The following is a 57671-nucleotide window of genomic DNA, read 5'->3' on the forward strand; positions in this document are numbered from 1 at the left end:
CTTCATTATTCAGCGAGGTATCGTCGGAATAGAATGCGGCCACCATCAGATAGTTACTGGTCGATTTCTCTACGCTCACGCCCTGCTGCTGCACTTCTTGCGGCAGAAGCGGCAGCGCCAACTGCAATTTGTTTTGTACCTGTACCTGCGCGATATCGGGATTGGTTCCCGACTGGAAAGACAGCGTGACCGTATCGTTGCCTGATGAATCGCTCTGAGACGACATATACATCAGGTTATCGAGGCCATTCATATTCTGTTCAATCACTTGCGTAACCGTATCCTGCACGGCCTGCGCATCGGCACCGGGATAATGCGCCGAAATGGCTACGGTTGGAGGAGCGATCGGAGGATATTGGGAAATGGGCAGATTAATTATGGCGAGTGCACCAACCAACATGATGATAATGGTAATCACCCACGCAAATATAGGGCGCTCAATAAAAAACTTAGCCATAGCTGACCATTTCCTCACGGCAAAAACAGACGGCCAGCGGGAATATCCCTCGTAGTCGACATTGCAGAGGGATTTTCACTAGCCATATCAATCAGAAAAGTTGCCGGAGTTTATTCTTCCTCGTGGAAAGCTGAATTATCTTTAAATGGCATTGGCTTGGTACGGTGCGATAAGCGTTGTTACAGTTGCCAGATATTTCCGATATTGATTGGTGTGATGTTTGTTATAAAAATAATAACAACAGTTTTAGAGATCACAGAATCGATAATACGTCCTGCTGAATTTTCTTTAATTCATTGACTTTACCAATATCAGAAAGTAAATTTTACCCGTTCAACGCTTTCCCTATCCATTATTACCCGAGGCCTGCATGTTGGAGATTGTGACAAACCACTGATATTTCATCTCGTTGTTAACGGGCTGAATATCAACGCATCCAAAACCTGAGATTTTGACGTGCATTATTTTTAATGCATGGGTGCTTTTTTGTGGATTTCACAAGGTATTCGACATGAACCTTTCCAGGGCGGAACAACGTGTTCTGCACCAACTCGCCAAAGGCGGCCATATTCAATTCGAACGCAATACCAGCGGCCGGGTCACTTCAGTCATTTGCTATAACCGCGATGGCTTTTGCCTGCTTGATTGTTCGCTTGCGGTATTCAATAGACTCAAGACCAGGAAACTGATCCGTTCGCATCAGGGCGCACCTTATCGCATCACCCAGCAGGGTCTCGGTGCTGTGCGATCGCAACCTGATAATCGTTAGCCTCTGATTGAGCATTGCGGACTATTTTACAAGGAGTGAAACCCTGCATGCAGGATTTCAGCAGTAAGGAACACCTAATGAAACTGATTGATATTATTCAAACCAAACGCCCTATCGAGCCATGGACACAAGGGGAAAAAATTCCCTGGAACGATCCGGCATTCAGCCAGCGAATGCTGGAAAATCATCTGGCGCAAGAGCACGACTGGGCCAGCCGTCGGCGTGAAATCATCACCCGGCACGTTGACTGGATTGATGCCACTCTTCAGGGCGTGCCCTCGCGGATACTCGATTTGGGCTGCGGTCCGGGGCTGTATCTTGAGCAGTTGGCCGCCAAAGGCCATCACTGCACCGGCGTCGATTTTTCACCGGCGTCTATCGAGTTTGCTGAACAGCACGCGCGGGAAAATGCCTTGTGCGTCACATATCATTGCAGCGATATCCGTGATTTTCAGCCAGAGCAAACCTTTGATCTGATCATGCTGACATTCGGCGAGTTCAATGTTTTTACCTCGCAGGATATTCAGCAGATCTTGTCTCAAGCCAAGGCCATGCTCAGATCGGGCGGATACCTGCTGCTGGAAGTCCACACGTTTGCGGAGGTAAAACGCCAGGGCATGAGTGGCACAAATTGGGAGAGTGTCGAATCCGGACTGTTTTCAACACAACCGCATCTGTTGCTACAAGAAAACAACTGGGATGAGCAACGTCGCGTCGCGACAACGGCCTATTGGGTGATTGATGCGCAAACCCAGCGGACCACCTGTTATGCATCAAGTATGCAGGCATATGACGAGGCGGATTATCTTGCTCAATTCAGCGATGCGGGCTTTACCGTCGGCAAAAAACTGACTGCCGATGAATGGCCGACTGGCCAGTATTTTGAGGGAAAACTTGCAACGTTCTGGTGCCAAAATCAGGACTGATTATTTACCCTGAAGCCAACGGAAACCGGACAAGGCAGCGCATTTTGCTGCCTTTTTCGTCACTTGCTTAGGGACTAACGCAGCAGTTTCAATGCGCCCGTGAGCGATCTGACCCATTTTTCCGGGCCAGCCAATCCAAGACCATCCAGTGTTTCGTCAACCAGATCACGCTGTGGAAAAGTATTCTCATAGTCCAGAAAGCTGTGCATTGACCGCGCAAAGGCAGGAAAAGGGACAATCGCCCGCTCACCTGCCGCTCCCAACGCCTTCAACATGATTTCCTGCATCTGCAACGCATTCGCTTGCAGAATGGGCACGGGTAATTTTGAGCTGACATCTATAGTTCTACCCTGAGCGTCACATAAAGTCGTTCCGGCCAGCAGAGAGAATTTGGCTGCCAACCCAATTCCTACGGCGCTGGTGGTATTGGCAAGTAAGCCGATCGGAAGTTCAGGGTTTACGATAATCGCGAGACGCATATTTCCTGTCAAAATGAGACTCCTGGTGACGACATTTGAAAACACGATCATAGCGTTGGCTGGCAGGTAAATGCTTTCTTTTCGCAGTCAAAAAGCGCTCAATCTGGTAGAGTCTTCCTAAATAAACTTTAGAGCGGGTAGAAAATGTCAGCATCAGAAATCACACCGGCAGATATTCGAATTTTGAAGGAGCTACAGCGTTCTGGTCGCATCACCAATCAGGATTTGGCCGATAAAGTGGGAATGGCGACCTCGCCCTGCTGGAGACGGGTTAAGCATTTGGAAGAGAGCGGCGTCATTACCGGCTATCAGGCCAATATCGATCGACAGAAAATCAAATTGGGGATTCTGGCCTTTATCCGTGTGAAAATTGATAGTCACAGTGAAGAAGAGGCGCAGCACTTCGAGAAACAGATGGGGGCATTGAAACCGGTGATTGCCTGCTATGCCGTCGCGGGGGATGCTGATTTTCTGTTGCAGGTGGTTTCAGAAGATCTGGACACGTTCTCAACGTTTGCCATGTCGGTGCTACGCCGTTTACCGGGCATCAAGGAGATGCAAACCACCTTTGTTCTTCGCGAGGTAAAACCCCTCGACTATCTACCGCTTGACCAGATGCGACGCAGTACGTGAGGATGTTGAGCACTGCCCAGGTTCAAAATGGCAAATAAAATAGCCTATTCAATAGGCGTAATTGTTGCAGTCAGTTTGGACATGGACAGCGCGGAAAAACCGGAGCGTACATAGAGTACGTGAGGATTTTGAGCACTACCCAGGTCCAAAATGGCAAATAAAATAGCCTATTGCCGGATATCTTGATATTCAGGGGTCACATCAAACTGATGCTTGGCAAAAGGACAGAGCGGAATGATTTTCCTGTGCTCTTTACGCATTTTATCGACCACGAGGGCGACCAGTTTTTTACCCACGCCTTGCCCCTGCAAGACGTCATCAACGTAGGTATGGTCAATGATTGATAGTTTTTCTCCGCTGGGAACAAACGAGATTTCAGCGATCATTTCGCCTTTTTCATTATTGATAAAAAAACGTTTCTCATCTTCCTGAATCGCCAAGGTCATGTTATTTGTTCCTGTACTGAAGGGCACCGCTTGGGCAGGTTTTGACGACGCGCATGACTTCACTTTCTGCGGCATTATCGGGTGTGATCCAGGGTTTATGATCGAGTTTAAAAATGGACGAATTACCGCGCACGCAATTTCCGGAATGCTGGCATCGCGCGGCATTGAAATAGACATCGATCCTGTCACCGGTATAGCAGCGGTATCCCGCATCGATTAATTCATCGCTCATTGAAATGACACCTTGGTTACCGTTTGCAGCATGTCTGAACAGTATAGGTTCGCGCCAGTAAAACTGTTAATCAATGGCATCGGCGGAGCAAATCACCCCGCCTATCATGTTGTGTTTCTCATGATTTTTCTAAAAAGCAGGTCAGCAAATCGGAAAATTCCTGCGGATATTTACTGATAACCTCTGCCGCAATGCGGGCCAGGATTTCCCATCCTGACGGAATTACCCATCATTCCACGATGGTGTCCCATCAACGGCATTCCGGCTTTTGCCAGTTGGGTGTCCATGGTGACGCGATGCTGGTAGAGGCTGTCGCGCAATGCGGCAATCTCTTTACTCACCGCCAACAGCTTCTTATCGTCGACGGGGCTACTGGTCAGCACGGCGTTATATTCATAATTTTTTGAGAGCAATTGCTGATGTAGATTTGCCGTTGCCGTCTGATACTCCGCAAAAACCTTTTGCCAGATCGCTTGTTGTTCAGCGGTCAGATTGGCTCTATAACCGCCACCGTTCATTCCCTGATGATACTGACCGCCGTTCATGTTATTTCCCATACCGTGCTGAGCCAGTGCTGAACCACTGAATCCTATCAAAGAGCCCAGTGAAATAATGGCGGCGATCGCAGTTTTATTGAGTTTCATAATAATTTTCCTTTTGTCTGATTATCAATAAACAGGGTATTTCTTTGTCCTCCCGGGAAGTAGTGCAATACACATGCCACCCTTTTTTCTGGCACGAAACTTGATGGTAATCAGTCCAGATGAAGAGAGGTTTTTAGCGATTATCACAGCGAAAAGCCCTTATGGCGCGGCTTGCAACGTAGAATGCAGAAGAGGGTCGATTATTCCGGCATGTCATTTACGCTAATTAGCAGCTTGATTTACCCTAATTCGTTAAGCGGGACCGGGTAATAATTACCCGCAGGATTTATCATGTGAGTCATTATTACTCGCCGGGCGCTGTGGATAAAAATAAAGATCCCGCAGGTAAATAAAATGGAGGTCGTTGTGAAGGAATTTAAGGGCCAGCATGGGTTATTGCCCTTGCTCCCATCCTGGTTTTTTATCAGTTCGGTGGTGGTGTTGGTGATCATCATCGTCACCATGGCGATAAAAGATCTTAATCGCGGGCGGGAGATTGAAACCCAGACCCTGCTGGAAAAAAGCACCGTCTTGATCCGTGCGTTTGAATCGGGTGCCCGAACCGGCATGGGGATGCGCTGGCGTCACGATCTGCGCCAGACACTGCTGGAAGAGATGGCCTATCAACCGGGCGTGCTCTATATCGCGGTAACGGATCCTTCGGGTAAAATCCTGGCCCACAGCGATCCAACGCGCGTGGGTACGCAACTCTATAGTCCGCAAGAGATGAAATCGCTGAATGTTGCTTCCACAGAACGCTGGCGGTTTACTCATTTCATTGATGAACAACGTAATAGTCAGAATGCGTTTGAAGTCTTTCGCCTCTTTAAACCCACACAGCAAGACCCGCACCGTGGGCATATGAACCGCCATAACGTCGTCAATCCTGCAATAACAACCTCTGCCGACGGTGAAAATAACGCGATATTCACCGCTTTCGACACCACGACACTGGATGCCACCCAGGCGAAAGATATCCGCAATACGCTGATCTTCCTGTCGATTCTGCTATTACTGGCGCTGGTGAGTATGTTGGCGCTGTATTGGGCCAGGCGGTACCAGCAATCGAGCCGACAGTTGCAGGAAGAAGTGCGGCGCAAAGACAAACTGGCGGCGATTGGTAATTTGGCTGCCGGTGTCGCCCACGAAATCAGGAATCCGCTCTCGTCAATTAAAGGTTTCGCCAAGTATTTTGAGAGCCGTTCACCGCCAGGGAGTGAAGAGCAAGAATTGGCGAAAGTGATGGCCAAGGAAGTGGATCGATTGAACCGCGTTATTTCCGAGTTGCTTGAGCTGGTTCGCCCTGTCGATCTCAGTTTCCAGCGGGTCAATATCAATGAAATCATTGAGCATTCATTGCATCTCATCCGGCAGGATGCAGAAAGTAAACACATCAGAATTCAGTTCGACAGCAATAAAAATCTGCCAATGATCGAGCTCGATCCCGATCGTTTTACGCAAGTCTTGCTGAATCTCTATCTGAATGCGATTCAGGCCATTGGCAATGACGGCACTCTTGCCGTTTCTCTTGAACTTGTTGAGGGAAGCGGATTACGAATCGGTATCAAGGATTCAGGCAAAGGTATCCCTCCTGACGATTTGCCGCATATTTTTGACCCTTATTTCACCACCAAAGCGTCAGGAACCGGTCTGGGTCTGGCGATTGTGCAGAAAGTGATTGAAGAGCATCAGGGCCGGATATCCGTCACGAGTACCCCGCAGTCAGGTACGCTATTTATCCTGATGATCCCACTCACCCATAGCGGCGAATTGACGTCCGACAAACCGCCAAGGAAGGTTCCACGCCATGACAACGCATAAAGCCCACATTCTGGTGGTGGATGACGATCTGAGCCACTGCACTATTATCCAGGCATTGATGAAAGGCTGGGGATATGATGTGAGTCTCGCCCATAACGGCCGCGCAGCCGTGGAACAGGCAAAAGAGATCCCCTTTGACCTGATCGTGACCGATGTCCGCATGTCTGAAATGGATGGTCTCGAAGCGCTTAAAACCATCAAAGCCTACAACCCGGCCATTCCCATTTTGATCATGACCGCCTATTCAAACGTCGAATCGGCGGTTGATGCCATTAAATCAGGGGCGTACGACTATCTCACCAAACCCCTTGATTTCGATATGCTTCAGCTAACCATTGCGCGCGCCCTTGAGCATACCCATCTCAAAACCGAGAATGAGCAGCTCAAACAGCAGTTGACCGCGGCGCCGCAAAACATGATTGGTCGCAGCCCGCAAATGCGGCGTCTGATGGATATGATTGCCATGATTGCCCCTTCCGACGCGACGGTGTTGATTTGTGGGGAATCAGGGACCGGAAAAGAGCTGATTGCCCGTTCGGTGCACGCCAACAGTTCACGCCGGGATCAGCCGATGGTGATTGTGAACTGCGCAGCATTAAGTGAATCACTGCTGGAATCCGAACTGTTTGGTCATGAAAAAGGGGCATTTACCGGCGCGGATAAACGTCGGGAAGGCCGCTTTATGGAAGCCGACAAAGGCACCCTGTTTCTGGATGAAATTGGTGAAATCTCATTATTGATGCAGGCCAAGCTACTGCGGGCCATTCAGGAGAGGGAAATCCAGCGCGTAGGCAGCAACCACACGCTCACGGTTGATGTCCGCCTCATTGCAGCGACCAACCGCGATCTGCTGGCGGATGTTGAAAGCGGAAAATTTCGCCAGGATCTCTATTACCGTTTAAACGTCATGACGATCGACACACCCGCGCTCAGGGAAAGAAGTGAAGATATTCCGCCGCTGGTTATGCATTTCCTGGAAAAATATGCCACCAGAAACCGCAAGGCCGTCAAGGGCTTTACACCTCAGGCAATGAATCTGCTGTTGAAATACAACTGGCCCGGTAACGTCCGGGAGCTGGAAAATGCGGTAGAACGCGCCGTTATCTTGCTCACCGGTGATTTTATCAGTGAGAAAGAGCTGCCGCTGTGCATCAATCAGTTTGCTCAGGATAATCCGCACGGCGATCAGGCAGATCAGGCGATCCAGCCCCTCGAGCAGATTGAAAAGCAGGCTATTTTAACCGCCCTTGAGAAGACCGGCGGTAATAAGACGGAGGCGGCAAAACAGTTGGGGATCACGCGGAAAACCCTGCTGGCAAAATTGCAGAAGACGTAAAACTCACGACCGAAAGCGTATTCGATCACCGACGAATACGCTTCGATGTCCGTTTTTAACTGCCCGCTTCCAACCGTCCGCACGTATTCCCTTAAAGCGACCGGGAACACGTAACATAGGTTGTGCCATCCAATGGGAAACTGAACAAACTACCGTTCCCCAAATAGACATAATGCCGCGCATTACCAGCACTGGTGAGCTCAGTCACCCAATAGTTACCCGCGAACCACCCGTTGGAGTAAGCGCCCATCGATCCCCACTCATTCCACAATCTGCCGTTGGCATCGCGGTTGGCACCCGTCTCAATAGTTGGCGTTCTGTCGGTCATCTGGCTATAGCCCGGTATGGTGTAGCCTCCGCCCTGGGAGCTGCACCATGCTCCGGCGTCACTGGTTCCCATTATGTTGTAGCTGTTATTTATAAACCAGCGGTTGACAGTAAATCGGTAAGTTAATGATGAGCCACTGTTTATATTTTCAGCCGTAATGGTGACCGAATTATTGCCGGAAGTGGGTTCCTGATTGAAGCTTACATTGCCGCTAGCGTCTACACTGACCCAGCCCTGATCGGCAGACCAGCTAAAGTCTGCATTCTCCGCAACGTCTTCCCCAACGACTAATTGGAATGCCGCCCCGGTGAATCCATTGTTAGGGAATCCATCATTAACCGAGAAAGAAGCGCCGTTGACTAAAATATGCGTCATTTGGGTCTCAGCAAAAAATTCGACAGTGACAGTCGCGGAAGTACCATTGGTGGTCGTTGCCGTTACTTCGCTCGTGACCGCCGACTCACTGGTCAGGAATATTTCCACTTCGCCTATGCTGTCGGTTTCACCGCTGGCATAACGCAGGTTCACACCGTTGGTCGCGGTGAAATTCACGGTTTCGCCCGCAATTTCATTGCCACTATTGTCCATTACCCTGACCAGCACCCGGTTATCATCCGCGCCATTGGCCTCTGCGTTGTTTTGGGTCACTTCCGCATTGATAACCGCAGCCGGCCCCGCAGTGAAGAGCGTATTGATAGATTGTGAATCGTCATCGATTGTAGCCGTGACCAGAGTGGGTCCGGCGATATCATTCGTGACGTAAGCGGTTGCCACGCCATCGGGGCCGCTTGGCTCATTCGCTGAAACCACGCCCAGATTGTCCGCAGTAAAGTTGACCGTGGCATTTGGGGCTGGTGTACCATCCAGATATTCAACGTTAGCACGTACTGTATTCACAGCCACCCCGTCGGCCACAACACCCAATGGCGATTCGTCCCATACCAGACTGGAGATAACCCGTTGCCACTTGATATTGATTGGGCTGGGCAACTGAACCGGCAGTCCAACGTTGGGTTCCGTAATGCTGGGATCGGTCTGGGGTGTGACGACCACATTCAACTCACTGCCTGCGGTAATGTCGTTGAGATTCATGGTGTAACTCGGACTCGTCGCCCCGCTAATCATGTTGCCGTCCAACATCCACTGATAGGTTGTTCCATATTCAGCGTCACCATCGGCATCATTGAAGGCGGATGTCACCGTAATAACATCCCCGACCCGCGGATTTATATTGTTGACGGAGAGAACTGACGTTGGCGCCCGTCCGTGAACTGGCGTTGTTGATTGTTGGACGGCCTGCACCGTCTGGCTCATGACGATCGCCAGAACCAGTAATATCCTGAATAAAAAATCATTAAAGATAAAATAGCGGTGCAGCATCCAATATATCCATCATGCTGATAGTGCGTTAATTAACCCAGACACGCTCACACTATCAGCGTGTCTGGGTTTACTCTTTATTGCCGATTCAACGAGTTACTCGCTGAATTAGTTACTGACGACGACCTGAATGCTCAACCGCTGATCTGTACGCACTGGTGTATAGGTATTGGCTGTGGCTCCGCTGATGTCGGTGAAGGTATTCGATCCTACCCCAGTTTCAATCTGCCATTGGTAAGTCAGGCCAGTACAGGCACCGCCCGCACACGTTGCTGTCGCAGTGAGTGCAGAATCAACCTGTGGAAAGCCTCCGACTTCGCCGGATACCGTCACGGCTGTAACCGTGCCGCCAGCAATGACCGTCAAGGCATTGGAAGCGACTTCCAGACCCACGGCAGGATCGGTAATGCCAGGATCGGTATGCGGCGTAACCTGCACAGTAATGACTTTGCCCAAGTCATCCGCAGTGATGGTATAGGTGTTGGTTGTTGCTCCTGGGATATCAACGCCATCGGCCCGCCATTGATAGGTTGCTGGTATTGCCACATCGCCGTCCGCATCGCTGAATGTACCGGGAACACTGAGACTTAATGTATCTCCGGTATCTATCAAGCCATTGCCGTTGGCATCGTCCGAGACAATGGTGCTTTGAGTGACTACCGGTGCGCGCCCTATGACGGTGGCAGTCGGAGTGGATGTGAAGACCGCCCATGCAGACCCGGCTATCAACAGGCTCAATATTACTCCCGCGACCAGAGACCCCAGCCCTTTTCGTGAGACTATCTTGTTTTTCATTGTTTTCTTTCCTCTTCTGCACCAAAAATCAATGTGTTAGTCACATTTCTTTGCCAATCGGAATGATGATAAATGCCTCGTTTCAATGCGAAACCACTCTAATAGCCCGTTTCTGCAAGTCTGCCGTTACTGTCAATGATTCTGATGTTGCCCCTGGTATAGCAATGAACACTCCCGACCCCACAAAAGATTCAATTTCCCACTGATAATTCACTGGCACGCCGTTACACAACGCAATTGAACACATCGCAACCGCCACGAGGGTGTCATCAACAACCGGGTGTTCAGTTAATTCAACGCCGTTGTGATATATCATTAATTTCACTGGTATTTCTGATATAAAAGAGGTATCGATACTTTGACTGGCACCCTCGACACTGGCTGTCACCGTGGTGACACCTGCATTGATATTGGCCAGCGTCACCGCCACCTGACCATTGGCGTCTGTAACGGCGGAGGGGGTGATGGTCGCATCATTATTCGCTTCGAATTCCACCAAAATATCCGCAATAGGATTACCGTTTATGTCAGTCACTTGCGCCTGGACTTCATTGTGGTTGACACCATTGGCGAAGGCATCATCAGTAATCACCGTCATCTCAATGGCCGCAGTGCGGGGATCTGCGGTGAGTATTACCTCGCTGGATTTCCCTTCTATGGCAACGCCATTCACCGTCGGTATTACCGTCGCGGTTCCTGCCGATATCCCGCTCAGTTCTGCGTGATATACACCGTTTTCTTCTGTTACCGCACTCACGGTAGCGTCCGGAACACCTGTCACTTCAAATCCCAGCGTTAATTCATGGATAGGTTGTTCGTTGCTATCCAAGGCCGTAAAACTGAGCGTACTGGTCTCTATTCCATCAGCAATTATCGTTGCAGGCGTTACGCTAAAGAGAGAATGCTCTGGACTCAGTGCATGGTTACTCTGCGTTAATACAATCTTAGCTGATGCCAGAAATAGATCATTAATGACAGGAACAATAACGGCTTCCCCTTGGGTTAACCCCGCCGTTAATTGAAAGGTATAAACACCGGGTGCAGTCTCGGTAATAACACCCAACTGTGGATTGATCGCAGGTGCTGCGGCCATTTCGTCAGGCGTAAAATGTAAATCCAGCGTCAATTGCTCGGCCATACCCTGAACCGGCAGGTTGTTATTATCGTTCAGACGTAAATTAATAAGACTGCTGGCAACGCCATCCGCAGGTATTTCAGCGGGAGATGCCTCTATTGTAGAATTAGCCGGATTAATTTCTTGTGGCGTAACAATGATTTGGGTTGAGGCCCGGTTCGAGGCATTTCCCTCATTGTCGTAGGCCACGGCACTCAGGGTATAAACATTGCCGCTTATCGTGTAAGGCGGCAGTTTTATCGAGAGGCTTTGTGAGGAGATCTGTATTACCTCGCCCCCCGCAGCGACCAGCGTGGAGGTATCCCAGTCTATTCGCTTAAGCCCATATTTGGCCGTTACCTGTGCATCCACTTTGATGATTTCAAACGCACTTCCTGTCACCTGGTCCGGCAGTGACAGTTGAATCAATTGCTTTTTTTGGTACTCCAATACAATATTGTTGTTACGCTCAACCAGATCATAACGACTCCCCGCCAGTGTGCGACTCGCGGCGACCGCCGAGGGATCAATCTGCGACTGCCATGATGCGCCAAGGCGATAATTCAGTTCGATACTCAGGTTGGTTTCATTATTGCCGCCTTTACCAGAGCGATTATCAACGCCAATTGTGACCAAGGGGATAGGCGTATAATTTATCCCGGCGGTCACTGCATAGGGATTCTTCTGCCGGTTGTCTTTACCAAACAACGCCACTTCTTCACCCTGATAGCGTTCATACACCAGTTTTCCACCCAACTGCGGATAGGCGGGTAAATAGGCTTCAGCACGAAGATCATAACCGTTGGCGGGGCGTTCATTATAATCAGCAAAATCCCTGGACTGATGCCAGTCAGTTAACCTCAGATAGCTGTTAGCGGATAATTTCAGGTAATCCGTCCAGGCTTCAATACCCAAACCGATCCGGTTATTCTTGCCGGTCATATCACGATCGTAAAAAGTATTGGCACCGTACATCCAGTCATCGTACAGCATGCGTACACCCGCACCGATGTTGACCGTATTGCGTCCATCGTTGTTGCGAATACCTAACTGACTGAATAACAGAGATTCCCGATCGTCGTAAAAGGGCACCAGAAGATCGACTGCGCTACCATCCAAACCAAGATCGTTATTAACCCCCAATTTCACGCGCGCTGTACCGAACTGGCTCAGCCAATGCTCTGCGGAGTCGCTAGCCTCACCCACCACGGCAGAACGTGCCATGTTGGCTGCCGCCCCCGAGGTATCACTGTCAGCCAGAATTGAGCCCCCTTTTATCAGACTGTGTGCCAGCCTTTCTTTATATTGCGGGGGAGGTGTTGTTTGCAGCGGATCACTATTGTCACTTTTAAAAGGTGACGATGGGCTACGTGGAATATCAATCTCATCACCCACACCCAGTTGAGTGAAGTTTTTCGAAAATGTGCGGAACTGGTTTGCTTTCTTGAGTTCGTCCAACGTTAGATGATTTTTTTTCGCAATTGTATAGACGGTTTCACCAGGTCCCAGCGTATATGGCACTGTTTCATACTGCATAATCGGGATAGTCTGCTGAGAAGATGAGAGCATATTGGCTATTGCGGGATAAAAGGATAGCGTCAACGGTAATAACAGTTGAAAGGCTATATTAGTCCACACAACAATTGATTTTAATGTCACGGAGAATAACTCCATCTGAATATTAATCAGCGTAGCTATCTACTGTCACTTTCTCAAATCAGGGGCGGGGTTTTATATTGGCGGAGATAATAGGAGGCTGATTTCCAAGGTAAAAATATCCAAAGGTATTAATAGCGATCCGTGACATTGCCGATGTGCCGGATCCGGCGTCATACATCCGTTTTGCGATCGACGTGCACCGGGCGATCCTGCAATGGACGAACCAGATCATCGGCCGCATTCATGAGCGCGTAAAGTTCCGTGCCATGGTGCCAGCCAAGTTTATCCGCAACTGCGATAAAGACTTCAAGCGGTGCGTTACCTGCGCCTGCCCCCATGCTGGCCAGGCTGACGTTATAGTTTGCTATATATCATTTACTGATAATCTTACCTTGTGTACCGGCGTCAGTGTCCATCCAAACATCTTCACCTTTAACACGGCGATCACCTTGGATTGTAAAAAGAACAGTTCCTTTTTTAAACTGAAGTGCACCATCTGTTTTTTTTGCTTTGACCACTTGACCATCAACCATCACTTTATTGTTAGCATCAATATTGATCTTCGCAACAGTGGCACCATCATTGCTCATAGCAATCCAATTGCCCGCATAAGAACTCGATGTAGTTTGCTTCACAGCCCCCTCTGTTGATCCAAAACCAGCCTTGGCATTTTCTTCCTTAGACTTATGGATATCACATCCCTGCGCTTCTGATACTTGTGTACATCCTGAATGTTCTAGCTGTTGTCGATATTTCGCATTGATCGCATATACAGGAGCACTGATAAGACCCATTAGTACTAAAGCGCATAACATTTTAGTTTTCATATCTCATACCTCTTATCAGTTGTACAACCAGGCATATTGCAGTGTTCAGCCATGAGCAATCATTATCCAAGAGATTCAACGTAATAATTAATGCATAAATTGTAGTTCCCGTTCTGGGGTGGTCAAGAGGAGCTCTCAAAAGCTTCGCGAAAATCGGAATAACCAAGGGTGATGCACCGTAGCGCACCACCCTTGCACGTCACGTTTTTATCGGCGGGACAAATCCAATGCCACATCCACGATCATATCTTCCTGACCGCCCACCATCCGGCGTTTACCCAGTTCCACCAAAATATCTACCGCGCTGATACCATATTTTGTCGCCGCAACTTCGCAATGACGAAGGAAGCTGGAATAGACACCGGCGTAACCCAGCGCCAGCGTTTCGCGATCGACGCGTACCGGGCGATCCTGCAACGGACGAACCAGATCGTCGGCCGCATCCATGAGCGCGTACAGTTCCGTGCCATGGTTCCAGCCAAGTTTATCCGCAACCGCGATAAAGACTTCAAGCGGTGCGTTACCTGCGCCTGCCCCCATGCCGGCCAGACTGGCGTCCACGCGATCGCATCCTTCCTCAACGGCGGCAATCGAGTTTGCCACGCCAAGACTGAGATTGTGGTGAGCGTGCATGCCGGTAAGCGTTTCAGGTTTAAGCACGGCCTTCAAGGCACGGAAACGGGCGCGAATATCATCCATATTCATCGCCCCGCCTGAATCCACGACATAAATGCAGGTGGCGCCGTAACTTTCCATCAACTTCGCCTGAACGGCCAGATTTTCCGGCGTCGTCATATGGCTCATCATCAGGAAGCCCACGGTATCCATCCCCAGTTCACGGGCATACGCGATGTGCTGTTTTGAGACATCCGCTTCGGTACAATGCGTTGCAACACGCACCACGCGAGCACCGGCGTTATAGGCATTCTTCAAATCATGGAGCGTACCGATACCCGGCAGTAACAGGGTGGCTATTTGAGCATGTTTCACGACGTCAGCGGCCGCTTCAATCCACTCCAGATCCGAATGGGCACCAAAACCGTAATTGAAACTGGATCCTTGCAAACCGTCACCATGCGCCACTTCAATGGAGTCCACCTTCGCAGCATCCAGCGCCCTGGCAATGTCCTGCACATTTTGCAGCGAATATTGGTGCCGAATGGCATGCATCCCGTCGCGCAATGTCACATCGGAAATAGTGATTTTCTTCCCACTCATGCTATTTCTCCTGCAACCTTCGCCATTGATAAAGCCATGCGCTCAGCGGTCGCCAGCGCGGCGGACGTCATAATATCCAGGTTTCCGGCATAGGCTGGCAGATAATGGGCTGCCCCTTCAACCTCAAGAAATATCGACGTTTTCAGGCCAGAAAAACGCCCGATTCCCGGCAGGTTGAGCGGCGCATCGGGTGGGATGACATCAAATTGTACTTTCTGCTTCAGGCGGTAACCGGGCACATAAGCCTGCACCGCTGCCGCCATTTCATTGATTGAGGCCTCAATCTTCGACGGGTCGACGGCCTCACTCAGCACATACACAGTATCGCGCATCATTAACGGCGGTTCAGCAGGGTTCATGATAATAATCGCTTTACCCTTTTCGGCTCCTCCCACCACTTCAATCGCTTTCGAGGTGGTTTCGGTAAACTCATCAATATTGGCACGGGTACCAGGCCCCGCCGATTTACTGGCGATGGAGGCAACGATCTCGGCGTAATAGACCCTGGCCACCCGGGATACCGCAGCGACCATCGGGATGGTTGCCTGCCCACCGCAGGTCACCATATTGACATTGCCCTGAGCAAGATTTTCTTCCAGATTCACCACTGGCACACAATACGGGCCAATCGCCGCAGGGGTCAGATCGATCAGCCGGATTCCGGGTTTTACCGCCCGCAGTGCGGCAGCATTTTTAACGTGCGCCCCGGCACTCGTGGCATCAAAAACAAAATCGATATCAGCAAATTCAGGCATCGATATCAATCCCTCAACACCGCCATGGCTGGTGGGCACGCCCAGACGGCAGGCGCGGGCCAGACCATCAGAGGCCGGATCGATCCCGATCAATGCCCCCATTTCTAGGTGTTTTGCACTACGCATCACTTTAATCATCAGATCGGTACCGATATTGCCTGACCCGATGATCGCAACCTTTCTCTTACTCATGACGCTTTCCCCTCAAAAAAATGCGTTGCAACCGTGCCGATGCCTTCAATTTCCGCGACGAAACTGTCGTCGGGATTCACCGCAACCATCGGGCCCAGCGCCCCCGTCAATACCACATCACCCGCTTGCAACGGCGTTCCCAGACTTGCCATTTTGCGCGCCAACCAGACCGCAGCATTAATCGGATGCCCCAGGCACTCACTGCCGCGCCCGGTAGAGACAATGTTGCCATTACGCTTCAAACGCATGTCACAATTATGCAGATCCAATCCTTCAAGGCGGCGTGCCGGCCCCCCAAGCACATATGCGCCGCAGGAGGCGTTATCCGCGACAGTATCAACGAATGAGATCGACCAATCCTTGATGCGGCTGCCCACCACTTCCAATGCGGGCATCACCCACTCAACCGCACTGCACAATTCATCAAATGTTGTGTCGGGATTGGGCAAATCACGATTCAGTACCAAGGCAATCTCGGCCTCAATCCGTGGTTGCATCACCCGTGAAAATGGAATGCCCTGGTTGTCGCCGTAACACATATCGGCAAACAGTGTGCCAAAATCGGGTTGATCCACCCCCAATTGCTTCTGCACCTTGGAATGGGTGAGACCGACTTTTCGCCCCACCACGCGGCGGCCTGTAGCCTGCCAATATTTCACATTCAGTTGCTGGATAGCGTAAGCCGCCTCGCCGTTGCCAACGCCGAGGCAATCACGCAACGGTTCAATTGCCCTACCGTCAACCTCTGACTGGCGCAATGCCCAGGCTAATTGTTCCAGGTTGTAATCACTCATCACTCACCCCGTCATTAATGGCCAAGGAAATCCAGCACCATACGGTTGAAGGTATCGGCGTGCTCCCATTGCGCCCAATGCCCACAGTTACTGAAGATATGTAACTGTGATCCGGCAATGCCAGCCAGTAAACGCAGCCCGGTATCCATAGGTACAAAGCGGTCATTGCGTCCCCAGACAATTAGCGTCTGCGCCTTGATTTCGCCTAAACGTGGACTGAAATCAGGGAACTGTTTCGGGTTAATTGCCAGGCTTTTGACAAAGTTTTCCAGGTGATCGCGATTCGCCAAAATGTTGTCGAGGCGGGTTTTGAACAGGGCTTCGGTCAGATCGCTGGGATCGTAAACAAAGATATTCATCATTTTGCGCAGGTTTTCGAGGGTGGGTTCGCGGTATAACCCTTGCAGCAGTTTGATGCCCTCTGTTGGCATTGGAACAAAGGGGCTTGCCCCGCCGGTGCCGCCGCCCATCAATACCAGTTTGCCGACGCGCTCTGGCCAGTTCAGGGTAAAGGCGACCGCGCTATGACCGCCCATTGAGTTACCCAGTAAATGTACCCGTTGCAGATCCAACGCATCGACCAGCCCCTTGAGGATACGGGCATTGAGATCTGAGCGGGAACCGCTACTGACTATCGAGTCACTTTTGCTCCAGCCTGGGCAATCCAGCAGAATTACGCGATACCCTGCCGCCACCAGTGGTTCAATATTACGGCTGAAATTGGCCCAACCGCTGGCCCCAGGACCGGAGCCGTGCAGCATCACCACGGTTTCAGCGCCGCTGCCGCAGTCGTTATAATGGATCCGCAAGTCGGCTTCGCCCTCACGGATTTGTACAAAGTGGCTGGTATTTTCTTCAGTTAGATCAATGGATTTAGATGTCATGACGTTCTCCTGTAATCATTATTATTTCTGTGATGCGGCGCTGAGGGAGCCGAACCCGGTGATCCACTCAGGGAGTTCCCGGTAATAGCGACCTTCGGCCTGATAAGGGCCAAACGCTGATAACGCCGCAAAGGCTGCCATCCAGGTTTTGACCTCGTGGGTGGATTTACCCGCCAATTGGGACAACTCTTCGTTACTCAGGCCATCCAGTTCGCTCAGCCTTCCTTCTGAGAGAATATCCATAAACTGGTTATCCCAGACCGGGTTCAGTGGATGCAGGCTGTTTTGATCTTCCACAAACGCCCGCGCAGCAGAAATCACCCGCTGTTGGCGTAATTGTCTTTCATTTTCAGGTAATTGGCGGCCACTGCCGAGCAACCGATCGCGCATATGGGCCTCGGCCCCGGCCAGTTGCGGGACGGGTGGCTGGTGTGACAAACCGCCGGAACCGATTATCAATACCCGCTTGTCGAGGCCACGGGCAAAACGTCCGATCGCCTCTCCCAATAAGCGTGCACGCTTGAAATTAGGCATGGGCGTCGCCACTCCATTGATAAATACCGGGATTACCGGACATTTATCCAGGCCGCCGAGTAAAAACTCCAACGGTTGCGCAAAGCCGTGATCCACTTGCATACAGTAAGAAACGGCAGTATCAACGCCGGATTCGATCACCGCCCGCGCACACGCCTCGGCCAGTTCTGCAGGTACCGGCAATTCGCCCGCGGCACTGTTAAAATCACCGATGGCGGTGGCCGCCATGCCAATGCAAAACGGCGGCATGATGTCGTAGAAAAAGCCGTTGTAATGATCCGGGGCAAATAAAATCACCAGTTCAGGATCAAACGCTGCGATACGTTGCCGCGCTGCGGCAATGGTGTCCTCCACTTCAGCCAGTATCTCTGGGGTGGGATCAACGTAGCCCACCAGCGGTGAATGGGAGAGGCAATGCAGATAAGCGTTCATGTTAGGCCACCTTGTTTTCAATTGTTGTTGTGACTACGTGAGAGCGGAGCGAGGCAGCTACCGCCAGGGCATCCATCAACTTGCCGAGGGTTTGCGGAATTGCCATCCCGGCAATAAATCGATCTGGGCGAAGCACGACGATCGAGTGTCGCTGATTCGCGAACCAGTCCTTCAAGCGTCCGGTGGTGTCGCCAACGCACACTACGCCTGTCGATTGTTGGCGTACTGCGGGAAGCTGAACCTCTGGCACCACTTGAATAAATTGCGTTCCGGCCTGTTGCCACTGGGCAATCTGCTGGTCAGTTAAGCCCCATTGAGGGTTACAACCCCAGGCAATGACGGCAAAGCGTGGGCCGATCGCGTCATCCAACAGCCTTTGGGTACCGTTGCTGAAGGTGACTTTTGGCTGAATGAACATGCGCCCGACTGGGGAGTTTTTCTCATTGCCCGCGACCAGCGCACCGGTTTTGTATTGCGGCATAGGTTTGAAACGCATTTCGAGGAAGTAACGTTTGACCGGCGGCAAATAATTGAACAGCCAGGAAAGGCCATCCCGCAGTTTGCCTTGCCAACGGTGCGGCGGAGCCAGCACATGACCGGCAGTGACGGACAGATCGATCATCGCTTTGGCGTGATCGCGGCGCTCCTGTTGATAGGTATCGAGCAGGGCATCATCCGCCTGACGGTTAACCACCATGGCCAATTTCCAGGCCAGATTAAACGCATCACGCATTCCGCTGTTGTATCCCTGTCCTTGCCATACCGGCATGATATGTGCCGAATCGCCAGCCAGAAGAACGCGGTTTGAACGGAATTGCCCAGCCAGCCGCGCGTTGTGGGTGTAAACACGTTGGCGGATCAGCTCCACATTGTCCGGGTCCGGCAGGACCTTGGCCAACAGTTGACGCATCTTTTCCGGTTTACTGAGTTCACTTTCAGTCTCACCCGGCATCACCATGAATTCAAAGCGCCGTACCCCATGTGGCAAGGCGGCAGAGACATAGGGCCGCACCGGATCGCAGCACATGTAAATATGCGGCGTACTGAGCGGATCGTTGGCGATGTCCACCACGACCCATTGATTAGGCGCAGTTTTCCCGTCAAAGGAGATACCGAGGGTCCGGCGGATAATACTGCTGCCACCATCACAGGCCACCAGCCAATCAGCCTGCACCGTTTCGCGTTTTCCTTCGTTATCCTCAAGTTGCAGCGTAACGCCCTCTGCATCCTGACTGAACGCCATCAGGCTGCGAGAAAAAAGGCTGCGTACGTTGGGAAAGCGTTTCAGGCCAGCAAACAGAACTGCGTCAACTTGTGGCTGAATGAAGGCGTTGCGCCGCGACCAGCCAAATTCGTCGGTCATGGGCTGGATGTCGGCAAAGCAGCGTCCTTTCGGGGTAAGAAAGCGCATTGCATGCCAGGGCGTGGTATGCGGCAGAACGTTGTTGACCAAACCAACCGCCTGTATGGTGCGAAGCGCTTCATCGTCGATACCAATGGCACGCGGGTAATCGATTAAGGTATCGAGTTTCTCAATCAGTAGGACATCGATCCCCATCTGACCAAGATAGTTCGCCATCATCAGACCTACCGGGCCAGAACCTACCACGGCGACCTGGGACTGGTAATTGGCAGCGTGTGTGTTTTCTGAGAATTTGTTGTAGGACATTGGTTGCTCGTTTGTTAATATTTTATTATTACTTTAGGAGTATATGAGGCGCATTTTTAGCCTACAATGAAAAACGAACGCCCTGTGCACAGGGTGCACCACCTTGTTTTAAAAGGATTTAATAAGGACTATCATGCAAAACGATCCCAATACCGAATACAAGACCGTGCGTGGTCTCACCCGCGGGCTAGCATTGCTCAATATGCTGAATCGGTTAGATGGTGGTGCAAGCGTTGCCGAATTGAGCACCATCACAAATTTGCATCGAACAACCGTTCGCCGCCTGCTGGAAACACTCCAGGAAGAGGGTTACGTGCGCCGCAGCCATTCAAATGACAGTTACCAGCTCACGCTCAAAGTGCGTGAGTTGAGTGAAGGTTTTCGGGATGAGCAATGGGTCTCAGCCGTTGCCGCGCCACTGTTGGGAAAACTCCTGCAGGAAGTTGTGTGGCCAACGGACGTTAGCACCCTAAGTGTCGACTCAATGGTAGTGCGTGAAACCACCCACCGTTTTAGCCGGTTATCACTCCACAGATCCATGGTTGGCCGCCGCCTGCCCCTGCTGCTCACCGCTTCCGGTCTGACATATCTGGCTTTTTGCCCCGAACATGAGCGGGAAGCCCTTATTACTCTGCTTGCTACCCGCGATGGGGCTGAATTTCGTCTCGCACGTGAACCTCTCAAACTGGGACAGATCCTGCAACGTATCCGCCACAATGGTTATGGTGAAAACTATATGGGCTGGCAGCAGGAGGAGAAAATCGCCTCCATTGCCGTCCCTATCCGTAGCGAAAACCGGGTAATAGGCAGCCTGAACCTGGTTTACATCGCCAAAGCGATGTCCATTGAACAGGCGGTAGAAAGGCATCTTCCCGCGTTACAGGAGACTGCACAGCATATCGAGGCAGGAATCAGCCGCGGTATAGCCCTTTAAGGTGCAGCCACCCAGGCGTATACATTGTTAACGCCTTCTATCGCCCCGAATGAAGAGGTCCGCGAATGGCAACCCCCTTGTTCGCGGATTCCCTTTTTAAAACCGGGTAAGCAAGGCAAAATAATTCCCCGTTAAATCAGGTCTTTCAGTGCCACTTTCGGATCGGTCAGTTGCCCTTCATCCACTTCAACGCCTTGTTGAATCAATTTACGCAGATGACGGATTTCCCTTCCCTGATTCAGCGTTATCGCGCCCACCAGCTTGCCGCCGTGTAGCGCGAGCCAAATGGCACTGTGTGCCTGAACATCACCACGAACCAACCAGCGATCGCTTTGCATAGTCCCAATAAACTGGATATTGCTGTCATACTGATCGGTCCAGAACCAGGCTGGCGTGGGGGGCGGTAACGGTTTACCCAGCATGGAACAGGCCGCAACCTGCGCTTGCTGATTGGCATTGTCCCAGGTTTCCAGTCGGACAAAAGTTTCCCCCTGCCGGTGCAATGTCACATCACCCGCCGCATAAATATCTGCCACGGAAGTACAGCACTGTTCATCCACAATAATGCCATTGGCCGTTGCCAGCCCAGCTTGCGTCGCCAATTGATCATTGGCTTCAATACCAATGCCATAGATCACGGCATCGCCCGACAGTTGCTGACCGTCCTGCAACGTCAACACCACGTTCCCGTGCTCGATACCAGCGTGTTCAATCTGTGCATTGAGACAAAAACGCACCTGATGTTGCTGATGCAGTGCCATCAGATAATCCCGCACCGGCGGTGGCGCGTTGCGTCCCATCACCATCGGCGCCTGTTCAACCACGGTCACTTTGCAACCACGCTGAGTGGCGCTGGCGGCGAGCTCAAGACCAATAGTGCCCGCCCCCACAATCAGGATTTGCTGGTTTTCATCGAGTGCCACACGCAGTCGCCGGGCATCTGCGGCCGTGCGTAACCGGTGAGTTTTATCGCCCAACGCGTCCAACAGAGCCAAACGGCGGGCATTCGCACCCGTCGCCAGCAACAGTTTGTCCCACGGCAGCACGTCACCCGTCTCTAATGCCAGGGTGTGCTGCACAGCATCAATGGCGGCTACACGCGTATTGATGCGCAAAGTGACGCTGTTTTCTTCATAAAATGTGGCGGGAAGAATGTCCTGCAACACCGGCTCTGGTGACAACAACATGGCTTTCGAGAGCGGTGGACGTTCATAAGGCATTTCCGGTTCGTCGCTGATGACCAGGATATCGCCCGTGAACTGCTGTTGGCGCAATGCTGCAGCAGCCATGGCTCCCGCCTGACCACCGCCAATAATCACTATCTGTTTCATCGTGACTCCTATAACAACAAACCACCGGCAACATGGCGGATACCGCGGATTGCCAGACCTGCATCAGCATTAATCATCACACCACTTAGCGTGCGATTGTTGCGGCGCGAAGCGAGCATCACATAAGGGCCGGTAAAATCTTCAGGGGAAGGAGAGAACTGCAGTGGCAAGATGGCCGCGATCTTCTCAGGAGTCAGGGACTGCATAATGCTGGTGTCCTGCTGCCCCAGGGCTTGCGGCCCGCGTAAATCACTGGCCATGCCGCAGGGTCCAACACCATTGACCCGTACTTTGGGGGCAAGCTCATAGGCGAGTTGGCGAATCAACCCTACTGCTGCGTGCTTACTCGCGGTATACAGCGGGCCACCGCCGCCCGGATACCAGGCCGCATTGGATAGGGTGAAAATAATGCTGCCAGAAGACTCAATCAGGGCCGGAGCGCAGGCTTTCGCCCCCAATAAATACCCCTTCACGTTAACGCCAAATAACTCGTCAAAACCCGACTGAAGTTGCTCGGGCGGCGTCGCCAATAAAGACGCGTTATGATCCCAGATCCCGGCATTGCCAATAAAACAGTCCAACCGCCCGAAGCGGGACAGGGTCATGTCGACGACACGCTGATTGTCCGCAAAAAGAGTAACATCGCCCTGTACCGCAACAATCTGCTCGCCAAACTGCTGCTGTAAGCGGGCGACCTTTTCCGCCGAGCGTTCGAGGGTCGCCACCCGGGCTCCCTCTTCAATAAAACGCGCGACCAACGCCAGTCCCAGCCCTGAGCCTCCGCCGGTAATCAACACCACATCATCGTTAAGATCGGACATTACCTCTCCTCCGGCAAATCGATAAACACCGATCCATCCGCCACTGTGACTGGATAGGTTTGCAGGTGCGTGGTCGCGGGCAGGCATAATGCTTTGCCCGTTTTCAGACAAAAACTGGCTGCATGCAGCGGACATTCCACAGTGGCGTCATCCTCCAGATAACCCTCAGACATTGAGGCATTACCGTGACTGCAACGATCGTTAATGGCATAAAATTCGCCACCGATATGGAATAGCGCAACAACCGGGTTGGTATCGAGCCGGAGCGCTTCGCCCTCCGGCAGTGCCTCAACGAGGCAGGCGTGAATTCGGCTCATCAGAAAAGTACACTCAGGTTATGGGAAGTAATAACGGCCTGATCGAGAATGATTTCACGCCCGCACAACCCCCAACCTTCGGTTGTGGAACGGCGGCGCAACAAATCAGTGCGGGTGCCAACGTAGATCATTTCATCCCGCTCTTTCTGCGAACGGGTGAGCAGATAATTCACCCTGACGGAAAGCACATCGGGAAGGTCTGTTTCGCTGATCATGCAGTTGCTGATAATGTGGCGGGTACGCGATGGCGGCTCTTCCGCCCAGGCCATCCCGGTTTCCAGACGAGCCACACGGCGTTCCAGCTGCGATTTGCTATCGTTGAAAATCCAGGTAGTCGGCGGCTGAATGCTTTTACGCCGATCCCGGGTTTGCGCATTGACGGTGGTACGCATGGTGTAGCGTAAATCGTCTTCAAGTAAATCCAGCCAGGCGCGGAACTGCCAGTCATCCAGCAGCGCCGCTTCGTGATAGAGAAATTGGGTAATGTGATGGTAGAGTTCCAGAGAAATGGGCTTGTTCATTTCATCACCTCCTGTTGATACGCTGCGGTTTTCTCCTGCACTTCCTGCCAGGTATCACTGCTCAGCAAATCCGCCCAGCGTTGATACATGCCTCGCGCAGCCGTCTCGGAAAAAATGTAATTCGTGATCCCCGGGATACCATCTTCCCTGCGTTTTTCCTGATGCAACCCCATTTCCAGGCACAGCGGACTGTTGCGGGCATGATGACCTTTGAGGAGTTTTTGGATCTCACACCAGTTTTCTGAATCGTCCTGCTCCAGGAAACCGGCGGGACCAAAGGCACGGGTCGCGCTGTTTTCAAACGCGGCTTTGATCTCTTCCGATGCAGCCTTGTCTGCAATGCAGAATGCCCAGACCTCGACCTGATCCGGTCCACGCGGATGCCAGACACGCAGGGTCGCGGTGCCATTGAGCCAGGAAAGAGTAGGAAAAATATTGTTATGCCCGGCCAGCCGCAGGGCGCGGATTTTGCCGAGTCGCTGCTCCGCTTCCGCATAGGTTTCACGGTAGTAACGCGACACTTCACCATCGACCCAAACGTTGGCATCCGGTTTTTCAGTAAAGAAGAAGCCACATCCGTGACCATCCTGACCGAATTGAACGGCGTCCTTGGCCGTTTCCCATACCGGGCGCGCAGTCTGATCGGCCCCCAATTTTTTATCGCTGCCGTCAGACATCCCGCCTAATACCTGCACCGCCGAGGCGTGGCTGAACAAGGCGTGATACTGATCGCTGGCGAACTGCTCAGCCGGGAATTTCCAGTTGCAGTTAATCACCCATTTTTGTACGCCACCGACAATTTCGGTGCCGCCTTCACGCCTGTCCAGCAGACCGTCAAGATACCAGGCCATATCACCCAGATATTCAGTCAGCGATGGCGCACTGGTGTCCCAATTGGCAAAAACCAGCCCTTTATAACTTTCTACTCGGGCGACTTCATTCAGCCCCCAGTGGGACTTACACAGCCCTTGCGGATAGGCTCGGGGCTCCAGCGGTACATCAATTAGCTCACCATTGATGCCGTACGACCAACCGTGATAGGGGCAGGTAAAAGCCCGGGTATTGCCGCTGTCGGCATAGCTCACACGCATCGCGCGGTGCCGACACTGATTGAGAAACGCTTTGATGGAGCCATCTTTCTGGCGAATGACCACCACGGCGTCCTCGCCCATGTAGGTGTTGAAGAAATCGCCGGGTTTTGGGATCTGGCTTTCATGTGCCAGAAACAACCAGCAACGACCAAAGATCCGCTCCAGTTCCAACTGATAAATATCTGGATCGGTATAGATTCGGGGCGTTACACGCCCGTTTTGGGTGTCGATCAGGGTGTAAATGTCCAATTTTGCGCTCGTGGTCATATTATTTGATCCTCATTAAAGAGATGTGTTGACCTTCGTAGGGGTTACGCAAAGGATGTTGCCTCTGGGTTACTAATTTGTGAAATAGTAAAAATCTACCGTATCAGACATTTTTTCGATGATGGGAGAAAAAAGGCATGGAGCTTAGACACTTACGATATTTTGTCGCGGTAGCCGAAGAATTGAACTTCACTCGGGCAGCGGAAAAACTGCATACCTCACAACCGTCTTTAAGTAGCCAGATCAAAGATCTGGAAAATTGCATCGGCGTACCTCTGCTGACAAGAAATAACCGCCAGGTGATGCTGACCCGCGCCGGGGAAGTATTTTTTCTGCAAGCCGTCAATATTCTTGAGCAGGCCGAACAGGCCAAGTTTCAGGCGCGCAAAGCCATGGAAGAACAGACACGACTGGTGATCGGTTTTGTACCTTGTGCTGAAGTGAACATCCTGCCCGATGTCTTACCCTTATTACGGCTTCACCAGCCTGCAACACACATCGAACTGATGAGTATTATCACCACGCGGCAGGAAGAAAAATTACTGAAAAGGGAAATCGACCTTGGTTTTATGCGCCATCCGATCGTGAGTGAACAACTGGATTATCGGGTGGTTTATCGCGAGCCGCTTGTGGTAGTCATGCCCATCGATCACCGGTTAAGTCAGGAACAACAACTGACTCCGGAACAACTTAATGGTGAAAATTTTATCAGCACCGATCCTGCGCATTCCGGCGAGTTATATCAGATGGTGGAAAAGTATTTGGCCGCATCCCACAGTAAACCCAATAGGGTGCAGGTTGCGACCAATATTCTGGTTACCATGAATCTGGTGGGAATGGGATTAGGTATTTCTATTGTACCGCGCTATGTCTGCCATTTTCAGTCATCCAACGTCGTTTTTCGCCCTTTACCCGCCAACGCTCCGCAAATTGAATTGTTGATGGCGTGGCATAAAGAAAATTCCAGCCGCAGTTTAGCCTGCCTGCTTGAATTAATTACAGGACGATCGGCAGACTTCAAATAGCCAACTCGTAACGTTGTTGTAATGTTTATTGTGCAATGGAAGAAATCAGATTCCTATTACCCACTCATGATAAAACACGTTTCAGTGACCTATTTAGGTTGTTGTCTAAAACCATGGAAAAAACCGATGAATATCCGCACCGGAAACAATTCATTCATACGAGAACGTAATAGTTTGTCTCTCGTGAAACCAAGTAAATCAGTACTGATTGAAACTGTTGATAACCGCGCAGAGGTTACGCCGCTGGTTAACATTTCTGCAAGACCCGTTGACAGCGATATTACCCCTAACAAGTCATTTCCATGTTGAATTGTAAATACTTTATTTAGCGATTTTAACCCCATCCTCTTATTATGCGTAGCTCCACTCCACCTCTGATGGCTCTGATATGCATGGTGACCACGCATTCCAAAATCCAGGCCAGTTGAAAAAATACTGGACACGACTGATAACCAGCTAAGCACTTCCGCCGCTTTAGGGTTATCACCTGATATACCTTCAGACAAAATATCAGAGCTTGTAGACACCGCAGACATACCCGTCGCCAGATAATTGGCTGTTTGAGTAATTAATTTCCTGTCTGCTATTTGCGAACCATTGACTTCAGAATCTATTAGTACTTCTTCGACTTCAGTATCTGGCTCCAAGAACAACGCTTTCATGGTAATATCAAAAACCAGATCTAAAACATCTTCGAGTAAAAAATGCCCAGAGGGATCCACGTTATTTATAGGATTCCCATGGCAATATATATAGCCATTAGGCCCTCCCAGTCCGAATGGACTCAGACTATCATAGGCAGTAAAACGCTTTGTAATCGGATTAAATCCGCGATAACCGTTACCAAGTAAATATTTCTGACTCAAATCTGATTGACGCTGCCCTGTATAACCCAATGTAATTTTTTTCATAATAAAGACAAGTAACACAATACATATGCATTATTATAATAGATAAAAATATTTTTAGAGGATAAAAATTGCATAGCAAAGTTGTAATAAATGATTGTTAGTTTAAAAATCCAATTCTATACACATTTACCTCTTGTTTGCCTTGGTTGTGGTTATTTTACGAGCTAATCAAGTACATTCGTAATACACATATTCATTGAGATGATGATTAATGCCCTTGCAGGCATCCAGTTTACCTCCGGACAGTTTCATACCTTCTTTCCATCCATGTTGTACACCTTGTGCCGCCGCAGCTCATCCCGGCGACATATCGTCCCCACGGACCAAAACATGCACCGATGAAATGTTTACTTTATCGACATGAATCCAAAACGTGTCTATTTAAAAGATTTTTATCGACACATAAAGGTGACGTGTTTATGGTATCGACATATGCGATCAACGTGACGAAATTTAGCGCTTTCATCGACACATTATTGAAACATGTTTATGGAATCGACATGAATCCAAAACGTGTCGATAAAACGAGGGGATAAACTTATGCAGTGGGATCCAGAAAAACCTTTCAACCAGCTTCCACCCCTCCCACCGAAGGACGAACTGATGGAGTCGGTGCCGGTATTGAAGTCATGCATCAAGGCGCGTGCGGCATTAGCCGAACTTAAACAGGCGGGGGAGTTGCTACCTAACCAAGGGTTGCTGATTAATTTAATCCCGCTGCTGGAAGCTAAAGACTCGTCTGAGATTGAAAATATCGTGACCACTTCGGATAAGCTTTTCCAGTTCTCGCAAGAGGATAGTCAAGCAGATCCCGCAACCAAAGAAGCATTGCGTTACCGTACAGCGCTTTATGATGGATTTAAGCACTTGGGGCAGCGCCCACTCTGTACGTCCACTGCGGTGGGTATTTGCAGCACATTAAAAAATGCCGCGATGGATATCCGCAAAATTTCCGGTATCGCACTGGTAAGCAGTGAGCACAAGGTTGTTTACACACCGCCCGTGGGTGAGGATTTGATACGTGACCTCCTGGCTAATTGGGAGAACTTTATTCATGCTGAGGATGATATTGATCCTTTGGTAAAAATGGCTGTATCACATTACCAATTTGAAGCAATTCACCCATTTCCGGACGGTAATGGCAGGACTGGGCGCATTCTCAATGTTCTTTTTCTAATTGAGAAAAACCTCCTAACGTTACCGATCCTCTACTTAAGTCGATATATTGTCACTCATAAGGCTGATTATTATGGGTTACTGCGTGGTGTAACGGCTACCGGTGATTGGGAGTCATGGATTGTGTTTATGCTGGAAGCTATTAATGAGACATCCAAATGGACCACGGCCAAAATTGCCGCCGTTCGGGAGCTGGTTGACGTTAGCACTCAGTACATTCGTGATTCGTTGCCCAAAATCTATAGTTACGAACTAGTGCAGGTAATTTTTGAACAACCATATTGCCGCATATCGAACCTAATCGAGCAAGGAATAGCCAAGCGTCAAACAGCCTCTGTATACCTTAAGCAGCTCTGCGAAATTGGTGTGTTGTATGAAATTACCTTAGGCCGAGAAAAGCTGTATGTACATCCTAAGCTTATACATTTGATGACGCGGGACGATAATACCGTAATACCTTACTGACTGATTCCTTTGCAATGGGCTAAAAATCAGACCCAGTAAATCTATCCCTCATTATCGGCAGGTAGCCGCCACCGATATCAGAATGCACGCCCGGCAGCGCCAGTTCCGGCCATGCCGGTTTCACGCTGTTCAGGGCGAAGTTGAACCGGCACTCATGCGCCGCCGTGATTAATGAGACCCGGGTGACCGCCGGTGATGATAAAACGTTCCCGGATGTTAGGGAACGAGTGGATAAGTCTCCAAAGAAAGCATTTTAGGTTTGGCGAGTCACGACAACCCACCAACCAGACAAACCCTTCTCATTCGACCAATTCGCGTAAACTTTACGCTAATTGTATTGGGGTAAACTCTCCCGTAGCTGCCTGAACGGTCAGTTCTTCCAGCGTGTTACCTTCATCCCGGATTAGCACACCGTTGCGCTTTAGAAATGCCATGGTGGTAAAGAATGCCGTTCGCTTGTTCCAATCATTGAAGATATGCCAACGCGCAATAGCAACCCAATAGGCAGCAGCCAGGTCAAACACATCATTCACACCTTCGTAGTGAGCAAGGTTGTGAACCCGGTGAATAATGGCCTCCGCTCTACCCACATCTGGCATACCTTCAATGCCAGGGTAAAGCTGCAAAATTCTGGCGTGGAATATCACTATTTCACTGGCGCTAATCCACTTCATCTATCAGCCAAAGCCTCAACGGTACGCCCGTGGCGCCGCATAAGGCTGTCAAACTCGGCATCAAGCTTTGCCTTTTGGTATGCCTCAAACTCGGCCTTGCTTATCACTATGGCGGCAGAACCATCACGACGGGTAATTTCTAACGGTTCCCCGCTCGTGGCCGCGTCAAGAATTGCAGAAATATTGGCGCGAGCCTGTGTTGACGTATAAATAATCATAACCCCTCCCATGTGATGTACATTTAAAATGCACATCTTAAATGTACTCAACGCAATCAGATGATAGCCAGGGGGTGTGCGGTCTGTACAGTTGCGTCATGCAGGCTGGGCAATGCTCCATAAAAATTAGCCTGGAAAAATTTAAGGGTATAACCATAACCCTTATCAGATGTTGAGATAGTAACTTTTTACGAAGAGGCTTGTGATTGCGGGATTGAGTAGGCTTTGTTAGGTGAAGGAGGTAGAACGCAAGCATTTAAATGTATTAGTCGCGAAATGCCGCAATAAAGCCCGATCACTCGGGCTTCCTTTTTAGTAACTACCACCGCCACCTTTACGGGCATCAGCAGATCTTTCACCACAAGCCGACCCATCTTTTGCGCGGTCTGATCGGTGTTCACAGTTGCCAGCGAAAACCTGCGCTGACGCACCGAGGCATATCATTACCAGAAAAGCTGCGAATACTTTTTTCATTCCAAATCCCTATGAAGTTTGTGCCCGCATAGTGCGAACACTATTAAAGTACTCTAATGTGTCAGTGATTAAAATGTTACCAAGAAATTTTATCAATAATATATAAATAGAACGCTTGGTGTCTGTAAATTGGTCATCCCGCCCCTGAAAGGATGCGATAAGTTACGGTTAGTGGAATGCTGAGTGTCAGCGGTAAGTGTATGTATTGAGGAGAGTCCTTTGGGTCTCTCCCTATAGTGAGTTGTATTGAATATAAAATAATGATCACGCTAATCATTTGGCGATGTAGACCAAAATTTCTTAGGGTCTCTCTATACTGAGTTTTATTAATAACCAATTGAATTTAAACTATTTTATTGTCTCGCTTTTCGATGCCTTGTCGTGGCCCCTCAGGCATACTCTGGAACATCGCTTCGATTTCTTTAGGTCGCGTGATTCGGTCATCGACTATGATATTCAATAGCTTAAAGAGACCATGAGTTAACTGAGGGCCATCATCTAGGCTAATCTCTCCGGGGTGGACAGACTGATTACCTACGATACGGCAAATGTCTGCTGCTTGCTGGATGCGAGGAGGTAACCCTTTCTCAACGAGAGACTTTATGTCTGCGTTAATGTTTTTCCCCGGCTCACCTAGGTAGACCATTAGTTTCTGAAGGCACAAACGGAGAAGCGCCGCGGCACCCTTAGGAGACAAATTAATGATGCTTCTGGCTTCCATGTAGTCGGACTTACAGTCTTCTGGCATGTCTCGGTTAGGCATTTCTACAGGTGAAGACAATGGATAAATCATTTGCTCCCCAAGCCAATAACTTAGTTCATCACAATGTTCACAAATAGTTATATTCATGGGGGTTTGTGCGGTATTTGCATAGCCTTCAATTGGTTTATAAATCAGCTCCTTCCAATGCTGCTGCGCGTAAACACCACAATGTGGACAGTGAAAACGCCCCTTCCCAAATTCAGCTGGATAATACTCAGCCATTTCCTTTAATCTCCTTATAAACATCAGCCATTACATTAACCAATCGATCAACCTCAACCTCTTTAGCATAACGGTCATAAGTAATCGACCCTGAGCTATGCCCCATGAGCGCCTGAGCGTAAGCCAACTTGACGCCATGTTGTTTTAGCTTAGTGGCGACCGTATGTCTAAACGAATGGGACGCTAAGCCGCTACGGTCAGCGAGGATTTTAGGTAACAACGTCCGATTAAACCATTTGCTCACCTGCTCACCGTAACCATTCTTCATAAGGAGTAGACCATCGAACACCATAACATCATTACCATCAGCGTTTCTACGAGCTTCTATCAGCGTCATAAAGTCAGCCAATACAAAGCCATAGGCACCGTCAACCAGTGGAACACAGTGATCACTGTAAGCGTTCTTGATGCTCTTGCCGGGTAAGCTGCTATCGACTTCATTGATATGAATATAAACGGTCCCGGCCTCAGTTGTTCTGACATCTTTTACCTGAAGTTGAGCTACCTCATTGAGCCTCGCACCAGTGATAGCAGCAAGCGCCGTAACGTAATAGTGATAAGGCTTGCTGGAGGTCTTCTGTGAGTATGCCTTAGCGGCGACCAGCAGTTGCCCTACCTGCTCTGTTGAGAAAGCATTATGGGCCTCCGAGGATTTACGCTGGGGAACCTTAAGTTCCAGACCCTCTGTCATGTTCTTTTTAATCAGGTCGTTACGTACAGCCCACTTGAATACAGCCGCCATCTTAATGAGATATTTATTATTGATGGTGACAACATCCAGACAATCAGGCGTAGTTTGATCGCTACGGATCCTATCTTGACAGGGCAGCAGATCAGCCAACGGGGCATACTTGAAGCGCTGCTTACGGTCCTTAGGCAACTGCTGGAGGATATCCCGGACCCTGAGCGTGTTATCGTATTGGCATCAGCATTGAGACCCAGATAGTCGAATATCTCGATTAACGCAGCATGGGACGCTTTGTTTTCTCGTAAGGTAGCTGGTTTCCAATTCTGGACGTTCTCCATTTCGTATTGCTCAAAGAGAGACGCAACAGAGGTTACTTTAGGTTTTACCTCAGAGGCACCAACAGATAAGGACGCCGAGGCTTGGTCATTAGACCGATGAGTATCGTTAAATCGATCGACGTAATCTATAAGAGGCTGACTGTCGCCCACTTCGATTGGCTTCATGCATGCCTTGAGTACCTTCAGGGCCTCATTTATGTAGCGGTGCTGGTCAATGCTCAGAGGTTCACTCGCCAGAGCATCAATAAGATTCTCCCCTACCTCCCCGTACTGAGCACGATATATATCCCGCATGTCAGGCTCAAAGAGATCTGAGCGCCCCATGGATAACTCCCACTCTACGATGTCCCTCAGGTGCTCTCTCATCTCCTCATAAGAGGTGTTTGGTCTATCTGCATGGATTGCCTTGAGCGCTGCCTTAATGTGCCGAGAGTGAGCCATGGCGGTTCGTCTGTCCTTGGTCCTTAACGGTACTTAGGTCATCTCATCTTCATTTGATATAGCCGTCCAGACATCCTTGCAGCCCTTTGTTTTCATACGGAAATAGTAAACGCCGTTGCGCTGATACAGGTAAGTAGTAACTGAAAGTATGCTGTTTGATTTTAACTACTGAATCATGTGTCTGTATGCCCTGAGAGGGTTACACAGTAGGTTACAGTAAGTGACGCTGCAAGGAGGCGTTAAGCCTTATTCCTTAGGATTTAGTAAGTTGGAATACTTTAAGAAGTGTCTTGGAGCGGGTGAAGGGAATCGAACCCTCGTATGCAGCTTGGGAAGCTGCCGTTCTACCATTGAACTACACCCGCAACGACGTGCGGTGCACATTATAACCCTAACTCAATGATGAGCAAGCGATTCCTTGGGTGTAATCGCCGTCATTTTAATCAATCTAACCTGTTTCTGCTCATTCTCTCCACTTGGGACCTTATAGCCGTCTGATTTAGGGGTAAAAGCGCCATGAAAAATAGATTTGCATAATGTTATTTTCCTCCTTACCCAACGCAGTCAATGCATTATTCATCTTATTCATTCTGCCTTAGAGTTATTTCCATGATGATTTAACCCGAACTAGTTAACTCATCTGAATAAGAAATAAGCCTCCCCCTAAAATAATAAAGCAGGAAATACTATGAATAATGAAAAAGGATCTCATAACGAAATTTCTAAGATACTGATTATGGGCGCGAGATCAGTAAATAATCCAGCCTATAATTATTCCGTTAATAGGCTGGTTGCGCTTAACCCCCATACGATGCAACCGCTGATGGCAGTGTGGAAATACGATAATGAAAACACCGCTATCATGGCAGACTCATTTCGTGATTTACACCCTACCCAACCCTTAACCGTTTCAGCAGCGGGCTATGATACGGTCACGCTAAATACCAGCAATATTGTCGGTAATGCTATGGCTGTGGCGATACGTATGATTGATGGCAGAGTTATTGTATGTGGTGATATCAGTAGCGGTGGCGCACAACCTGCGGATATCGACAATTATGACTTTACCGAATTAGCCTCTGCCGGCCATGCGTTTGCAGCACAGCGAAGTAATGGCAGCATTTTTGCCTGGGGTGACACAATGGATGGCGGGAAATTGCCTTCATCTATAGCGTCAAGACAGGACATCATTGATATCGTAGGTGCGGGAGCCTCATTTGCCTTGCTTGCCAGCGCCCCACCGTACATTCAGTGTTGGGGAAATGACAACCTCGGCGCAATTGACGTGCCAAATAACATTTCTTTGATGCCTACCCTGCGCAAACTGGTTGCCGCTAACAATGCGTTTGCCGTATTGAATGATGCCGGGCAACTGTTTGCCTGGGGCGAAGGTCAGTATGGTGGTCTGCTCCCAGACGCCATTAGTAGTCTCAGCGATGTTGTTTCTATAACCGCTGCCAGCGAAGCGTTTACCGCTCTGCGAGCAAACGGCCAGGTAGTGGCCTGGGGAAACAGCGTTAACGGCGGCGCGTTACCAGAATCAATTGCCGCGCTGGATGATATCAAGCAGGTCTGCGGCACGTATCGCGCTTTCTGCGCATTGCGTAAAAACGGTCAGGTAGTGGCGTGGGGAAGCGAGAGTCGTGGCGGTACAATTCCGGCGGAAATAGCAAGTTTAACGACGATTGTTGATATCCAGGCCAATAATTCTGCCTTTGCTGCACTGTGTGCAGACGGGTCGGTGGTTGCCTGGGGAAATCCAGATTATGCAACGCAAGTACCCGAGGGATTAACCGATGTCGTTGCACTTACCGGCAATTGCTATTGCTTTGCCGCGCTGAAAAAAGAGGGATCGGTAACCGCCTGGGGTAACACCGCATACGGTGGGGATACAGCATCCGTTGCGGCTCTGCTGACAGACGTCAGGGCCATCTATTCATCTCAAAGCGTATTCATTGCATTGAAGGAAGATGACACGCTGGTGGTGTGGGGCGATCCGGTTTCAGGGGGAAGTATGGCGATGTTACCCGACGAAGTACAAGGCAATGTTTCTTACTACCTATACCCTTCATACCCTTCGTATTTGGAGATGCAGGGGTGTTAGCTACGCTCCCTCACCCGAATCACTGACCTGTGTCAGCTCATCGGGATTCGCTCTCTTGCTGCCTACCTGCATCTCCAAATACTTTGGGTATTGAGTTGTAGGGGATTAGCTACGTTAACGAAGGATAATCGATAAAAAAGCCCCGAAGCACAAAGTGCTTCGGGGCTTTTCTTATTTCTGTGGGCGCATCGCTGGGAACAGGATGACGTCGCGGATGGTATGGCTGTTGGTGAACAACATGATCATGCGATCGATACCAATCCCCAGACCTGCGGTTGGCGGCAGACCATGTTCCAGAGCGGTGACATAATCTTCGTCATAGAACATCGCTTCGTCATCACCCGCATCCTTGGCACTGACCTGATCGGCAAAACGCTGCGCCTGATCTTCGGCATCATTCAGCTCGGAGAAGCCATTACCGATTTCACGGCCACCGATAAAGAACTCGAAGCGGTCAGTGATAAACGGATTGTCGTCATTACGACGTGCCAGCGGCGAAACTTCTGCCGGGTACTCGATAATGAACGTTGGCTGAATCAGATGGCTCTCTGCAGTCTCTTCAAAGATCTCGCATTGCACACGACCCAAGCCCCAGCTCTTCTCGATTTTGATGCCAATGGATTCAGCAATTGCGCACGCCTTCGCCATGTCATCCAGATCGGCGACATTGGTTTGCGGGCGATATTTGCAGATCGCTTCTTTCATGGTCAGCTTGGCGAACGGTTTGCCAAAGTCGAAGGTTTGATCGCCATATTGCACCACGCTGCTGCCCAGAACTTTCTCGGTCAGCGTACGGAACAGTGATTCGGTCAGCACGATCAGATCTTTGTAATCCGCATACGCCATATAGAGTTCCATCATCGTGAACTCAGGGTTATGACGCGGGGAAACCCCCTCATTACGGAAGTTACGGTTGATTTCGAACACACGCTCGAAGCCACCCACAACCAGACGTTTCAGGTACAGTTCCGGGGCAATACGCAGGTACATATCAATGTCCAGCGCATTGTGATGGGTCACGAACGGACGCGCCGACGCACCACCAGGAATCACCTGCATCATCGGGGTTTCGACTTCCATGAAGCCATTTCCCACCATGAAGTTGCGGATTTCCGCCATGATCTGCGAGCGAACCTGGAAGGTTTTGCGCGACTCATCGTTAGCGATCAGATCGAGATAACGCTGACGGTAACGGGTCTCCTGATCGGCAAGGCCGTGGAATTTATCCGGCAAAGGACGCAATGCTTTGGTCAGCAGGCGCAGTTCGGTACAGTGAATCGACAGTTCGCCTGTTTTGGTCTTGAACAGCTTACCGCGTGCACCAATGATGTCGCCGAGATCCCATTTTTTAAACTGCTCGTTATAGATCCCTTCGGCCAAATCATCGCGTGATACATAAAGTTGTATACGCCCGCCGACATCCTGCAATGTCGCGAATGACGCTTTACCCATGATACGGCGTGTCATCATCCGGCCTGCGACGACAACCTCAATCCCCAACGCTTCCAGTTCTTCGTTTTCTTTATTGTCATACTCTGCATGCAGTTGATCAGAGGTACTATCGCGACGAAAATCGTTAGGGAAAGCAATACCGTTCTCACGCAGTGCCACCAGTTTCTCACGGCGAGCTTTTAACTCGCTGTTGAGTTCCTGCGCCAATTCTGCGCCTTGTTGCTGTTGCTCAGACATTTCTGTTCCTCATAGCCCGGCTTTCAAACTTGCCTCAATGAATTTATCCAGGTCGCCATCAAGCACGGCCTGCGTATTGCGCGTTTCTACCCCTGTGCGCAGATCCTTGATACGGGAATCATCCAGTACATAAGAACGGATCTGACTGCCCCAGCCGATGTCAGACTTGTTATCTTCCAGTGCCTGTTTCTCAGCGTTTTTCTTTTGCATCTCAAACTCATACAGCTTCGCTTTCAGCTGTTTCATCGCCTGATCTTTGTTTTTGTGCTGGGAACGGTCGTTCTGACACTGCGTAACAATATTGGTAGGAAGGTGGGTAATACGGACGGCGGATTCTGTCCGGTTTACGTGCTGACCACCCGCCCCTGAGGCACGATAGACGTCAATACGCAGATCTGCCGGATTGATTTCGATATCAATATCGTCATCGACTTCCGGATAAACGAAGGCTGAGCTGAACGACGTATGACGACGACCGCCAGAGTCGAACGGGCTCTTGCGCACCAGGCGATGAACGCCAGTTTCGGTACGTAACCAGCCAAATGCATAGTCACCGATGATTTTAATCGTCGCCGATTTCAGACCAGCCACTTCGCCGTCTGATTCTTCAATAATTTCGGTTTTAAACCCTTTTGACTCTGCCCAGCGCAAATACATACGCACCAGCATACTGGCCCAGTCCTGGGCTTCCGTACCGCCGGAACCCGCCTGGATATCCAGATAGCAGTCTGCACTGTCATATTCGCCAGAGAACATGCGACGGAATTCCAACTGTGCCAGTTTGGCTTCCAGTTGTTCCAGCTCGGCAACCGTCTCGTTGAACGTCTCTTCGTCATCCGCTTCAATAGCCAGTTCCAGCAGACCGGAAACATCGTCCACCCCCTGGGTCATCTGGTCGATAGTCGTGACAATCAGTTCAAGGGAGGAACGTTCTTTACCCAGCGCCTGTGCGCGTTCAGGTTCATTCCAGACGTCCGGCTGTTCCAGCTCGGCAGTTACTTCTTCGAGGCGCTCTTTCTTGGCATCGTAGTCAAAGATACCCCCTCAGAACGGCTGTCCGGTCAGACAGGTCCTGAATGCGGGTTTTTACGGGATTAGTTTCAAACATAGTTTTTTGAGTCTTACGTTAAGTCAAAGAGGCGGAATGCCTTTTAAAGTGCAATTCTAGCGGATTCGCGCTGCCTTTTATAGCAATAGCGCATATTTCTGGAAAGCAACAAAGCAGTTTTCTGGCCGCTCAGCGCGGCCATATATTCTGTATCAATAGTTGGACTGTACGATTGCCGCGATACTCATTAATGTCCAATTTATAAGCGAGCTTAGCTTCGCGGACACTGCTGTCTGGCCATAACGCGGTATCGACATTGAACGCGATACCGTCCAATAATGGCCCACCCGCCAGAGGTTCAATCATCACTTTCAGATGACGCTCCCCTACCAGACGCTGCTGCAAAATACGGAATTCACCGTCAAAGGTCGGCTCAGGGAATGCCTGCCCCCATGGCCCCCCTTCCCGCAGCAGTTCAGCCGTTGGCAACGTCAGTTCTTGAATAGCCAATTCACCATCAGACCAAATCACCCCTTCGAGATAGGACGGATCGAGCCATTCGCCCACCAATTGCGCAAAGCAGAGCCTGAACCGATCGAAATTGGCTTCTTCCAACGACAGCCCGGCGGCCATCGCATGGCCACCAAACTTCATGATTAATCCCGGATGCAGCGTGTCCAGACGCTCCAGCGCATCGCGCATATGCAACCCGGCAATAGAGCGCCCGGAGCCTTTGAGCAACCCCTCACCCGCAGGGGCGAACGCGATGACCGGACGATTGAATCGCTCTTTGATCCGTGAGGCCAGAATCCCCACCACGCCCTGATGCCATTCAGGGTGATACATCGCCAGACCATAGGGCAGTTCGCTGCTGCTGCGCTCAAGTTGATCGCAGAGCTGCAACGCTTCAACCTGCATTCCCTGCTCAATCTCACGACGAGTCTGATTCAGCGCATCAAGATCGCTGGCCAGCGCCCGCGATTGGGCAATGTCGTCGCTCAACAACAGCGCAACGCCAATGGACATATCATCCAGCCGCCCTGCTGCATTCAGCCGCGGTCCCAGAGCAAAACCGAGATCGTTGGCGGCCAGTTGACGGGCATCGCGATTCGCCACTTCCAATAAAGCGCGGATACCCGGCCGGCATTTTCCTGCGCGGATACGGTTCAGTCCCTGATAAACCAGAATGCGGTTATTGGCATCCAGAGGCACCACGTCCGCCACCGTACCGAGTGCCACCAGATCGAGCAATTCCGCCAGATTGGGGACGGCCAGCGCCCGTTTATCAAACCAGCCGCTGTCACGCAGTGCGCTACGCAAGGCCAGCATCAGATAGAACGCCACGCCAACACCGGCCAGTGATTTCGACGGGAAATCGCATCCGTGAAGGTTGGGGTTGATAATGGCTTCTGCCGCCGGAAGCGTATCGCCCGGCAGGTGGTGGTCAGTAACCAGCACCAAAATACCTTTCTCATGCGCCAGATCGACACCCGCATGGGAAGAGATGCCATTATCCACAGTGAGAATCAGTTCGGCACCGCGTGCCGCAGCCTGTTCAACCACTTCGGGGCTGAGGCCGTAGCCGTCTTCAAAACGGTTCGGTACCAAATAGCTCACTTCACTGCAACCCATACTGCGCAGCGCCAAAACTGCCAGGGCGGTACTGGTCGCACCATCAGCATCAAAATCGCCGACAACCATAATGCGCAGACGCTGCTCCAGCGCCTGTTGCAACAGTTCCACCGCCTTCTCAATGCCATCCAGTTGCTGATAACCCAGCAGACCGCGCACGCCTCGCTCAAGTTCTTGCGGCAAAGTGACGCCCCGGGCGGCGTAAAGCCGACGGAGCAAAGGATGCAAATCGGGGGGCAGTTCGCTGGTGTTCGCCGTCTCACGGCGGCGAAGTTGTGTAATGCTGATCACTTATTGTCCGTTACTCTGTGGTGCTTTACGGGCGTTCAGCATCGCGGCCATCTCTTTCGGCGGCTGATACCCTGGAATCATGGTGCCGTCTTGTAAAACTACGGCTGGCGTGCCGGATACGCCAAACTGCACGCCGAGCTCAAAATGCCTGGCGATACTGGTTTTACAGGTCGCAGGTGAGACGGCATCACCACGCAATGCCGCGTCAAAGGCAGCGTTGCGATCGGCGGTACACCAGATTGATTGCATATCTTTCTCAGCCTGAGAGTCCAGCCCCTGACGAGGGAATGCCAGATAACGTACGGTAATGCCTAGTGCATTGTACTCTTTCATCTGCTCGTGCAGCTTATGGCAATAACCGCAGGTGATGTCAGTAAAGACGGTAATCACATGCTTTTCCTGTGGCGCTTTATAGATAATCATTTCATCTTTCAGCGCTTCGAGGTTCTTCACCAGCAATTGATTGGTGACATTCACCGGCTGTTTGCCACTGACGTCGTACAACGGGCCTTGCAGGATATGCTTGCCGTCTTCGCTCGCGTAAAGCACGCCGCTTTCGGTCAGAACCGTCTTCAAACCCGCTACCGGGGAGGACTGAATTTGCGCATTCTGGATACCGAGGCTTTTCAGCGCCTGTTGGATCGCGGCATCGTCTGCATGCGCAGCGCCCGTGATGGAAGCAGCCAGCAGAGTAAGCAGCAGAAAACCTTTTTTCATATATAAATCCTTGTGATACCACCGCACTTAGGCACGGGGGTGATGCTGTTGATGTAGCTGCTTTAACCGTTCGGTGGCTACATGCGTATAAATTTGCGTCGTCGAAAGATCGCTGTGTCCCAATAACATCTGTACGACACGCAGATCTGCGCCGTGGTTCAGTAAATGCGTCGCGAAAGCATGGCGCAATACGTGCGGGGAGAGCCGTTCGCTGTCAATACCCGCAAGAATGGCATAGTGCTTAATGCGATGCCAGAAGGTCTGACGGGTCATTTTCTGGCTGCGGTTGCTGGGAAACATGATGTCCAGCGTTTGGCCGTTCATCAGCCACGGACGCCCATGCTCCATATAATTCTCCAGCCAGTACACGGCCTCTTCCCCCAAAGGGACCAAACGCTCTTTATTGCCCTTACCAATCACCCGCACCACGCCCTGACGCAAACTGACATCATTCAACGTCAGGCCAACCAGTTCCGATACCCGCAAACCGGTGGCATACAGCAGTTCAAGCATGGCTTTGTCACGCAACTCCAGCGGGATCTCGGTGCTGGGTGCCTGCAACAATGACTCAACCTGCGCCTCACTGAGATCTTTTGGTAACCGCTGCGGCAATTTGGGTGATGAAAGAAGCGCCGTGGGATCATCGTCACGAAGCTTTTCCCGGTAGAGATGCTGGAAAAGCCGGCGCATAGCGCTGAGCAAACGGGCCGAGCTGGTCGCTTTATAGCCGCCCTCAATGCGTTCTGCAAGAAACGATTGCAGATCGAGAGGCTGCGCTTGTAACAAATCACAGTCGTGATGATGAAGCCAAGCAACCAACGTTTGTAAATCAAGGCGATACGAAGACAGGGTATTTTCTGCCAGATTACGCTCCAGCCAGAGCGCATCGAGAAATTGCTCGATCAGGCTGTTGTCGTGCTCTTGCTTTGTCACGGAGGTTCCCCTGTTTTCAACTCGACTCCAACGCCCATTATGCCTGATGAACGCACAAATCTGGTACACTCGATGTCATTCCGTGTTCAGTAATGTAGTGATAATAACGATGAAGATGGGTCTTTTTTACGGTTCCAGCACCTGCTATACCGAAATGGCTGCTGAAAAAATCCGTGATATTTTAGGCGAAGAACTGGTCGACTTGCACAATCTGAAAGATGTCGATCCGCATAAAATGGAAGAGTATGACATCCTGATCCTGGGGATTCCGACGTGGGATTTCGGGGAGATTCAGGAAGACTGGGAAGCGATTTGGTCGCAGTTATCCACACTCGATCTGCAGGGGAAAATCGTCGCCATGTACGGCATGGGCGATCAACTGGGTTATGGTGAATGGTTCCTGGATGCACTCGGGATGCTCTATGATCAACTGGCCGTGCTGGGTGTGCAGTTCGTCGGATTCTGGCCCATTGAAGGCTATGAATTTACCAGCCCCAAACCGCTGGCCGCTGACGGACAACACTTTGTCGGGCTGGCGTTGGACGAGGTGAATCAGTACGAAATGAGCGACGATCGCCTGCAACAATGGTGCGAACAGATCCTGCTGGAAATAGACGCACTGCTGTAATCCCTGCCTGGTGGGCTCATGGTTGCGCCCACCAGCAAGAAAATATCAGGATTTCTTTTCACGCGCGCCCGCCGCTTTGGGAGCGTTGAGTAACCACTGCCGCAGATGCCGCCACTCCTCTTGGCTCATACTGTCAGACGCCAGCCAGAACCGTTGGCGACGCACTTTTCCCTGTCCACTGGTTTTCCCGGTCACCTCCTGTAACGACAACAGTACGCCGCTATTCAGCACCCATACTGGTTTATCAAATCGCCACTCTTTACGTTGCCAAGACAACCGATTGGCGGCGAGAAAAGCGATCGCTCCCTGACGCGAAGTAATTTTTTTCTGGCTGCGTATGCATTCGAACACCAGAATCGTCAGCAACGCTATCCACAGAAACACATAGCCATCCGGCCAGGGAGCGAGCAGAACCAACAAAATCAATGTGCCATGCAGCAACAAAGAAAATATCTGCGTTCGCCATGAAATCCTTAAATCACATCGCCATTGGGCCACGGTCTTTATTTCGCGTCTGGATCAGGTTAACCATCCGTTGCAGCCCCTTATCTTCGGGAGCACCATGATTCATCAGCCAGTTAAATAAATCAGGATCGTCACTTTGCAACAGGCGGACAAAAATCGCCTTGTCTTCATCTGTCAGGGTATCAAATTCATATTCGAAGAAGGGCATGATTGAGATATCAAGTTCGCGCATACCGCGGCGACACGCCCAATGAATACGGGACTTATTGGTAATATCCATGTTTGCTAAACCTTTTAGTCAGTTAATGCATCCAGTGTAATTTGATTTTACCACCCGGTGGGCTTGAGAGAGTAACAATTCGACACATACCGCGAAAAGAGTGCAAAGTCGCAATGGCGTGGATTGCTAAAAACAGATTCGGGATTGCTGGAATACTCAAGGATTATCGTTGCCGCTCATAACGAATAACTGTTTGCAAACCGACATTCCTCTTTTACCATGGGTGTCATAAGCTCACGGCACCCTCATTGGCAGGATCGTATAATGGCGTATAAATTTCCGTTTCCACCGCAGAAACCCTCCGCTTCCTCACGTTTGCCCCTGACGCTGATCTCCCTTGAAGACTGGGCGTTGGTAACGACCACGGGTGCGGACACCGTAAAATATCTGCAGGGACAGGTTACCGCAGACATTGATGGCATGGCGCCAATGCACCACGTTCTCTGTGCCCATTGTGACGCAAAAGGGAAAATGTGGAGCAATCTGCGGCTGTTCCCGCGTGGCGAAGGGATGGCGTATATCGAAAGACGCAGCGTTCGCGATAATCAACTGGCTGAAATTAAAAAATACGCCGTGTTCTCCAAGATAACATTCACTGCCGACGATCGGCTCGTATTGCTCGGTGTGGCGGGTTTCCAGGCTGGCGCCGCGCTCTCTGGAGTATTTGATACGCTGCCCACCGCTGAAAGCCCGGTCTTTGAGCAGGACGACACCACTATTTTGCATTTTTCGCTGCCAGCAGAACGCTATTTGCTGATCACCACTGCGGAGAAAGCACAGCAATTGATTGAAAAGCTGGGCGAGCAGGCACAGCACAATGACAGTCAGCAGTGGCTGGCGTTGGATATCGAAGCGGGTTTCCCGGTCATCGACAGCCCCAACAGCGCGCAGTTTATTCCCCAGGCCGCCAATTTGCAGGCACTGGAGGGCGGCATCAGCTTCAGCAAAGGCTGCTATGCCGGTCAGGAGATGGTGGCGCGCGCCAAATATCGGGGTGCCAACAAGCGCGCCCTGTATTGGCTGGCGGGCAATGCCAGTCGGGTACCGACTGCCGCAGAGGATCTGGAGTTGCAGATGGGCGAGAACTGGCGCCGTACCGGTACCGTTCTGGCCTCAGTCCAGTTGAGTGACGGCAGCGTTTGGGTTCAGGCGGTGCTGAACAACGATCTGGACGCGGACAGCGTACTGCGTATCCGCGATGACGCGGCGAGTAAACTGGTAATTATGCCGCTACCGTATTCACTGGCGGAAGAGAAGTAGTTCTTTGTCGGGGCGGAAATTCCGCCCCGTGACGGGTATTTATACGTACAGGTAGACGGCCATAAAATGACAGGCACTCCCGCCCAACACAAAGGCGTGCCAAATTGCATGACCGAAGCGAATGCGCTTCGAGGCATAAAAAATCACCCCCAGCGTATAGACAATCCCACCTACGGCGAGCAGCGTGATTCCCCCTATTGAGAGCTTCATTGCCAACTGATAAATCACGATCAGCGAGAGCCAGCCCATGGTCAGGTAGGTGATCAATGACAGGGCTTCAAAGCGATGGGCGAAAGCCAGTTTGAAGATCACGCCGATCAGCGCCATGCTCCAGATGACAATCATCAATCCTCTCGCCAGCGGTGAATCCAGCCCTACCAGCAGGAAAGGGGTGTAAGTACCGGCGATCAATATATAAATGGCGCAGTGATCAAATTTCTTCAGCCAGTATTTGGCTCTCTGGTGAGGGATCGCGTGATACAGCGTCGATGCCAGATACAGCAGGATTATGCTGCCGCCATACAGGCTGTAACTGGTAATGGCCGTTGCACCCGCACCAGTATCCACCGCCTGGATCAGTAACAGAACCAATCCAACAATGCCAAACACAAACCCAATCCCATGACTGATGCTGTTAGCAATCTCTTCAGCCCAGGGATAACCTTTGTCTGACAAATTAGTCATAGTGTTTGAATCCTTAACACAATATTTACCCTGCTTATTTGGGTAAGGAATAGTCTATAAGTAGACATTTGCAGAGTAGCTGAGAATTATTCCAGTGTACACGTGTAAGCTAAAAATATTTCATGAGGTCTTGTAACAGAGCCTTATCGGCGAAATAATCAGCCATACGTTCTTGATTACGAACCCGCGCGTTCTGTATTGCGAATATCGTTGCGAACATCGCTTAATCCCCGCCATGACTGAGGTTGAATTATGTCTGTAGTTTCCCCTGTCCTTGATTTCGGTTCGATGACCGATGTCATCCAGTTCCTGATGGAAATTGATAAGCTGAAAAGCGTCCAGCGTCGCACCAAAGTGCTGGGTACGCAGCGTCAGGAAAATTCAGCCGAACACAGTTGGCATTTTGCCATCGCGGCCATGAGTCTTGCCCCTTACGCAGCCAAAGGTGTCGACATCCAGAAAGTGATTCAGATGGCGCTGCTGCATGACATTGTTGAGATCGATGCTGGCGATGTAATGGTCTACGATTTGGCTGCGCGGGACGCGATTCATAACATAGAACTTGCAGCGGCCAAGCGGCTTTTTGGCATGTTGCCTGAGTCACTAGGTAAACAATTCATGGCGCTGTGGAACGAATATGAGGCCGGGGAAAGCGCAGAAGCGCGTTTTGCCCAGGTTATCGATCGTGCATTACCGATGATCATGAATCTGCACAATCAGGGACAGAGTTGGGTGGAGAACGGTATTCGTCTTGAACAGGTGCTTGCCCGCAATTCCAATATTGCCGATGTGAATCCTGAACTTTGGCAGCACCTGCGCAAGCACCTTGATTATGCCCACCAGCAGGGCTGGCTGAAATAGCACCTCTCCTGCGGCGTCTACGCCAAGTCAGACGCCGCCGTTTCTGCCAATCCTAATTCTGCACCAACGCACAGTTTCCTGCTGGCGCGCCATGGATTTTAAATTCAATAACGTTTTTTACTTCCCACCAGCCAAATCAATCGTGCTGCCGGTGACGTAGGATGCGGCATCGGAGAGTAGCCAGGCGATGGCTTCTGCCACTTCCTGCGGCTGACCACCGCGCTGCATGGGAATAGCAGAACTCACGCGATCCACGCGCCCAGGTTCACCACCGCTGGCGTGCATATCGGTATAGATAAAGCCGGGGCGGACGCCGTTCACCCGGATCCCCTGTGCTGCGACTTCCAGCGAGAGTCCGGTCGTTAATGTGTCTACCGCACCTTTTGAGGCGGCATAATCGACATATTCACCCGCCGATCCCAAACGGGCAGCGGCGGAGGAGACATTGACAATAGCCCCACCCTGACCACCGTGGCGCGTCGCCATACGTTTGACCGCCTCACGGCAACAAAGGAAGTATCCCGTAACGTTGGTAGCCAATACCCGGTTGATCCGTTCTGCGGTCAGTTGTTCGATCGTAGATTGCTGGAATAAAATGCCAGCATTATTCACCAACGCCCTCAGCACACCCAATTGCGCATCAAGACGTTCAAACATCGCCACCACTTGTTGCTCGTCGGCAACATCCGCCTGTAATGCCAGCGCACGGCCTCCGCGGTGGGTAATCTCGCTTACAACCTCTTGCGCAGCACGGCTGTCATTGAGGTAGTTCACCCCTATCTGATAACCCTTTTCAGCCAGCAACAGCGCTGTCGCGCGCCCAATTCCGCGGCTGGCTCCGGTAATCAACACCACGTTATTCATCGTCTTTCCTTCCGGCATTAAAAAAGGATACGGCCCGTAAGCAGTATCCTTTTGAATTCTAGTCCATCTTTTCGACTAGCAGATGAAGTTACTCGTAATCACTCACCGGAACACAAGAACAGAACAGATTGCGATCGCCGTAGACATCGTCCAGACGTTTCACGCTCGGCCAGTACTTGTTGTCGCGCAGTGATTCAACCGGGAATACCGCCAATTCGCGGCTGTACGCGTGCTGCCAGTCATTGACCAGTTCAGCCTGAGTATGCGGCGCATTCACCAGTGGGTTATCTTCCAGCGGCCACTCGCCTTTTGCCACCCGATCAATCTCAGCGCGGATGGCCAACAGTGCATCGATAAAGCGATCCAGCTCGGCCTTGCCCTCCGATTCGGTCGGTTCCACCATCAACGTCCCGGCGACGGGGAATGACATGGTCGGAGCATGAAAACCGTAATCAATCAAGCGCTTGGCGATGTCCATCTCGCTAATGCCGGTCTGCTCTTTCAACGGGCGGATATCGAGAATACATTCATGCGCCACCCGGCCATCACGCCCCGTATACAGCACAGGATAAGCCGCTTTCAGCCGAGTAGCGATATAGTTGGCATTCAGGATCGCCATCTGACTGGCCTGTTTCAGACCTTCAGCACCCATCATACGGATATACATCCAACTGATTGGCAGAATTGAGGCGCTGCCGAAAGGCGCTGCCGATACCGCACCGTTGGTAGTCAATACACCATCAATTGCGACCACGCTATGCCCGGGAACAAACGGGGCCAGATGGGCTTTCACGCCAATCGGTCCCATGCCTGGGCCACCACCGCCGTGCGGAATACAGAACGTCTTGTGCAAATTAAGGTGCGACACATCAGCGCCGATATAACCCGGGGTCGTAATTCCGACCTGCGCATTCATATTGGCGCCATCCAGATAGACCTGACCGCCGTACTGATGAACGATCTGGCAGACTTCGCGGATGGTTTCTTCGTATACGCCATGGGTCGATGGATAGGTCACCATGATGCAAGAGAGTTGATCGCCCGCTTGCGCCGCTTTCTCGCGCAAATCGCTCAAATCGATGTTGCCTTGTTTATCACAAGCGACCACCACCACTTCCATTCCGGCCATCTGGGCAGAGGCCGGGTTGGTGCCGTGGGCAGAACTTGGGATCAGACACAGGTTGCGGCTGCCTTCGTTGCGGCTTTCATGATAGTGGCGAATCGCCAACAGTCCGGCATATTCGCCCTGCGCACCGGAGTTCGGCTGCATGCATATCGCGTCGTATCCCGTCAGTTGTGCCAGCCACTGGGAAAGCTGGCCGATCATCTGCTGATAACCACTGGCTTGCTCAGTCGGGCAGAACGGATGCAGTTCTGCAAACTCAGGCCAGGTGATCGGGATCATCTCGGCAGCGGCGTTAAGTTTCATGGTGCAAGAGCCAAGGGGGATCATGGCCTGATTCAGTGCCAAATCTTTACGCTCGAGACGGTGCATATAACGCATCATCTCGGTTTCACTGTGATAACGGTTGAAAACCGGATGGGTCAGGATCGGATCCTGGCGCAGCATGGCAATCGGAATCGAATCGCTGTCGGTGCTGACGGCACGATCCAATTGATCGATATCCAGCCCATGATCGTCACCCAGCAATACAGCGAGCAATGCCTGCACGTCTTCACGCGACGTCGCTTCATCCAACGTGATCCCGACAGCGCCGTGGATATCATTGCGCAGGTTGATACCAAAACTCAGGGCCCGATCGAGCACGGCGGCTTTGTCTTTAACCTCAACGGTCAGCGTATCGAACCAGGTATGATGACGCAGTTTCAGACCGCCTTTGCGCAGTCCGCAGGCCAGAATATCAGTCAGGCGATGGATGCGTTGGGCAATGCGCTGCAAGCCTTGTGGGCCATGGTAAACCGCATACAGGCTGGCAATATTGGCCAGCAATACTTGCGAAGTACAGATGTTCGAGTTGGCCTTTTCGCGACGGATATGCTGCTCGCGGGTCTGCATCGCCATACGCAGCGCTGTGTTACCGGCGGCATCACGCGAAACACCAATAATGCGGCCTGGCATAGAGCGCTTGAATTCGTCCCGACAGGCAAAGAAAGCCGCATGCGGACCACCGTAACCCATAGGCACACCAAAGCGTTGCGCAGAACCAAAAACGACGTCGGCACCCTGTTTGCCCGGTGCAGTCAGCAGCACCAAAGCCATAATATCTGCCGCAACGCTGGTAATAATCTTGCGGCTCTTCAGTTCGGCCAACAGCACCGTGTAGTCGTGAACTTCGCCAGTGGTTCCCACCTGTTGCAGCAGCACACCAAATACACCTTCCAGCTCAAGCACTTTTTCTGCTTTGTCGACGATCACATCGAAGCCAAAGGTTTCTGCACGGGTGCGCACGACATCCAGCGTTTGCGGATGTACATCATCGGCCACAAAGAAGCGATTGGCGTTTTTCAGCTTGCTGGCGCGTTTTGCCAGCGCCATCGACTCAGCGGCAGCGGTGGCTTCATCAAGCAAAGATGCCGAAGCCAGGTCCAGCCCAGTCAAATCGAGGGTAAGCTGTTGGAAATTAAGTAATGACTCCAGACGCCCCTGGGAAACTTCAGGTTGATAAGGTGTGTAAGCCGTGTACCAACCCGGATTCTCCAGCATGTTGCGCAGAATAACCGGCGGAGTCAGCACCGCGCTGTAACCCATACCGATATAGGTTTTATAGCGCTGGTTCTGGCTGGCGATGGCCTTCAATTCAGTCAGGGCCTGATGTTCGGTGACGGCGTCGCCCACGGCGGGTGGCCCTGGCAACTGGATATCGGCCGGGACTATCTGCTGGATAAGCGCGTTTAACGAGCTCGCGCCCACGGTGTCCAGCATCTGCTGCTGTTGTTCAGCCGAAGGGCCAATATGACGTCCGATAAACGCTTCGCTGTGTTCAAGTTGGCTGAGAGTCTGGGTCATTGCTACACATTCCTGAATCAAACAAGGGGGTCGGGACTGATTACTGGCAAGGAGATAATGCGCCCCGCGACACGCGGTCGGGGGCGTAAATATTAGTCTTCCAGCGTGGCCTGATAGCCGTCTGCATCCAGCAGGCTGTCCAGATCCGCCTCGTCAGAGGCTTTAATCTGGAATAACCAGCCCGCAGCGTAAGGTTCGCTGTTGACCAGTTCAGGTGAGCTCTCCAGCTCAGCGTTTACCGCAACAATTTCGCCGCTGATAGGTGCATAGATGTCGGAGGCCGCTTTTACCGACTCAGCGACGGCACAATCTTCACCGGCAGACACTTCACGACCGACTTCAGGCAAATCGACAAACACCATATCTCCCAGCAGTTCTTGCGCATGCTCGGTAATGCCGACGCTGTAAATCCCATTGCCTTCTGCGCGAACCCACTCGTGAGATGTCGCATATTTCAATTCTGTTGGTACATTGCTCATCGCCACCTTCTCCTCAGAAGATTTTATATCCGAATTCCTTCAAGCTGCTGGGATGTTGGTTACCTCCCTGCAACTTGACGTTTATTGGGTAAATAAATTATTGCACCACCGGTTTCCCGGCACGGACAAAACCAGGTTTGGTAACCCGAACCGGCATTTCACGGTTACGGATTTGAACGATCGCCTGCTCACCAATACCGGCAGGCACTCGGGCCAGCGCGATGCTGAAACCCAACGTTGGGGAGAACGAACCGCTGGTGATCACCCCCTGATGGGTATTACCCGCTGCATCAGTAAAATGCACCGGCAGTTCATTACGTAATACGCCTTTTTCGGTCATGATCAAGCCGACCAACTGTTCTGTACCCTGCTCACGCTGTTTTTCCAGCGCTTCACGGCCAATGAAATTACGGTCTTGTGGTTGCCAGGCGATGGTCCAGCCCATATTCGCTGCCAGCGGAGAGACCCCTTCATCCATTTCCTGACCATAGAGATTCATACCGGCCTCAAGGCGCAGCGTGTCGCGGGCACCCAGACCGGCAGGCTTGACGCCTGCCGCCAGCAGTTTCTTCCAGAAATCTTCCACCTGCTCTTTTGGCAACGCAATTTCGTAACCTGCCTCACCGGTATAACCCGTTGTGGCAATGAAGAACTCCCCCGTTTGCACACCAAAAAAGGGTTTCATGCCTTCAACTGCCTGCTTCTGCTCGGCAGTGAATAGCGACCCGGCTTTCTGTTTGGCATTGGGGCCTTGCACGGCAACCAAGGCCAGATCGTCGCGCACGGTAATATCAATCAGGAAAGGTTCGGCATGTGCAGTAATCCAGGCCAGATCTTTTTCACGCGTAGAGGAATTCACCACCAAACGGAAGTAATCTTCTGTCAGGAAATAAACAATGAGATCGTCAATAACCCCACCGGATGCATTCAGCATTCCGCTGTACAGCGCTTTGCCTGGTTGGGTCAATTTGGCAACGTCGTTTGCCAGTAGGTAACGGAGGAATTCACGGGTACGCGAACCGCGCAAATCGACAATGGTCATGTGCGACACATCAAACATGCCAGCATCCTGACGCACGATATGGTGCTCATCGATCTGGGAGCCATAATGCAGCGGCATCATCCAGCCATGGAAATCTACCATGCGTGCACCACACGCCACATGTTGGTCGTACAGCGGGGTCTGCTTTGCCATCTTTTCCCTCTTCATCAATTCTGAATACAGGGTGCTGTAGCGCGAGAGTGTTCAGTTTCATCGCGTGGGGCACGCTGACTTTCTCAACAGAACGTTGCATCAAAACGTTGCATCAAACCGATTGGAAACGGCAGCAAACCAGTTGGAAATAGCCGTAAATCAGGGCGACGCAAACGATAGCTTATGACTGAACGTTATCACTGAATTCCTTCGTTAACCATAAGTTAAAATATCAGGTCAATGTCGGGGAAGCAGCGAGTCAGAAAATGATTATGCAGAATTTTCCACTGACAAAACCGGGTCTGTGGCGCAAAATCAGCAAAGGCAGGGGCAATTATTTGATGTTATATAACGGAAAGGCCGAATTTTATACCATAAGGGATTTATGGAATTCGGCCTTGGATTAGAAAATATAATGCAAAAAACAGGCTGAAATTAGATTATTTCAATCGAAGCCGACTAACTGAGCCATTCTGGCAAATCGTTCAAACCCATCGCCTGGCGCACCAACGTCGGTTTTACGCCGGGCAGGTTATCCGCCAGCGTTAGCCCTATATCACGCAGCAGCTTTTTCGCTGGATTGTTCCCCTCGAACAGATCGCGAAAGCCCTGCATTCCGGCCAGCATAACTGCGGCACCGTGTTTACGGCGGCGCTCATAGCGGCGCAAGTAGAGATATTGACCAATATCTTTGCCTTGCCGCTGTAACCTCTTCAATTCTGACGCCAATTCAGCAGCATCCATAAACCCAAGATTTACCCCCTGACCCGCCAGCGGATGCACGGTATGCGCGGCGTCACCTACCAACACCAGGCGCTGGGCGGCAAAACTGCGCGCATAGCGACCTACCAGTGGGAAAGTCTGCCTGTGGCTCTCGACTTCGCATACGCCCAATCGCAGATCAAACGCCATCGCCAGCGCTTTATTGAAATCGTCGTTGCCCAGCCCAGCCAGACGCTGTGCCTCATCGGGCGGTAAAGACCACACTATCGAGCTGAGGTGCGGATCGCTGAACGGCAGGAAAGCGAGAATGCCATCGCCGTGAAAAACCTGACGAGCAACAGAATCATGGGGTTTTTCCGTTCGTATGGTCGCCACCAGCGCAGAGTGGCCGTAGTCCCAGAAGGTCAACGGAATATCGGCGTGCTGACGCAGCCAAGACTGCGCGCCATCAGCACCGACCATCAGACGGGCGGTCAGCATGCGTCCATCCTCCAGCGTAACAAACGCTTCATTCTCACCCCAGGCCACATCTTTCAGGGTCACCGGTGCCATCAATGTGATGTCAGGAAGTTGACTGGCACGCTGCCATAGCGCCTGCTGAATAACTTTGTTTTCAATGATGTGGCCGAGATGACTGAACCCGTACTCATCGGCGCGAAAGGCGATTTTACCGAAGCTGTCGCGATCCCACACTTCCATTCCCTGATACGCACTCGCGCGGCGGGCGAGAATATCGTCCCACACGCCGATGTGCTGCAGCAGTCGCTCACTCGCTGCATTAATCGCGGAAACGCGTAATTCAGGGCATTCACCCAGCGCAGAGGCATCGGGCTCCTGGTGTTCAAGCACGGCAATGCGCAAGCCCATCCCCTGTAAACTACAGGCCAGCGCAAGACCGACCATACCACCACCGGCAATAACCACATCAAATGATTGCATATTCTGCTCTGTTTCCTGTCAGTTGAGGAGGATGATAGCAACGATTAACGTTCTACCCACCCCAAGGTGCGGCGCGCAAAGGCATCGCGCAGCGCCGGGTTCATTTCCATCGCCATCAGACCCAGGTTACGCCCCACCATCAACGGGCCGTAACGGTTGGCAAACAGATGAATCAGACCATCCGTAACGCCCACGGTTGCCTTTTGATCCGGCAGGCGACGGCGCTGATAGTCGCTTAGCACGCGGTATGAGCCAGGATCCTGATGATTTTTCACTGCCTCGGCCAGCGTTTCAGCCAGCGTCATGACATCTCTCAATCCCAGATTGAATCCTTGCCCGGCGATTGGATGCAGCGTCTGCGCCGCATTGCCAACCAGTGCCAGGCGATGGCTGATATGGCTGTTTGCCGTACGCAATTGTAACGGATAACTGATGCGACGACCGGTTTTCAGGAGCCGCCCAAGTCGCCAGCCGAATGCCAGCTGCAATGCCCGCAGGAATTCTTCTTCGCTCCAGCCATCGACTTTCTGCTGATCCTCGCGCGCATGACACCACACCAGAGAACTGCGCCCCCCAGACATTGGCAGCAAGGCCAAAGGACCATGGCGGGTGAAACGTTCGAAAGCACGACCATTGGGGAGTTCTGACGTGGTGATGTTGGCGATGACCGCGATTTGCGCGTAATCCTGTTGCTGCGACTGGATATTGCAGGCCTGAGCCAAGGCAGATTGCGAGCCATCGGCAGCCACCAGCAACTGCGCCGTCAGGGTCTGCCCATTATCCAGAACCACGCTGGCGCTGTCTTTTTGCCGGATAACATCCGTTACCTTGGCCGGACAATGCAACCTCACGCCCGGCGCTTTTTTCAACAGGGCAAACAGTCGCTTTCCGGTTTCATGCAGCTCCACTACGTTGCCCAAGGCATCGACGTGATAATCCTGCGCATCCAGATTGACGAATCCGGCATGGCCGGAGTCGCTGACGTGTACGTGGGTGATCGGCGTCGCACAGCTTTGTAACGCCTTCCAGATACCGATGCGCGCCAGTTGCTGGCAGGTGCCCTGCGCCAGCGCGATCGCCCGGGCGTCAAACCCCGGATGCTGCTGGTTGTCCGGCAATGACGCTTCGATCAGGTCAACCCCAATCCGCCCGGCCGTTAACGTGGAAATCGCCAGCGCCAACGTCGCACCGGCCATGCCGCCACCAACAATAATTACATTCATAGGATTACCGTGCCGCCGCCATCAGGGCTTCAATTTCATCCGCCTCTTTGACCACGCCAGAAGTGAGGATCTCTATTCCATCTTCGGTGATCAAAATATCGTCTTCAATGCGGATACCAATCCCGCGGTATTCTTCAGGTACATCCGCGTCCGGCGCAATATACAGGCCCGGCTCAACGGTCAATACCATGCCAGGCTCCAGCGTGCGGCCACGATCTGGCGAACCATAATCGCCTACGTCATGGACATCCAGCCCCAACCAATGTGAGAGACTGTGCATAAAGAACTGACGATGCTTTTGTCCGGCATACAACTCATCGACATCACCTTGCATTACACCCAGTTCCACCAGCCCGGTAATCATCACCCGTACAGCGGCTTCGGTCGCGTCACGGATACTGCGACCCGGTTTAAAGACTTCCAGCGCTTTGTATTCCGAGGCCAGCACAATGTCGTAAATCGCCCGCTGCGCGGGGGAAAACTTGCCGCTGACGGGGAACGTGCGGGTGATGTCGCCTGCATAGCCTTTGTATTCACAACCTGCATCGATCAACACCAGATCACCATCACGCAACTCACACTCATTTTCGGTGTAATGCAAAATGCAGCCATTTTCACCGCTCCCTACAATGGTGTTGTAGGAGGGATAGCGCGCGCCATGTCGGGTAAACTCATGAAGAATTTCACCTTCGAGATGATATTCAAACATCCCTGGCCGGCATTTCTCCATCGCCCTGGTATGGGCCAACGCGCTGATTTCGCCTGCACGACGCATAACGGCTATTTCTTCCGCCGACTTGAACATCCGCATATCATGCAGCCATGGACGCCAGTCGGTCAAAGTCGCGGGCGCACGAAGGCTCTGTCGTGACCCGTTGCGCAGCTTCTCCAGTGCACCGAAGACAATTTTATCGGCATACTCGTAGTTGCCCTGCGCGTGATATACCACGTCCAGTCCGTTCAACAGCAAGTGCAGTTGATCGTTGATTTCACCAAATGGCAGCGCACGATCAACATTCAATTTGGCAGGTGCTGCATCCTGACCCAGGCGGCGGCCAAACCAGATTTCTGCCGTCAAATCCCGCACGCGGTTAAACAATACGCTGTGATTATGGGTGGCATCACTCTTAATCAGAATAAGTACAGCTTCCGGCTCATTGAAACCGGTCAGATACCAGAAATCGCTGTTCTGGCGATAAGGGTACTCGCTGTCAGCACTGCGCGTCGCCTCCGGTGCAGCAAATATAATCGCCGCACTGGCCGGAGCCATTTTCGCCAACAATGCCTGACGGCGATTCTGAAATTCTTGCTGAGTCATCACCTTCTCCTGGATCCTGATTGCATCAATGCAGCGTCGGCTTGCGCACTTCCGGGGCCGTTGGTTTTTGCCGGGTAAATTCGGTATGGCACAGAATAGCCGCGACGCGAACGTATTCAATGACTTCTTCCAAAGATTGTGCGAGCTCTTCCTGATCTTCTTCTTCGTCGTAACCTAATTGTGCGATGTTACGCAAATCATCGATCGCTTCCCCGGCTTCATCTTTCACCTTCGACAAATTGGGTTGCATCATTCCCAGCCCCAACAGGAAGTGATTGACCCAGCCTGAAAGTGCATCGGCACGTTCAAATACGCTGGTATCATCGTCCGGCAGCAGCAAGCGGAATTCAAAATCCTCGTCTTCCAGCGATCCAAACGTAACTTCATGTAACTGACCCAAAGGCTGGCTAAGGGTTTGCGAAAAGGCCAGCCCCTCATTTGTCAGGTCGTGCACCAGCGTCAGCCAACTGCCGTCTTTATTGCCGCCACAGAGCAGACCGCTGATTAATCCATGCATCTCCGCAGCCGTTAAGGCGACAGACTGCTGCTTGAGAACTTGATTCACTGAATCATAGGTAGGAAAGGTATTCTGTATAGACATGCGCATTCGTCATCGTTGGCAGGATAAGTTCGTGTTATGCTACCACCAAGGTCAGTCGCTATACCAGATAAGCGAACACCCCGTTAACGGTTGATATCGATCGCTGGCGCAGTAGATTACAGACTGTACTGTCGAGCATCATCCTGATTTAAAGGGGTTGTATCTTGGTATTGAGGTATATATAGTGGCGCCCGTTTCCGGAACCCAGAGCCTCAGGCCAGGGTTCGCAGAACTGGCGCGAAAATTAGGCAGGAAGGTGGCATGTCTGCACAACCGGTAGATATTCAAATTTTTGGCCGCTCGTTAAGAGTCAATTGCCCGCCAGAGCAACAAGATGCGTTGAACATGGCAGCAGAGGATCTTAATCAGCGGTTGCAAGATCTTAAAGTTCGCACTAGAGTCACAAATACAGAACAACTCGTTTTCATCGCTGCTTTAAATGTTTGTCACGAACTGGCACAAGAACGCTTGAAAACTCGTGATTATGCAGCCAATATGGAACAACGCATACGGATGTTGCAACAGACCATAGAACAAGCGTTGCTTGAACAAGGTCGCATTTCTGAACGTCAGGATGCACAATTCGAATAACTTAAGTTGTTGGTAGTGTAGTATCGACAATGAGTAAAAAATTTCTCTGAGGTGTTCGTCAGCGGGCCAGTCCCCTGAGCCGATATTTCATACCACAAGAATGTGGTGATCCGTAACCGGTGAGCATGCTCGGTCCGTCCGAGAAGCCTTAAAGTTGCGACACTACGTTCACCTTGAACCAAGGGTTCAAGGGTTACAGCCTGCGGCGGCATCTCGGAGATTCCCTACTTTTTCTGATACCCTTCTTTAATCAAGGAGTCAGGTATCAGCCCGGTACTCCCGTATCGTATGTCAAAAAATAGTTCCTTCCCTGAAATCGCGCTGTTAAGACAGCATCTCCGCACTGAAGTCCGTTCATTGCGTCGCGCACTCACGCCCGATCAACAATTGTTTGCCGCACATCAGGTTGCACGGCGTGTCGCTAAGCATCCCCGCATCCAGAGCGCCCATTCCGTGGCGGCTTTTCTCTCCTTTGATGGCGAGTTACCCACGCGTCCGGTGATTGAACAGCTCTGGCGCGACGGTAAACGGGTTGTTTTGCCGATATTGCATCCCTTTTCAGCGGGTCATTTACTGTTTCTCGATTATCAGCCCAGCACGACACTGAAAACCAATCGCCTGAAGATTCTTGAACCGACTCTCGATGTAAGACACATTCTGCCCATCAATCAGTTGGATATCATTCTGACGCCCCTGGTCGCCTTCGACAGCACAGGGCAACGTTTGGGTATGGGCGGTGGTTTTTATGACCGCACGTTGCAGCATTGGCAGGAGCGCGGCCCCTATCCGATTGGATTGGCGCATGACGTTCAGCAAGTGGAGTGTATTCCGGCGCAGGAGTGGGATGTGTCGTTACCGGAGATCATTACACCGGAACGAACGTGGGTGTGGTGATCATCCGAACGCAGACGAGATATTTTTATTAACGGCTGGCACAAGAAAAACGGGCACCGAAATGCCCGTTTTCATTTGGGATAGTCAACGCACACTCAGTATAAGAGACGCGCGCGGATCGTCCCTGGGATCTTCTTCATCAACTGCAACGCGGTTTCCGTCATTGCATTGTCAGTCTCGACATCAATAACCACATAACCAATTTTCGCGCTGGTTTGCAGGTACTGGGCCGCGATGTTAATGCCCTGCTCAGCAAAAATCTGGTTAATGCTGGTCAGAATGC

The 57671-nt window shown here is 51.3% G+C and carries 55 protein-coding genes, 1 tRNA gene, 1 other RNA gene and 2 pseudogenes (2 of these 59 running past the window's edge); 15 read left to right on the plus strand and 44 right to left on the minus strand.

Annotation, left to right across the window (positions count from 1 at the left end; all coding sequences use genetic code 11):
- Positions 1 to 457, minus strand: the 5' end (the start) of a protein-coding gene (locus DRI82_RS14105; protein ID WP_114194557.1) for an efflux RND transporter permease subunit. Its footprint begins 2657 nt before the window's first position; the window shows 457 of its 3114 coding nt (coding positions 1-457); it begins with the start codon at positions 455 to 457; its stop codon lies off the left edge, out of view.
- A gap of 511 nt (positions 458 to 968) precedes the next feature.
- On the opposite strand from DRI82_RS14105, the gene DRI82_RS14110 reads away from it, so the two are divergent.
- The gene (locus tag DRI82_RS14110) at positions 969 to 1226 is read left to right on the plus strand and encodes a YjhX family toxin (RefSeq protein WP_114194558.1); all 258 of its coding nucleotides are present in this window, start codon (positions 969 to 971) and stop codon (positions 1224 to 1226) included.
- A gap of 77 nt (positions 1227 to 1303) precedes the next feature.
- A complete protein-coding gene (locus DRI82_RS14115; protein ID WP_114194559.1) occupies positions 1304 to 2152 on the plus strand; it encodes a class I SAM-dependent methyltransferase in 849 nt (282 codons plus the stop codon).
- Positions 2153 to 2226: 74 nt separating this feature from the next.
- Here DRI82_RS14115 and DRI82_RS14120 read toward each other — a convergent pair whose 3' ends face one another.
- Positions 2227 to 2631 (minus strand): DUF2000 domain-containing protein, encoded by a 405-nt coding sequence (locus DRI82_RS14120; protein ID WP_211317666.1) that lies wholly within the window; start codon positions 2629 to 2631, stop codon positions 2227 to 2229.
- A 144-nt stretch (positions 2632 to 2775) separates the two neighbouring features.
- Between DRI82_RS14120 and DRI82_RS14125 the strand changes: the two genes are divergently transcribed.
- Positions 2776 to 3264, plus strand: coding sequence for an Lrp/AsnC family transcriptional regulator (locus DRI82_RS14125; RefSeq protein ID WP_114194561.1), 489 nt, complete (start codon positions 2776 to 2778; stop codon positions 3262 to 3264).
- Positions 3265 to 3431: 167 nt separating this feature from the next.
- On the opposite strand, the gene DRI82_RS14135 is transcribed toward DRI82_RS14125, so the two are convergent.
- From DRI82_RS14135 to DRI82_RS14145, 3 genes are all read right to left on the minus strand, one after another.
- Positions 3432 to 3710, minus strand: coding sequence for a GNAT family N-acetyltransferase (locus tag DRI82_RS14135; RefSeq protein WP_114194563.1), 279 nt, complete (start codon positions 3708 to 3710; stop codon positions 3432 to 3434).
- A 1-nt stretch (position 3711) separates the two neighbouring features.
- Entirely contained in the window at positions 3712 to 3942 is a 231-nt protein-coding gene (locus DRI82_RS14140) for a (4Fe-4S)-binding protein (RefSeq protein WP_114194564.1), read from the minus strand.
- Positions 3943 to 4112: 170 nt separating this feature from the next.
- On the minus strand, positions 4113 to 4586 hold the full coding sequence (locus tag DRI82_RS14145; RefSeq protein ID WP_114194565.1) for a periplasmic heavy metal sensor: 474 nt from the start codon (positions 4584 to 4586) through the stop codon (positions 4113 to 4115).
- 354 nt (positions 4587 to 4940) lie between these two features.
- Here DRI82_RS14145 and zraS point away from each other — a divergent pair, with 354 nt between their 5' ends.
- Positions 4941 to 6407 carry a two-component system sensor histidine kinase ZraS gene (gene zraS, locus DRI82_RS14150; RefSeq protein ID WP_425452660.1) on the plus strand — a complete coding sequence of 489 codons (1467 nt, stop codon included), beginning with the start codon at positions 4941 to 4943 and terminating at the stop codon, positions 6405 to 6407.
- On the plus strand, positions 6394 to 7743 hold the full coding sequence (locus DRI82_RS14155; RefSeq protein WP_114194566.1) for a sigma 54-interacting transcriptional regulator: 1350 nt from the start codon (positions 6394 to 6396) through the stop codon (positions 7741 to 7743). Before zraS ends, DRI82_RS14155 begins: the two co-directional genes overlap by 14 nt.
- Before the next feature lie 91 nt (positions 7744 to 7834).
- Here the strand turns inward: DRI82_RS14155 and DRI82_RS14160 are convergent, their stop codons facing one another.
- The 11 genes and pseudogenes from DRI82_RS14160 to DRI82_RS14210 form a co-directional block, all read right to left on the minus strand.
- Positions 7835 to 9451: an Ig-like domain-containing protein gene (locus tag DRI82_RS14160; protein WP_114194567.1), complete on the minus strand. Its 1617-nt coding sequence runs from the start codon at positions 9449 to 9451 to the stop codon at positions 7835 to 7837.
- A gap of 108 nt (positions 9452 to 9559) precedes the next feature.
- Positions 9560 to 10246, minus strand: a complete 687-nt coding sequence (locus DRI82_RS14165) for a ZirU family protein (protein WP_170138712.1) — start codon at positions 10244 to 10246, stop codon at positions 9560 to 9562.
- Between the two features lie 82 nt (positions 10247 to 10328).
- Complete coding sequence (locus DRI82_RS14170; RefSeq protein ID WP_245956848.1) at positions 10329 to 13019, minus strand: ZirU family protein; 2691 nt, start codon at positions 13017 to 13019, stop codon at positions 10329 to 10331.
- A 179-nt stretch (positions 13020 to 13198) separates the two neighbouring features.
- Positions 13199 to 13375: pseudogene (locus tag DRI82_RS14175) on the minus strand (4-hydroxy-2-oxovalerate aldolase); the annotation flags it as partial.
- A gap of 15 nt (positions 13376 to 13390) precedes the next feature.
- Positions 13391 to 13846, minus strand: coding sequence for a hypothetical protein (locus tag DRI82_RS14180; RefSeq protein ID WP_114194569.1), 456 nt, complete (start codon positions 13844 to 13846; stop codon positions 13391 to 13393).
- A gap of 207 nt (positions 13847 to 14053) precedes the next feature.
- On the minus strand, positions 14054 to 15064 hold the full coding sequence (mhpE, locus tag DRI82_RS14185; protein WP_114194570.1) for a 4-hydroxy-2-oxovalerate aldolase: 1011 nt from the start codon (positions 15062 to 15064) through the stop codon (positions 14054 to 14056).
- Positions 15061 to 16011 carry an acetaldehyde dehydrogenase (acetylating) gene (locus tag DRI82_RS14190; RefSeq protein ID WP_114194571.1) on the minus strand — a complete coding sequence of 317 codons (951 nt, stop codon included), beginning with the start codon at positions 16009 to 16011 and terminating at the stop codon, positions 15061 to 15063. The genes mhpE and DRI82_RS14190 overlap by 4 nt, the downstream gene beginning before the upstream one ends.
- On the minus strand, positions 16008 to 16805 hold the full coding sequence (gene mhpD / locus DRI82_RS14195; RefSeq protein WP_114194572.1) for a 2-keto-4-pentenoate hydratase: 798 nt from the start codon (positions 16803 to 16805) through the stop codon (positions 16008 to 16010). Before mhpD ends, DRI82_RS14190 begins: the two co-directional genes overlap by 4 nt.
- 14 nt (positions 16806 to 16819) lie before the next feature.
- A complete protein-coding gene (locus DRI82_RS14200) occupies positions 16820 to 17689 on the minus strand; it encodes an alpha/beta fold hydrolase (protein WP_114194573.1) in 870 nt (289 codons plus the stop codon).
- Between the two features lie 21 nt (positions 17690 to 17710).
- A complete protein-coding gene (gene mhpB, locus DRI82_RS14205) occupies positions 17711 to 18655 on the minus strand; it encodes a 3-carboxyethylcatechol 2,3-dioxygenase (RefSeq protein WP_114194574.1) in 945 nt (314 codons plus the stop codon).
- Between the two features lies 1 nt (position 18656).
- Positions 18657 to 20324 (minus strand): bifunctional 3-(3-hydroxy-phenyl)propionate/3-hydroxycinnamic acid hydroxylase, encoded by a 1668-nt coding sequence (locus DRI82_RS14210; protein WP_114194575.1) that lies wholly within the window; start codon positions 20322 to 20324, stop codon positions 18657 to 18659.
- Positions 20325 to 20457: 133 nt separating this feature from the next.
- On the opposite strand from DRI82_RS14210, the gene DRI82_RS14215 reads away from it, so the two are divergent.
- Positions 20458 to 21258: a DNA-binding transcriptional regulator gene (locus DRI82_RS14215; protein ID WP_114194576.1), complete on the plus strand. Its 801-nt coding sequence runs from the start codon at positions 20458 to 20460 to the stop codon at positions 21256 to 21258.
- Positions 21259 to 21389: 131 nt separating this feature from the next.
- Here the strand turns inward: DRI82_RS14215 and hcaD are convergent, their stop codons facing one another.
- Genes hcaD through hcaE form a run of 5 tightly spaced genes read right to left on the minus strand, consistent with a single transcriptional unit; the run spans position 21390 to position 25606 of the window.
- The gene (gene hcaD / locus DRI82_RS14220) at positions 21390 to 22589 is read right to left on the minus strand and encodes a 3-phenylpropionate/cinnamic acid dioxygenase ferredoxin--NAD(+) reductase subunit (protein ID WP_114194577.1); all 1200 of its coding nucleotides are present in this window, start codon (positions 22587 to 22589) and stop codon (positions 21390 to 21392) included.
- Positions 22590 to 22597: 8 nt separating this feature from the next.
- Positions 22598 to 23410 carry a 3-phenylpropionate-dihydrodiol/cinnamic acid-dihydrodiol dehydrogenase gene (gene hcaB, locus DRI82_RS14225; RefSeq protein ID WP_114194578.1) on the minus strand — a complete coding sequence of 271 codons (813 nt, stop codon included), beginning with the start codon at positions 23408 to 23410 and terminating at the stop codon, positions 22598 to 22600.
- The gene (gene hcaC, locus DRI82_RS14230; protein WP_114194579.1) at positions 23410 to 23727 is read right to left on the minus strand and encodes a 3-phenylpropionate/cinnamic acid dioxygenase ferredoxin subunit; all 318 of its coding nucleotides are present in this window, start codon (positions 23725 to 23727) and stop codon (positions 23410 to 23412) included. The genes hcaB and hcaC overlap by 1 nt, the downstream gene beginning before the upstream one ends.
- Complete coding sequence (hcaF, locus tag DRI82_RS14235; protein WP_114194580.1) at positions 23727 to 24248, minus strand: 3-phenylpropionate/cinnamic acid dioxygenase subunit beta; 522 nt, start codon at positions 24246 to 24248, stop codon at positions 23727 to 23729. Before hcaF ends, hcaC begins: the two co-directional genes overlap by 1 nt.
- Positions 24245 to 25606: a 3-phenylpropionate/cinnamic acid dioxygenase subunit alpha gene (hcaE, locus tag DRI82_RS14240; protein WP_114194581.1), complete on the minus strand. Its 1362-nt coding sequence runs from the start codon at positions 25604 to 25606 to the stop codon at positions 24245 to 24247. Before hcaE ends, hcaF begins: the two co-directional genes overlap by 4 nt.
- 137 nt (positions 25607 to 25743) lie before the next feature.
- On the opposite strand from hcaE, the gene hcaR reads away from it, so the two are divergent.
- Complete coding sequence (gene hcaR / locus DRI82_RS14245) at positions 25744 to 26631, plus strand: DNA-binding transcriptional regulator HcaR (protein WP_114194582.1); 888 nt, start codon at positions 25744 to 25746, stop codon at positions 26629 to 26631.
- A gap of 89 nt (positions 26632 to 26720) precedes the next feature.
- On the opposite strand, the gene DRI82_RS14250 is transcribed toward hcaR, so the two are convergent.
- Positions 26721 to 27542, minus strand: a complete 822-nt coding sequence (locus DRI82_RS14250; protein WP_157968075.1) for an RHS repeat-associated core domain-containing protein — start codon at positions 27540 to 27542, stop codon at positions 26721 to 26723.
- 540 nt (positions 27543 to 28082) lie between these two features.
- Here DRI82_RS14250 and fic point away from each other — a divergent pair.
- Complete coding sequence (gene fic / locus DRI82_RS14255) at positions 28083 to 29183, plus strand: protein adenylyltransferase Fic (RefSeq protein WP_114194584.1); 1101 nt, start codon at positions 28083 to 28085, stop codon at positions 29181 to 29183.
- 323 nt (positions 29184 to 29506) lie between these two features.
- Here the strand turns inward: fic and DRI82_RS14265 are convergent, their stop codons facing one another.
- The 5 genes and pseudogenes from DRI82_RS14265 to DRI82_RS14290 all read right to left on the minus strand — a co-directional run bounded on the left by DRI82_RS14265 (position 29507) and on the right by DRI82_RS14290 (position 33366).
- The gene (locus DRI82_RS14265; protein WP_114194585.1) at positions 29507 to 29857 is read right to left on the minus strand and encodes a type II toxin-antitoxin system death-on-curing family toxin; all 351 of its coding nucleotides are present in this window, start codon (positions 29855 to 29857) and stop codon (positions 29507 to 29509) included.
- Positions 29854 to 30075 (minus strand): type II toxin-antitoxin system Phd/YefM family antitoxin, encoded by a 222-nt coding sequence (locus DRI82_RS14270; RefSeq protein WP_114194586.1) that lies wholly within the window; start codon positions 30073 to 30075, stop codon positions 29854 to 29856. The genes DRI82_RS14265 and DRI82_RS14270 overlap by 4 nt, the downstream gene beginning before the upstream one ends.
- Positions 30076 to 30892: 817 nt before the next feature.
- Entirely contained in the window at positions 30893 to 31534 is a 642-nt protein-coding gene (locus DRI82_RS14280; protein WP_114194588.1) for a DUF4145 domain-containing protein, read from the minus strand.
- Positions 31527 to 33097 (minus strand): annotated as a pseudogene (locus tag DRI82_RS14285) (site-specific integrase). The gene DRI82_RS14280 and the pseudogene DRI82_RS14285 overlap by 8 nt, the downstream one beginning before the upstream one ends.
- Before the next feature lie 195 nt (positions 33098 to 33292).
- Positions 33293 to 33366 (minus strand) — tRNA-Gly (locus tag DRI82_RS14290).
- A 497-nt stretch (positions 33367 to 33863) separates the two neighbouring features.
- Here DRI82_RS14290 and DRI82_RS14295 point away from each other — a divergent pair.
- Positions 33864 to 35105, plus strand: coding sequence for an RCC1 domain-containing protein (locus tag DRI82_RS14295; RefSeq protein WP_157968076.1), 1242 nt, complete (start codon positions 33864 to 33866; stop codon positions 35103 to 35105).
- 171 nt (positions 35106 to 35276) lie between these two features.
- Here the strand turns inward: DRI82_RS14295 and lysS are convergent, their stop codons facing one another.
- The 5 genes from lysS to xerD all read right to left on the minus strand — a co-directional run bounded on the left by lysS (position 35277) and on the right by xerD (position 41415).
- The gene (gene lysS, locus DRI82_RS14300; RefSeq protein ID WP_114194590.1) at positions 35277 to 36794 is read right to left on the minus strand and encodes a lysine--tRNA ligase; all 1518 of its coding nucleotides are present in this window, start codon (positions 36792 to 36794) and stop codon (positions 35277 to 35279) included.
- A gap of 9 nt (positions 36795 to 36803) precedes the next feature.
- Positions 36804 to 37902, minus strand: a protein-coding gene (gene prfB, locus DRI82_RS14305) for a peptide chain release factor 2 (RefSeq protein ID WP_114194591.1) whose coding sequence is annotated in 2 segments (ribosomal slippage) — positions 36804 to 37826 and positions 37828 to 37902 — 1098 coding nt in all. Because the reading frame shifts where the segments join, the coding sequence is not laid out codon by codon here.
- 129 nt (positions 37903 to 38031) lie between these two features.
- Positions 38032 to 39762: a single-stranded-DNA-specific exonuclease RecJ gene (gene recJ, locus DRI82_RS14310; RefSeq protein ID WP_425452662.1), complete on the minus strand. Its 1731-nt coding sequence runs from the start codon at positions 39760 to 39762 to the stop codon at positions 38032 to 38034.
- Between the two features lie 3 nt (positions 39763 to 39765).
- Positions 39766 to 40482, minus strand: a complete 717-nt coding sequence (gene dsbC, locus DRI82_RS14315; RefSeq protein ID WP_114194593.1) for a bifunctional protein-disulfide isomerase/oxidoreductase DsbC — start codon at positions 40480 to 40482, stop codon at positions 39766 to 39768.
- Between the two features lie 27 nt (positions 40483 to 40509).
- The gene (xerD, locus tag DRI82_RS14320; protein ID WP_114194594.1) at positions 40510 to 41415 is read right to left on the minus strand and encodes a site-specific tyrosine recombinase XerD; all 906 of its coding nucleotides are present in this window, start codon (positions 41413 to 41415) and stop codon (positions 40510 to 40512) included.
- Positions 41416 to 41524: 109 nt separating this feature from the next.
- Between xerD and fldB the strand changes: the two genes are divergently transcribed.
- Positions 41525 to 42043, plus strand: coding sequence for a flavodoxin FldB (fldB, locus tag DRI82_RS14325; RefSeq protein ID WP_114194595.1), 519 nt, complete (start codon positions 41525 to 41527; stop codon positions 42041 to 42043).
- Between the two features lie 45 nt (positions 42044 to 42088).
- Here fldB and DRI82_RS14330 read toward each other — a convergent pair whose 3' ends face one another.
- Together DRI82_RS14330 and sdhE are read right to left on the minus strand one after the other, a co-directional pair.
- Entirely contained in the window at positions 42089 to 42541 is a 453-nt protein-coding gene (locus tag DRI82_RS14330; protein WP_114194596.1) for a protein YgfX, read from the minus strand.
- Positions 42522 to 42788, minus strand: coding sequence for an FAD assembly factor SdhE (gene sdhE, locus DRI82_RS14335; protein ID WP_114194597.1), 267 nt, complete (start codon positions 42786 to 42788; stop codon positions 42522 to 42524). Before sdhE ends, DRI82_RS14330 begins: the two co-directional genes overlap by 20 nt.
- 264 nt (positions 42789 to 43052) lie before the next feature.
- Here sdhE and ygfZ point away from each other — a divergent pair, with 264 nt between their 5' ends.
- Positions 43053 to 44048 (plus strand): tRNA-modifying protein YgfZ, encoded by a 996-nt coding sequence (ygfZ, locus tag DRI82_RS14340; protein WP_114194598.1) that lies wholly within the window; start codon positions 43053 to 43055, stop codon positions 44046 to 44048.
- Positions 44049 to 44087: 39 nt separating this feature from the next.
- On the opposite strand, the gene trhA is transcribed toward ygfZ, so the two are convergent.
- On the minus strand, positions 44088 to 44732 hold the full coding sequence (gene trhA / locus DRI82_RS14345; RefSeq protein ID WP_114194599.1) for a PAQR family membrane homeostasis protein TrhA: 645 nt from the start codon (positions 44730 to 44732) through the stop codon (positions 44088 to 44090).
- Between the two features lie 252 nt (positions 44733 to 44984).
- On the opposite strand from trhA, the gene DRI82_RS14350 reads away from it, so the two are divergent.
- Positions 44985 to 45593 carry an HD domain-containing protein gene (locus tag DRI82_RS14350; protein WP_114194600.1) on the plus strand — a complete coding sequence of 203 codons (609 nt, stop codon included), beginning with the start codon at positions 44985 to 44987 and terminating at the stop codon, positions 45591 to 45593.
- A 117-nt stretch (positions 45594 to 45710) separates the two neighbouring features.
- On the opposite strand, the gene DRI82_RS14355 is transcribed toward DRI82_RS14350, so the two are convergent.
- From DRI82_RS14355 to DRI82_RS14390, 8 genes are all read right to left on the minus strand, one after another.
- A complete protein-coding gene (locus DRI82_RS14355) occupies positions 45711 to 46457 on the minus strand; it encodes an SDR family oxidoreductase (protein ID WP_114194601.1) in 747 nt (248 codons plus the stop codon).
- A gap of 88 nt (positions 46458 to 46545) precedes the next feature.
- The gene (gene gcvP / locus DRI82_RS14360; protein ID WP_114194602.1) at positions 46546 to 49425 is read right to left on the minus strand and encodes an aminomethyl-transferring glycine dehydrogenase; all 2880 of its coding nucleotides are present in this window, start codon (positions 49423 to 49425) and stop codon (positions 46546 to 46548) included.
- Between the two features lie 92 nt (positions 49426 to 49517).
- A complete protein-coding gene (gene gcvH, locus DRI82_RS14365) occupies positions 49518 to 49904 on the minus strand; it encodes a glycine cleavage system protein GcvH (protein WP_114194603.1) in 387 nt (128 codons plus the stop codon).
- Positions 49905 to 50001: 97 nt separating this feature from the next.
- Entirely contained in the window at positions 50002 to 51099 is a 1098-nt protein-coding gene (gene gcvT / locus DRI82_RS14370; RefSeq protein ID WP_114194604.1) for a glycine cleavage system aminomethyltransferase GcvT, read from the minus strand.
- Between the two features lie 459 nt (positions 51100 to 51558).
- Positions 51559 to 52761, minus strand: a complete 1203-nt coding sequence (gene ubiI, locus DRI82_RS14375; RefSeq protein ID WP_114194605.1) for an FAD-dependent 2-octaprenylphenol hydroxylase — start codon at positions 52759 to 52761, stop codon at positions 51559 to 51561.
- A 44-nt stretch (positions 52762 to 52805) separates the two neighbouring features.
- On the minus strand, positions 52806 to 53984 hold the full coding sequence (ubiH, locus tag DRI82_RS14380) for a 2-octaprenyl-6-methoxyphenyl hydroxylase (protein ID WP_114194606.1): 1179 nt from the start codon (positions 53982 to 53984) through the stop codon (positions 52806 to 52808).
- A gap of 4 nt (positions 53985 to 53988) precedes the next feature.
- Positions 53989 to 55302: a Xaa-Pro aminopeptidase gene (pepP, locus tag DRI82_RS14385; protein WP_114194607.1), complete on the minus strand. Its 1314-nt coding sequence runs from the start codon at positions 55300 to 55302 to the stop codon at positions 53989 to 53991.
- A gap of 25 nt (positions 55303 to 55327) precedes the next feature.
- Positions 55328 to 55903, minus strand: a complete 576-nt coding sequence (locus tag DRI82_RS14390) for a YecA/YgfB family protein (RefSeq protein WP_114194649.1) — start codon at positions 55901 to 55903, stop codon at positions 55328 to 55330.
- A gap of 261 nt (positions 55904 to 56164) precedes the next feature.
- Here DRI82_RS14390 and zapA point away from each other — a divergent pair, with 261 nt between their 5' ends.
- The 3 genes from zapA (at position 56165) to DRI82_RS14405 (ending at position 57388) form a co-directional block, all read left to right on the plus strand.
- Positions 56165 to 56494 (plus strand): cell division protein ZapA, encoded by a 330-nt coding sequence (gene zapA, locus DRI82_RS14395; protein ID WP_021179791.1) that lies wholly within the window; start codon positions 56165 to 56167, stop codon positions 56492 to 56494.
- Between the two features lie 40 nt (positions 56495 to 56534).
- Positions 56535 to 56718, plus strand: a non-coding RNA gene (ssrS, locus tag DRI82_RS14400) — 6S RNA.
- Between the two features lie 64 nt (positions 56719 to 56782).
- Positions 56783 to 57388 carry a 5-formyltetrahydrofolate cyclo-ligase gene (locus DRI82_RS14405; RefSeq protein ID WP_114194608.1) on the plus strand — a complete coding sequence of 202 codons (606 nt, stop codon included), beginning with the start codon at positions 56783 to 56785 and terminating at the stop codon, positions 57386 to 57388.
- 95 nt (positions 57389 to 57483) lie between these two features.
- Here the strand turns inward: DRI82_RS14405 and serA are convergent, their stop codons facing one another.
- Positions 57484 to 57671, minus strand: the 3' end of a protein-coding gene (serA, locus tag DRI82_RS14410; RefSeq protein ID WP_114194609.1) for a phosphoglycerate dehydrogenase. Its footprint extends 1051 nt past the window's final position; the window shows 188 of its 1239 coding nt (coding positions 1052-1239); the start codon falls outside the window, past its right edge — the gene reads right to left on this strand; the stop codon is at positions 57484 to 57486.

The sequence above is a fragment of the Edaphovirga cremea genome, from assembly GCF_003332275.1.
Taxonomy (GTDB): Bacteria; Pseudomonadota; Gammaproteobacteria; order Enterobacterales; family Enterobacteriaceae; genus Edaphovirga; species Edaphovirga cremea.

Coding starts and splice junctions, on each gene's coding strand:
- DRI82_RS14110 (WP_114194558.1), top strand. CDS start 969: ATGAACCTTTCCAGGGCGGAACAACGTGTTCTGCACCAACTCGCCAAA.
- DRI82_RS14115 (WP_114194559.1), top strand. CDS start 1,304: ATGAAACTGATTGATATTATTCAAACCAAACGCCCTATCGAGCCATGG.
- DRI82_RS14120 (WP_211317666.1), bottom strand. CDS start 2,631: ATGCGTCTCGCGATTATCGTAAACCCTGAACTTCCGATCGGCTTACTT.
- DRI82_RS14125 (WP_114194561.1), top strand. CDS start 2,776: ATGTCAGCATCAGAAATCACACCGGCAGATATTCGAATTTTGAAGGAG.
- DRI82_RS14135 (WP_114194563.1), bottom strand. CDS start 3,710: ATGACCTTGGCGATTCAGGAAGATGAGAAACGTTTTTTTATCAATAAT.
- DRI82_RS14140 (WP_114194564.1), bottom strand. CDS start 3,942: ATGAGCGATGAATTAATCGATGCGGGATACCGCTGCTATACCGGTGAC.
- DRI82_RS14145 (WP_114194565.1), bottom strand. CDS start 4,586: ATGAAACTCAATAAAACTGCGATCGCCGCCATTATTTCACTGGGCTCT.
- zraS (WP_425452660.1), top strand. CDS start 4,941: ATGGAGGTCGTTGTGAAGGAATTTAAGGGCCAGCATGGGTTATTGCCC.
- DRI82_RS14155 (WP_114194566.1), top strand. CDS start 6,394: ATGACAACGCATAAAGCCCACATTCTGGTGGTGGATGACGATCTGAGC.
- DRI82_RS14160 (WP_114194567.1), bottom strand. CDS start 9,451: ATGCTGCACCGCTATTTTATCTTTAATGATTTTTTATTCAGGATATTA.
- DRI82_RS14165 (WP_170138712.1), bottom strand. CDS start 10,246: ATGAAAAACAAGATAGTCTCACGAAAAGGGCTGGGGTCTCTGGTCGCG.
- DRI82_RS14180 (WP_114194569.1), bottom strand. CDS start 13,846: ATGAAAACTAAAATGTTATGCGCTTTAGTACTAATGGGTCTTATCAGT.
- mhpE (WP_114194570.1), bottom strand. CDS start 15,064: ATGAGTGGGAAGAAAATCACTATTTCCGATGTGACATTGCGCGACGGG.
- DRI82_RS14190 (WP_114194571.1), bottom strand. CDS start 16,011: ATGAGTAAGAGAAAGGTTGCGATCATCGGGTCAGGCAATATCGGTACC.
- mhpD (WP_114194572.1), bottom strand. CDS start 16,805: ATGAGTGATTACAACCTGGAACAATTAGCCTGGGCATTGCGCCAGTCA.
- DRI82_RS14200 (WP_114194573.1), bottom strand. CDS start 17,689: ATGACATCTAAATCCATTGATCTAACTGAAGAAAATACCAGCCACTTT.
- mhpB (WP_114194574.1), bottom strand. CDS start 18,655: ATGAACGCTTATCTGCATTGCCTCTCCCATTCACCGCTGGTGGGCTAC.
- DRI82_RS14210 (WP_114194575.1), bottom strand. CDS start 20,324: ATGTCCTACAACAAATTCTCAGAAAACACACACGCTGCCAATTACCAG.
- DRI82_RS14215 (WP_114194576.1), top strand. CDS start 20,458: ATGCAAAACGATCCCAATACCGAATACAAGACCGTGCGTGGTCTCACC.
- hcaD (WP_114194577.1), bottom strand. CDS start 22,589: ATGAAACAGATAGTGATTATTGGCGGTGGTCAGGCGGGAGCCATGGCT.
- hcaB (WP_114194578.1), bottom strand. CDS start 23,410: ATGTCCGATCTTAACGATGATGTGGTGTTGATTACCGGCGGAGGCTCA.
- hcaC (WP_114194579.1), bottom strand. CDS start 23,727: ATGAGCCGAATTCACGCCTGCCTCGTTGAGGCACTGCCGGAGGGCGAA.
- hcaF (WP_114194580.1), bottom strand. CDS start 24,248: ATGAACAAGCCCATTTCTCTGGAACTCTACCATCACATTACCCAATTT.
- hcaE (WP_114194581.1), bottom strand. CDS start 25,606: ATGACCACGAGCGCAAAATTGGACATTTACACCCTGATCGACACCCAA.
- hcaR (WP_114194582.1), top strand. CDS start 25,744: ATGGAGCTTAGACACTTACGATATTTTGTCGCGGTAGCCGAAGAATTG.
- DRI82_RS14250 (WP_157968075.1), bottom strand. CDS start 27,542: ATGAAAAAAATTACATTGGGTTATACAGGGCAGCGTCAATCAGATTTG.
- fic (WP_114194584.1), top strand. CDS start 28,083: ATGCAGTGGGATCCAGAAAAACCTTTCAACCAGCTTCCACCCCTCCCA.
- DRI82_RS14265 (WP_114194585.1), bottom strand. CDS start 29,857: ATGAAGTGGATTAGCGCCAGTGAAATAGTGATATTCCACGCCAGAATT.
- DRI82_RS14270 (WP_114194586.1), bottom strand. CDS start 30,075: ATGATTATTTATACGTCAACACAGGCTCGCGCCAATATTTCTGCAATT.
- DRI82_RS14280 (WP_114194588.1), bottom strand. CDS start 31,534: ATGGCTGAGTATTATCCAGCTGAATTTGGGAAGGGGCGTTTTCACTGT.
- DRI82_RS14295 (WP_157968076.1), top strand. CDS start 33,864: ATGGCAGACTCATTTCGTGATTTACACCCTACCCAACCCTTAACCGTT.
- lysS (WP_114194590.1), bottom strand. CDS start 36,794: ATGTCTGAGCAACAGCAACAAGGCGCAGAATTGGCGCAGGAACTCAAC.
- dsbC (WP_114194593.1), bottom strand. CDS start 40,482: ATGAAAAAAGGTTTTCTGCTGCTTACTCTGCTGGCTGCTTCCATCACG.
- fldB (WP_114194595.1), top strand. CDS start 41,525: ATGAAGATGGGTCTTTTTTACGGTTCCAGCACCTGCTATACCGAAATG.
- sdhE (WP_114194597.1), bottom strand. CDS start 42,788: ATGGATATTACCAATAAGTCCCGTATTCATTGGGCGTGTCGCCGCGGT.
- ygfZ (WP_114194598.1), top strand. CDS start 43,053: ATGGCGTATAAATTTCCGTTTCCACCGCAGAAACCCTCCGCTTCCTCA.
- trhA (WP_114194599.1), bottom strand. CDS start 44,732: ATGACTAATTTGTCAGACAAAGGTTATCCCTGGGCTGAAGAGATTGCT.
- DRI82_RS14350 (WP_114194600.1), top strand. CDS start 44,985: ATGTCTGTAGTTTCCCCTGTCCTTGATTTCGGTTCGATGACCGATGTC.
- DRI82_RS14355 (WP_114194601.1), bottom strand. CDS start 46,457: ATGAATAACGTGGTGTTGATTACCGGAGCCAGCCGCGGAATTGGGCGC.
- gcvP (WP_114194602.1), bottom strand. CDS start 49,425: ATGACCCAGACTCTCAGCCAACTTGAACACAGCGAAGCGTTTATCGGA.
- gcvH (WP_114194603.1), bottom strand. CDS start 49,904: ATGAGCAATGTACCAACAGAATTGAAATATGCGACATCTCACGAGTGG.
- gcvT (WP_114194604.1), bottom strand. CDS start 51,099: ATGGCAAAGCAGACCCCGCTGTACGACCAACATGTGGCGTGTGGTGCA.
- ubiI (WP_114194605.1), bottom strand. CDS start 52,761: ATGCAATCATTTGATGTGGTTATTGCCGGTGGTGGTATGGTCGGTCTT.
- ubiH (WP_114194606.1), bottom strand. CDS start 53,984: ATGAATGTAATTATTGTTGGTGGCGGCATGGCCGGTGCGACGTTGGCG.
- pepP (WP_114194607.1), bottom strand. CDS start 55,302: ATGACTCAGCAAGAATTTCAGAATCGCCGTCAGGCATTGTTGGCGAAA.
- DRI82_RS14390 (WP_114194649.1), bottom strand. CDS start 55,903: ATGTCTATACAGAATACCTTTCCTACCTATGATTCAGTGAATCAAGTT.
- zapA (WP_021179791.1), top strand. CDS start 56,165: ATGTCTGCACAACCGGTAGATATTCAAATTTTTGGCCGCTCGTTAAGA.
- DRI82_RS14405 (WP_114194608.1), top strand. CDS start 56,783: ATGTCAAAAAATAGTTCCTTCCCTGAAATCGCGCTGTTAAGACAGCAT.